Annotated in this window: 54 protein-coding genes and 2 pseudogenes (2 of these 56 only partly in view); 23 read left to right on the top strand and 33 right to left on the bottom strand. The window is 60.7% G+C overall.

Annotated features, from left to right (window positions below):
- On the top strand, nucleotides 1–105 hold the 3' portion of the coding sequence (locus ACUXAC_RS03750) for an amino acid aminotransferase (RefSeq protein ID WP_454266496.1). It extends 1083 nt beyond the left edge of the window; 105 of the gene's 1188 nt are visible here — the last part of the coding sequence; its start codon lies beyond the left edge, outside the window; its stop codon occupies nucleotides 103–105.
- Between the two features lie 20 nt (nucleotides 106–125).
- Nucleotides 126–1523, top strand: a complete 1398-nt coding sequence (locus tag ACUXAC_RS03755; RefSeq protein ID WP_454266497.1) for an amino acid permease — start codon at nucleotides 126–128, stop codon at nucleotides 1521–1523.
- Nucleotides 1524–1560: 37 nt separating this feature from the next.
- On the opposite strand, the gene paaY is transcribed toward ACUXAC_RS03755, so the two are convergent.
- The 13 genes from paaY to paaA all read right to left on the bottom strand — a co-directional run bounded on the left by paaY (nucleotide 1561) and on the right by paaA (nucleotide 12851).
- Nucleotides 1561–2157, bottom strand: a complete 597-nt coding sequence (paaY, locus tag ACUXAC_RS03760) for a phenylacetic acid degradation protein PaaY (protein WP_021505794.1) — start codon at nucleotides 2155–2157, stop codon at nucleotides 1561–1563.
- A 12-nt stretch (nucleotides 2158–2169) separates the two neighbouring features.
- Nucleotides 2170–3108 (bottom strand): phenylacetic acid degradation operon negative regulatory protein PaaX, encoded by a 939-nt coding sequence (gene paaX / locus ACUXAC_RS03765; RefSeq protein ID WP_060420571.1) that lies wholly within the window; start codon nucleotides 3106–3108, stop codon nucleotides 2170–2172.
- Nucleotides 3109–3186: 78 nt separating this feature from the next.
- Nucleotides 3187–4494 (bottom strand): phenylacetate--CoA ligase PaaK, encoded by a 1308-nt coding sequence (paaK, locus tag ACUXAC_RS03770; RefSeq protein ID WP_049201370.1) that lies wholly within the window; start codon nucleotides 4492–4494, stop codon nucleotides 3187–3189.
- Between the two features lie 15 nt (nucleotides 4495–4509).
- A complete protein-coding gene (pcaF, locus tag ACUXAC_RS03775) occupies nucleotides 4510–5715 on the bottom strand; it encodes a 3-oxoadipyl-CoA thiolase (protein ID WP_454266498.1) in 1206 nt (401 codons plus the stop codon).
- Nucleotides 5712–6152 (bottom strand): hydroxyphenylacetyl-CoA thioesterase PaaI, encoded by a 441-nt coding sequence (paaI, locus tag ACUXAC_RS03780; protein WP_047730362.1) that lies wholly within the window; start codon nucleotides 6150–6152, stop codon nucleotides 5712–5714. Before paaI ends, pcaF begins: the two co-directional genes overlap by 4 nt.
- Complete coding sequence (locus tag ACUXAC_RS03785; protein ID WP_197862124.1) at nucleotides 6149–7678, bottom strand: 3-hydroxyacyl-CoA dehydrogenase; 1530 nt, start codon at nucleotides 7676–7678, stop codon at nucleotides 6149–6151. The genes paaI and ACUXAC_RS03785 overlap by 4 nt, the downstream gene beginning before the upstream one ends.
- A gap of 2 nt (nucleotides 7679–7680) precedes the next feature.
- A complete protein-coding gene (paaG, locus tag ACUXAC_RS03790; RefSeq protein ID WP_060439665.1) occupies nucleotides 7681–8472 on the bottom strand; it encodes a 2-(1,2-epoxy-1,2-dihydrophenyl)acetyl-CoA isomerase PaaG in 792 nt (263 codons plus the stop codon).
- 3 nt (nucleotides 8473–8475) lie between these two features.
- Complete coding sequence (gene paaF, locus ACUXAC_RS03795) at nucleotides 8476–9249, bottom strand: 2,3-dehydroadipyl-CoA hydratase PaaF (RefSeq protein WP_060439667.1); 774 nt, start codon at nucleotides 9247–9249, stop codon at nucleotides 8476–8478.
- Nucleotides 9250–9257: 8 nt separating this feature from the next.
- The gene (paaE, locus tag ACUXAC_RS03800; protein ID WP_454266499.1) at nucleotides 9258–10316 is read right to left on the bottom strand and encodes a 1,2-phenylacetyl-CoA epoxidase subunit PaaE; all 1059 of its coding nucleotides are present in this window, start codon (nucleotides 10314–10316) and stop codon (nucleotides 9258–9260) included.
- 13 nt (nucleotides 10317–10329) lie between these two features.
- Complete coding sequence (paaD, locus tag ACUXAC_RS03805) at nucleotides 10330–10827, bottom strand: 1,2-phenylacetyl-CoA epoxidase subunit PaaD (protein WP_033653577.1); 498 nt, start codon at nucleotides 10825–10827, stop codon at nucleotides 10330–10332.
- A 9-nt stretch (nucleotides 10828–10836) separates the two neighbouring features.
- Nucleotides 10837–11595 carry a 1,2-phenylacetyl-CoA epoxidase subunit PaaC gene (gene paaC, locus ACUXAC_RS03810; RefSeq protein WP_187322540.1) on the bottom strand — a complete coding sequence of 253 codons (759 nt, stop codon included), beginning with the start codon at nucleotides 11593–11595 and terminating at the stop codon, nucleotides 10837–10839.
- Nucleotides 11596–11603: 8 nt separating this feature from the next.
- The gene (gene paaB / locus ACUXAC_RS03815) at nucleotides 11604–11891 is read right to left on the bottom strand and encodes a 1,2-phenylacetyl-CoA epoxidase subunit PaaB (RefSeq protein WP_004935173.1); all 288 of its coding nucleotides are present in this window, start codon (nucleotides 11889–11891) and stop codon (nucleotides 11604–11606) included.
- A 21-nt stretch (nucleotides 11892–11912) separates the two neighbouring features.
- On the bottom strand, nucleotides 11913–12851 hold the full coding sequence (gene paaA, locus ACUXAC_RS03820) for a 1,2-phenylacetyl-CoA epoxidase subunit PaaA (RefSeq protein WP_454266500.1): 939 nt from the start codon (nucleotides 12849–12851) through the stop codon (nucleotides 11913–11915).
- A 317-nt stretch (nucleotides 12852–13168) separates the two neighbouring features.
- Here paaA and paaZ point away from each other — a divergent pair, with 317 nt between their 5' ends.
- Nucleotides 13169–15235: a phenylacetic acid degradation bifunctional protein PaaZ gene (gene paaZ, locus ACUXAC_RS03825; protein ID WP_308343515.1), complete on the top strand. Its 2067-nt coding sequence runs from the start codon at nucleotides 13169–13171 to the stop codon at nucleotides 15233–15235.
- A 43-nt stretch (nucleotides 15236–15278) separates the two neighbouring features.
- Here the strand turns inward: paaZ and ACUXAC_RS03830 are convergent, their stop codons facing one another.
- Complete coding sequence (locus ACUXAC_RS03830) at nucleotides 15279–16172, bottom strand: Kdo hydroxylase family protein (RefSeq protein WP_060420598.1); 894 nt, start codon at nucleotides 16170–16172, stop codon at nucleotides 15279–15281.
- A 494-nt stretch (nucleotides 16173–16666) separates the two neighbouring features.
- The gene (locus ACUXAC_RS03835) at nucleotides 16667–18220 is read right to left on the bottom strand and encodes a sensor domain-containing diguanylate cyclase (protein WP_060420601.1); all 1554 of its coding nucleotides are present in this window, start codon (nucleotides 18218–18220) and stop codon (nucleotides 16667–16669) included.
- Nucleotides 18221–18380: 160 nt separating this feature from the next.
- On the opposite strand from ACUXAC_RS03835, the gene ACUXAC_RS03840 reads away from it, so the two are divergent.
- A complete protein-coding gene (locus tag ACUXAC_RS03840) occupies nucleotides 18381–18575 on the top strand; it encodes a hypothetical protein (protein ID WP_084827610.1) in 195 nt (64 codons plus the stop codon).
- Between the two features lie 15 nt (nucleotides 18576–18590).
- Here ACUXAC_RS03840 and ACUXAC_RS03845 read toward each other — a convergent pair whose 3' ends face one another.
- On the bottom strand, nucleotides 18591–19010 hold the full coding sequence (locus ACUXAC_RS03845) for a VOC family protein (protein WP_047730371.1): 420 nt from the start codon (nucleotides 19008–19010) through the stop codon (nucleotides 18591–18593).
- A 177-nt stretch (nucleotides 19011–19187) separates the two neighbouring features.
- Nucleotides 19188–20108, bottom strand: coding sequence for a Kdo(2)-lipid IV(A) acyltransferase (locus ACUXAC_RS03850; RefSeq protein ID WP_060420607.1), 921 nt, complete (start codon nucleotides 20106–20108; stop codon nucleotides 19188–19190).
- A 627-nt stretch (nucleotides 20109–20735) separates the two neighbouring features.
- On the opposite strand from ACUXAC_RS03850, the gene ACUXAC_RS03855 reads away from it, so the two are divergent.
- The 3 genes from ACUXAC_RS03855 (at nucleotide 20736) to ACUXAC_RS03865 (ending at nucleotide 21684) form a co-directional block, all read left to right on the top strand.
- Nucleotides 20736–20933 (top strand): DUF883 family protein, encoded by a 198-nt coding sequence (locus ACUXAC_RS03855; protein WP_033635087.1) that lies wholly within the window; start codon nucleotides 20736–20738, stop codon nucleotides 20931–20933.
- Between the two features lie 14 nt (nucleotides 20934–20947).
- Nucleotides 20948–21196, top strand: a complete 249-nt coding sequence (locus ACUXAC_RS03860; RefSeq protein WP_019453501.1) for a GlsB/YeaQ/YmgE family stress response membrane protein — start codon at nucleotides 20948–20950, stop codon at nucleotides 21194–21196.
- A 95-nt stretch (nucleotides 21197–21291) separates the two neighbouring features.
- Nucleotides 21292–21684 carry a YidB family protein gene (locus ACUXAC_RS03865; protein WP_049201337.1) on the top strand — a complete coding sequence of 131 codons (393 nt, stop codon included), beginning with the start codon at nucleotides 21292–21294 and terminating at the stop codon, nucleotides 21682–21684.
- A 3-nt stretch (nucleotides 21685–21687) separates the two neighbouring features.
- On the opposite strand, the gene ACUXAC_RS03870 is transcribed toward ACUXAC_RS03865, so the two are convergent.
- A complete protein-coding gene (locus tag ACUXAC_RS03870) occupies nucleotides 21688–22620 on the bottom strand; it encodes a LysR family transcriptional regulator (RefSeq protein WP_060439675.1) in 933 nt (310 codons plus the stop codon).
- A gap of 110 nt (nucleotides 22621–22730) precedes the next feature.
- On the opposite strand from ACUXAC_RS03870, the gene ACUXAC_RS03875 reads away from it, so the two are divergent.
- Nucleotides 22731–23783 (top strand): SDR family oxidoreductase, encoded by a 1053-nt coding sequence (locus tag ACUXAC_RS03875; protein ID WP_225528639.1) that lies wholly within the window; start codon nucleotides 22731–22733, stop codon nucleotides 23781–23783.
- A gap of 44 nt (nucleotides 23784–23827) precedes the next feature.
- On the opposite strand, the gene ACUXAC_RS03880 is transcribed toward ACUXAC_RS03875, so the two are convergent.
- From ACUXAC_RS03880 to ACUXAC_RS03890, 3 genes are all read right to left on the bottom strand, one after another.
- A complete protein-coding gene (locus ACUXAC_RS03880; RefSeq protein WP_149571189.1) occupies nucleotides 23828–24835 on the bottom strand; it encodes an NAD(P)H-quinone oxidoreductase in 1008 nt (335 codons plus the stop codon).
- 154 nt (nucleotides 24836–24989) lie between these two features.
- Entirely contained in the window at nucleotides 24990–25199 is a 210-nt protein-coding gene (locus ACUXAC_RS03885; protein ID WP_004935132.1) for a hypothetical protein, read from the bottom strand.
- Between the two features lie 504 nt (nucleotides 25200–25703).
- Nucleotides 25704–26081, bottom strand: a complete 378-nt coding sequence (locus tag ACUXAC_RS03890) for a hypothetical protein (protein WP_060430257.1) — start codon at nucleotides 26079–26081, stop codon at nucleotides 25704–25706.
- Nucleotides 26082–26459: 378 nt separating this feature from the next.
- Here ACUXAC_RS03890 and cspE point away from each other — a divergent pair, with 378 nt between their 5' ends.
- Together cspE and dsrB are read left to right on the top strand one after the other, a co-directional pair.
- A complete protein-coding gene (gene cspE, locus ACUXAC_RS03895) occupies nucleotides 26460–26672 on the top strand; it encodes a transcription antiterminator/RNA stability regulator CspE (RefSeq protein WP_049201327.1) in 213 nt (70 codons plus the stop codon).
- Nucleotides 26673–26992: 320 nt separating this feature from the next.
- The gene (dsrB, locus tag ACUXAC_RS03900) at nucleotides 26993–27193 is read left to right on the top strand and encodes a protein DsrB (protein WP_225528640.1); all 201 of its coding nucleotides are present in this window, start codon (nucleotides 26993–26995) and stop codon (nucleotides 27191–27193) included.
- A gap of 219 nt (nucleotides 27194–27412) precedes the next feature.
- On the opposite strand, the gene rcsA is transcribed toward dsrB, so the two are convergent.
- Nucleotides 27413–28042 (bottom strand): transcriptional regulator RcsA, encoded by a 630-nt coding sequence (gene rcsA, locus ACUXAC_RS03905; protein ID WP_033635078.1) that lies wholly within the window; start codon nucleotides 28040–28042, stop codon nucleotides 27413–27415.
- Between the two features lie 794 nt (nucleotides 28043–28836).
- Here rcsA and ACUXAC_RS03910 point away from each other — a divergent pair.
- Nucleotides 28837–29478 carry a GNAT family N-acetyltransferase gene (locus ACUXAC_RS03910; protein ID WP_225529044.1) on the top strand — a complete coding sequence of 214 codons (642 nt, stop codon included), beginning with the start codon at nucleotides 28837–28839 and terminating at the stop codon, nucleotides 29476–29478.
- 11 nt (nucleotides 29479–29489) lie between these two features.
- On the opposite strand, the gene ACUXAC_RS03915 is transcribed toward ACUXAC_RS03910, so the two are convergent.
- The gene (locus tag ACUXAC_RS03915; protein WP_070914612.1) at nucleotides 29490–30905 is read right to left on the bottom strand and encodes a pyridoxal phosphate-dependent decarboxylase family protein; all 1416 of its coding nucleotides are present in this window, start codon (nucleotides 30903–30905) and stop codon (nucleotides 29490–29492) included.
- 102 nt (nucleotides 30906–31007) lie between these two features.
- Between ACUXAC_RS03915 and ACUXAC_RS03920 the strand changes: the two genes are divergently transcribed.
- Complete coding sequence (locus ACUXAC_RS03920) at nucleotides 31008–31883, top strand: LysR substrate-binding domain-containing protein (protein WP_084827616.1); 876 nt, start codon at nucleotides 31008–31010, stop codon at nucleotides 31881–31883.
- Here the strand turns inward: ACUXAC_RS03920 and ACUXAC_RS03925 are convergent.
- On the bottom strand, nucleotides 31880–33265 hold the full coding sequence (locus ACUXAC_RS03925) for a CoA transferase (protein WP_454266505.1): 1386 nt from the start codon (nucleotides 33263–33265) through the stop codon (nucleotides 31880–31882). The genes ACUXAC_RS03920 and ACUXAC_RS03925 overlap by 4 nt on opposite strands.
- Before the next feature lie 61 nt (nucleotides 33266–33326).
- Nucleotides 33327–35510, bottom strand: a complete 2184-nt coding sequence (locus tag ACUXAC_RS03930; protein WP_454266506.1) for a glycoside hydrolase — start codon at nucleotides 35508–35510, stop codon at nucleotides 33327–33329.
- Between the two features lie 501 nt (nucleotides 35511–36011).
- On the opposite strand from ACUXAC_RS03930, the gene ACUXAC_RS03935 reads away from it, so the two are divergent.
- Both ACUXAC_RS03935 and mgtA read left to right on the top strand, forming a co-directional pair.
- Nucleotides 36012–36710: an MgtC family protein gene (locus tag ACUXAC_RS03935; RefSeq protein ID WP_025303346.1), complete on the top strand. Its 699-nt coding sequence runs from the start codon at nucleotides 36012–36014 to the stop codon at nucleotides 36708–36710.
- A 244-nt stretch (nucleotides 36711–36954) separates the two neighbouring features.
- Complete coding sequence (gene mgtA, locus ACUXAC_RS03940) at nucleotides 36955–39654, top strand: magnesium-translocating P-type ATPase (protein WP_038876668.1); 2700 nt, start codon at nucleotides 36955–36957, stop codon at nucleotides 39652–39654.
- A 48-nt stretch (nucleotides 39655–39702) separates the two neighbouring features.
- Here the strand turns inward: mgtA and ACUXAC_RS03945 are convergent, their stop codons facing one another.
- The 8 genes from ACUXAC_RS03945 to ACUXAC_RS03980 all read right to left on the bottom strand — a co-directional run bounded on the left by ACUXAC_RS03945 (nucleotide 39703) and on the right by ACUXAC_RS03980 (nucleotide 46315).
- Entirely contained in the window at nucleotides 39703–40476 is a 774-nt protein-coding gene (locus ACUXAC_RS03945; RefSeq protein ID WP_070914616.1) for a DUF3307 domain-containing protein, read from the bottom strand.
- 2 nt (nucleotides 40477–40478) lie between these two features.
- Entirely contained in the window at nucleotides 40479–41075 is a 597-nt protein-coding gene (locus ACUXAC_RS03950) for a hypothetical protein (RefSeq protein WP_387441530.1), read from the bottom strand.
- 213 nt (nucleotides 41076–41288) lie between these two features.
- Nucleotides 41289–41468, bottom strand: a complete 180-nt coding sequence (locus tag ACUXAC_RS03955; RefSeq protein ID WP_019453520.1) for a hypothetical protein — start codon at nucleotides 41466–41468, stop codon at nucleotides 41289–41291.
- A gap of 95 nt (nucleotides 41469–41563) precedes the next feature.
- Nucleotides 41564–42673 (bottom strand): YbdK family carboxylate-amine ligase, encoded by a 1110-nt coding sequence (locus tag ACUXAC_RS03960; protein WP_225528645.1) that lies wholly within the window; start codon nucleotides 42671–42673, stop codon nucleotides 41564–41566.
- 72 nt (nucleotides 42674–42745) lie between these two features.
- Nucleotides 42746–43708 (bottom strand): Dyp-type peroxidase, encoded by a 963-nt coding sequence (locus tag ACUXAC_RS03965; RefSeq protein WP_047730421.1) that lies wholly within the window; start codon nucleotides 43706–43708, stop codon nucleotides 42746–42748.
- A 34-nt stretch (nucleotides 43709–43742) separates the two neighbouring features.
- Complete coding sequence (locus ACUXAC_RS03970; protein WP_060420654.1) at nucleotides 43743–44660, bottom strand: bestrophin family protein; 918 nt, start codon at nucleotides 44658–44660, stop codon at nucleotides 43743–43745.
- 57 nt (nucleotides 44661–44717) lie between these two features.
- Entirely contained in the window at nucleotides 44718–45560 is an 843-nt protein-coding gene (gene fdhD, locus ACUXAC_RS03975; protein ID WP_387441528.1) for a formate dehydrogenase accessory sulfurtransferase FdhD, read from the bottom strand.
- Between the two features lie 122 nt (nucleotides 45561–45682).
- The gene (locus ACUXAC_RS03980; protein WP_060420660.1) at nucleotides 45683–46315 is read right to left on the bottom strand and encodes a TetR/AcrR family transcriptional regulator; all 633 of its coding nucleotides are present in this window, start codon (nucleotides 46313–46315) and stop codon (nucleotides 45683–45685) included.
- Between the two features lie 80 nt (nucleotides 46316–46395).
- On the opposite strand from ACUXAC_RS03980, the gene ACUXAC_RS03985 reads away from it, so the two are divergent.
- The 9 genes and pseudogenes from ACUXAC_RS03985 to ACUXAC_RS04025 all read left to right on the top strand — a co-directional run.
- Nucleotides 46396–47346, top strand: a complete 951-nt coding sequence (locus ACUXAC_RS03985) for an alpha/beta hydrolase (protein ID WP_387441526.1) — start codon at nucleotides 46396–46398, stop codon at nucleotides 47344–47346.
- Between the two features lie 223 nt (nucleotides 47347–47569).
- Nucleotides 47570–47761, top strand: a pseudogene (locus ACUXAC_RS03990) (DNA polymerase V); the annotation flags it as partial.
- 213 nt (nucleotides 47762–47974) lie between these two features.
- Nucleotides 47975–48346, top strand: coding sequence for a hypothetical protein (locus ACUXAC_RS03995; protein ID WP_126181107.1), 372 nt, complete (start codon nucleotides 47975–47977; stop codon nucleotides 48344–48346).
- A 313-nt stretch (nucleotides 48347–48659) separates the two neighbouring features.
- Nucleotides 48660–48839, top strand: a pseudogene (locus ACUXAC_RS04000) (SOS response-associated peptidase family protein); the annotation flags it as partial.
- A 188-nt stretch (nucleotides 48840–49027) separates the two neighbouring features.
- Nucleotides 49028–49462, top strand: coding sequence for a translesion error-prone DNA polymerase V autoproteolytic subunit (gene umuD / locus ACUXAC_RS04005; RefSeq protein WP_047730422.1), 435 nt, complete (start codon nucleotides 49028–49030; stop codon nucleotides 49460–49462).
- Between the two features lie 94 nt (nucleotides 49463–49556).
- Entirely contained in the window at nucleotides 49557–52094 is a 2538-nt protein-coding gene (locus ACUXAC_RS04010) for a TonB-dependent receptor (protein ID WP_370592993.1), read from the top strand.
- Nucleotides 52095–52261: 167 nt separating this feature from the next.
- A complete protein-coding gene (locus ACUXAC_RS04015; RefSeq protein WP_047571520.1) occupies nucleotides 52262–52774 on the top strand; it encodes a sigma-70 family RNA polymerase sigma factor in 513 nt (170 codons plus the stop codon).
- A gap of 17 nt (nucleotides 52775–52791) precedes the next feature.
- The gene (locus tag ACUXAC_RS04020; RefSeq protein WP_149571178.1) at nucleotides 52792–53709 is read left to right on the top strand and encodes a FecR domain-containing protein; all 918 of its coding nucleotides are present in this window, start codon (nucleotides 52792–52794) and stop codon (nucleotides 53707–53709) included.
- A 220-nt stretch (nucleotides 53710–53929) separates the two neighbouring features.
- Nucleotides 53930–54648, top strand: partial view of an energy transducer TonB gene (locus tag ACUXAC_RS04025; protein ID WP_387441522.1) — the 5' portion only. Its footprint extends 43 nt past the window's final position; only the first 719 of its 762 coding nucleotides appear in the window; it begins with the start codon at nucleotides 53930–53932; its stop codon lies off the right edge, out of view.

Here is a 54648-nt window from a genome sequence, read left to right on the forward strand (position 1 = left end):
GCCATCTATCTGGTTTCGCCCGGCCGCATGTGCCTGCCGGGGCTCAACCCCGGCAATATCGACTACGTGACCGCCGCCATTCTCGACGTCACCCGTACCGCCTAACTTCGCTCGGGAACACAGCCATGCCACAGATGAATGATTTTGAGCATATCGCCCGCCGTCAGGGCGGGTTGAACAAGCATCTTACCGCCGGGCAGATGTCGATGCTGGCGATCGGCGGCGCCATCGGCACCGGGCTGTTTCTCGGCAGCGCCTACGCCATTCAGATGGCGGGGCCGTCGGTATTGCTGAGCTACCTGATCGGCGGCGTTATTGCGCTGCTGTTGATGGGCAGCCTGGCGGAAATGACCTCCGAACACCCGACGCCCGGCTCGTTCGGCGACTACGCCGAATTCTATCTTGGCCCGCTGTTCGGTTTTCTGGTGCGTTATTCCTACTGGTCTTGCGTGGTGCTGGCGGTGGGCACCGAAGTTACCGCCATCGGCATGTACATGCAGTTCTGGTTCCCGGCGACGCCGACCTGGCCGTGGGTGCTGCTGTTCTCGGCGGCGGTGATCGTCATCAATGTGATCGGCGTGAAGTCGTTCGGCCAGGTGGAATACGCGCTGTCCACCGTCAAAGTGACGGCGATCGTGGCGTTCATTCTGATCGGCATCGGCATTCTGGCGTTCTCGGGCAACCCGGCCTACGGCCTGCGCAACCTGACCGCCGGCGGCTTCATGCCGTTTGGCGTCAAGGGCATGTGGTTCGCGGTGATCGTGTCTATCTTCAGCTACCTGAGCATTGAAATGATCGCGGTGGCCGCCGGCGAGGCGAAAAATCCGGTGATTGCGGTGAAGGCGGCGTTCAAGGGCACCATCGTGCGGCTGTTTATCTTCTACATGCTGTCGATTGCCCTGATGCTGGCCATCGTGCCCTGGCGGCAGTCCGGCACCGGCGAAAGCCCGTTCCTGATGGCGATGAACGTGATCCATCTGCCCGCCGCCGCCGGTATTTTCAACTTTATCGTGCTGGTGGCGGCGCTGTCGGCGATGAACAGCCAGCTGTATATCACCACCCGCATGATGTTCTCGCTGTCGCGCGCCGGGCAGGCGCCGGCGGCGTTGGGGCGCGTCAGCCGGCGCGGCATTCCGGTCAATGCGCTGGCGATGTCGTGCATCGGCATCGTGGTGTCTATCGTGCTGAGCCTGGTGGCGCCGGAAACGTCGTTCGCCGCCATGATGTCTATTTCGGTGTATGGCGCCTGCTTTACCTGGCTGATGATTTTCGTCACCCACCTGTTCTTCCGCCGCCGGCATCGGCAGACCCACCTGAAGTTCCGCATGTGGGGGTTCCCGTATACCACCTTGCTGGGTGCCGGGCTGATGGCGGCGCTGATGATCTCGACGGCGTTTACCGAATTCTTCCGCATGACGCTGTGGTTCGGTATTCCGTTAACCTTGCTGCTGGTGGTGGCTTATCACGTCCAGAGCCGCCGCGCGGCCGTGCCGTCGCCGTTCAAGGCGCCGGAAGTGGAGTAATAAGGGAAGGGGCTGAGGCGTTCCTCAGCCCCGGGGATTACAGCTGGCTTTTCGGGATCAGGTGGTCGCCGAAGCTCAGGCGTTGGCGGCCCGGTTCGATTTCGGTCAGCGGCGCCACTTCGTGCAGCGAGGATTTGCAGCGCTGTACCAGATCCTGATACTCGCGGGTGCCTGCGATCTTCCAGGCCAATTCCTGTTCGGTCAGATCGCGCAGCACGCGCGCCGGGCTGCCGACCACCAGCTTGTTGGCTTCGATCACCGCCGCGGCTTTGACGAACGCCATCGCGCCGACGATGGTGTTCTCGCCGATTTCCGCGCCGTCCATCACCACCGCGTTCATGCCCACCATCGCATTGCGGCGAATGCGGCAGCCGTGCAGGATGGCGCCGTGGCCGATATGGCCGTCTTCTTCCACCACCGTGTCCTGCTGCGGGAAGCCGTGCATCACGCAGTTATCCTGAATGTTGGCGCCGTCGCAGATCACCAGGCGGCCAAAATCGCCGCGCAGGCTGGCATTCGGGCCGATGTATACGTGCTTGCCGACGATCACGTCGCCGATCAGCACCGCCGTCGGGTGCACGTAACTGCTGGGGTCGACGACCGGCGTCAGGCCGTCAATCTGATACACAGGCATAGCGTGAGTTCCTTAAAATGTAGGGTCGCGCGGCAGGCCGCCGAAGCGCCGATAGTAGCCGGCGGCCGGCGCGGGCAGGGCGCCGATGGTGGTTTCCGCCAGCGCGCTGACATATTCCGTTGCGGCGCGATCGACCTGTTGATAAAGATTGATGCACAGGTTGCGGGCGATCTGGCCCTCCCACTGCGCGGGCAGCAGCGCGTCCGGCAGCAGCGGATCTTTCAACACCACGCGACGGAAGAAGTGAATCAATAATAGCTTAATCTGGAAACAGCGCAGCGGCGTCAGCGCCGACGGGTCGACTTCGCGCAGCAGCGCCATCAGCGGCCGGAAGGAGACGATAAACTCGTGATAGCCGGCCGCCACCTCGTTTAGCGACCAGCAGTCGGCCACCAAGTTCTGCAGGGTTTGCTCGGAGCGGTTATAGGGATAATCGGCGCGGAAGTAAATCACCTGCTCGCTGGCGTTCAGCTCGCCGAGCAGTGCCGTCACGTCGGTTTGCGCATGGGTGGGGGCGGCCATCAGGTTGCTGGCGATTTGCCCGAACCCGAGCCAGCCCAGCTCTTTTTTCAGCCGCGCGCGCTCGTTTTTTTCGGCGCTTTCCAGCAGCAACAGCTCCCACTTGCCGTCCCAGGCGGGCTGCTCGCGCAGATAGATTTTCGATTCGGCGTGGCGGAACTGGCGCATCCCTTGCTCGGTCACGCGGTAGAAGCTGCGGCGGCCTATTTTTTCCACCGCCAGCCAACCCTCTTTCTGCAGGCGGAACACCGAGGTGCGCACGAAGCGATCGCCGAAGCCGAAGGCCTCCAGCAGCGCGCTCAGGCTGCCGAGCCACACTTCGCCGCCGCGGTGGCTGAGCGCGTCGCCGTACAGCGAAATGATCAGCGAGGTGCCGCTGATCGGCTGCGCGTCGACGGCATGGCGAATGAACTCATCCAGTTTATGTTCCATATTTTTCCATGGGTTAGCCTTCGATGAGCCATAACATTACCATAATTTAAGGCGGCGTCATCCGTGACGCCGTGCGCCTCAGCGCGGCCGCAAATCGACCACGCGCTGCGCTTTGCCTTCCGAGCGCGGAATATCGCCGCAGTTGGCGATGCTGACGTCGGTGCTGACGCCCACGATCGATTTGATGTGGTGGCGTAGCTGGTGGCAGATGTCGCAACGCTGCTGGTGGCTGAGGCTGAGCGCCGACTCCTTGAGCTCGACACGCACCGCCAGCGTGTCCAGGTGCCCGCTGCGGCTGACCTGCAGCTGGTAGTGCGGCGACAGCTGCTCGAACTGCATGATCTGCTCTTCCACCTGCGACGGGAAGACGTTGACGCCGCGGATGATCAGCATGTCGTCGGAGCGGCCGGTGATCTTGCCCATGCGGCGCATTTGGCGCGCGTCGCCCGGCAGCAGCCGGGTGAGATCGCGGGTGCGGTAGCGGATCACCGGTAGCGCTTCTTTGGTCAGGGTGGTGAACACCAGTTCGCCGTGTTCGCCGTCCGGCAGAGCAATGCCGGTTTCCGGGCAGATGATCTCCGGCAGGAAGTGGTCTTCCCAAATGGTAGGGCCGCCGCCGCTCTCCAGACACTCCATCGCCACGCCCGGCCCCATCACTTCCGACAGGCCGTAAATATCCAGCGCCTTGATGCCCATGCGGGTTTCGATCTCGTGGCGCAGGGCTTCGGTCCAGGGTTCAGCACCGAACACGCCGAGCCGCAGCGAGCAGCCGCGCGCGTCGCCGCCCATCTTGCGCTCCAGCTCGTCGATCAGCGTCAGGCAATAGGACGGCGTCACCATGATGATGTCGGGTTTGAAATCGAGGATCAGCTGCGCCTGGCGTTCCGTCTGGCCGCCGGACATCGGGATCACCGTCGCGCCGAGCCGCTCTGCGCCGTAGTGTGCGCCCAGGCCGCCGGTGAACAGGCCGTAACCGTAGGCGACGTGCACCTTGTCTTTGGCGGTGGCGCCGCCGGCGCGCAGACAGCGGGCGACGATATCGGCCCAGTTATCGATGTCGCGCTGGGTGTAACCCACCACCGTCGGGCGGCCGGTGGTGCCCGAGGAGGCGTGGATGCGCACCACCTGTTCCATCGGCACCGCGAAGGTGTCGAACGGGTAGTTGTCGCGCAGATCCTGCTTGGTGGTGTAGGGGAAGCGCGCCAGATCGCTCAGCTGTTTGAGATCGTCGGGGTGCACGCCGGCCTGGTCAAATTTGCGTTTGTACATCGGCACATTGTCGTAGGCGTGGTGCAGCGTCCACTTCAGACGCGTCAGCTGCAACGCTTCAATCTCATCGCGCGAGGCGAATTCGATCGTTTCGAGGGGCTGTGGATTTATTGTCATGGTTAGCCTCAGGGGTCAGACACGCTCAATGATCATGGCGATGCCTTGGCCGACGCCGATGCACATGGTGCAAAGCGCGTAGCGGCCGGCTCGCCGTTCCAGTTCAAACAGGGCGGCCAGCGCCAGGCGCGCGCCGCTCATGCCCAGTGGATGCCCCAGGGCGATCGCGCCGCCGTTGGGGTTGACCTGCGGGGCATCGTCCGGCAGGCCAAGCTGGCGCATTACCGCCAACGCCTGGGCGGCGAACGCTTCGTTCAGTTCGATAACGTCCATCTGCGCCAGGCTCAGCCCGGCGATTTCCAGCACCTTGCGGGTGGCCGGCAGCGGGCCGATGCCCATCAGCCGCGGCTCCACGCCGCAGGTGGCGGTGGCAACGATGCGCGCGCGCGGCGTCAGCCCCTGGCGCGCCGCCATCGCTTCGGAGGCGACGATCAGCGCCGCCGCACCGTCGTTCAGGCCCGAGGCGTTGCCGGCGGTGACGCTGCCGGGCTGACGGAACGGGGTTTTCAGCGCCTGCAGCTGATCAAAGGTGGTGTCGGGGCGTGGGTGTTCATCCTGGCTGAATAGCGTCACCGCGCCTTTTTTGCCGATGAGGCTGACCGGGGCTATCTCCTGCGCCAGGTGGCCCAGCGCCTGCGCCCGGGCGGCGCGCTGCTGGCTGCGCAGCGCAAAGGCGTCCTGATCGGCGCGGCTGATGTTGAACTGCGCCGCGACGTTTTCGGCGGTCTCTGGCATCGAATCGGTGCCGAACTCGGCCTGCATGCGCGGGTTGACGAAGCGCCAGCCGAGGGTGGTGTCGTACAGCTGCGCCTGGCGGCTGAAGGCGCTGTCGGCCTTGCCCATCACCAGCGGCGCACGGGTCATCGATTCCGCGCCGCCCGCCAGCAGCAGCCCGGCGTCACCGGCTTTGATGCTGCGCGCCGCCATCGCCAGCGCATCCAGGCCCGAACCGCACAGGCGGTTCACCGTGGTGCCGGAAACGCCGACCGGTAGCCCGGCCAGCAGCAATGCCATACGCGCCAGGTTGCGGTTGTCTTCCCCGGCCTGGTTGGCGCAGCCGAGGATCACGTCGTCCAGCTGCGCCCAATCGACCTGCGGATGGCGTTCCAACAGCACGCGCAGCGGCAGGGCGGCGAGGTCGTCGGCGCGCACCTGGGCCAGCGCGCCGCCATAGCGGCCGATCGGGGTACGCACGCCGTCGCAGATAAATGCCTGATTCATGCCTGATCTCCTAAAATGCTGTGGCCGAGGCGGTGCGCGCGGCCGCGGAACCAGGCGACGGTTTTGCCCCGTTGGTTAACGATTTCGACGTCATACAGCCCGGTGGCTTTGCCCTGATGGCGCATCTCCGCGCTGGCGGTGAGGCGATCGCCGGCCAGCGCCGGGCGGACGAAGTCGATGCTGCAGCCGGAGGCCACCGCCGCCAACCCCTGGCTGTTGCAGGCGTAGGCGAAGGCGGTGTCCGCCAGGCTGAACAGCTGGCCGCCGTGGCAGGTCTGGTGGCCGTTGAGCATCTGCGGGCCGACGGTCATGCTGACCTGAGCGTACCCGGCGTCGACGGCATCGATGTGCATCCCCATCGCCTGAGCGCAGGTATCTTGTTGGAACATCTGTTCGGCGCAGCGCTGAGCCAGCGCGCGTGGCGTATTGGCGTTCATCGTTCGGCTCCTGGGAAAGAGGCGGGGGAAGCGTAGCGGCGCAGCAGCGGCATCGGGCGATAGCGCGCTTCGCCGTAATAGCGTTGCAGGTTTTCCAGCGTAGTCAGAATGTGGCGCCAGCCGAGCGCGGCGCCCCAGGCCAGCGGCCCGCGCGGATAGTTGACGCCGCGCAGCATCGCCAGATCGGTATCTTCGGCGCTGGCGACGCCTTTATTCACCACGTCGAGCGCTTCGTTGGCCAGCATGGCCAGGGTGCGCATCGTCAGCAGGCCAGGGTAATCCGGCAACGGAATGACCTGCTTGCCGAGGGACTGCAGCAGGCGAATCGCGTTGGCATTGTGTTGCGCATCGTTTTGCGCCGCGCAGCTGATGGCGATGGCGGAGGCGTGCGCATAGTCGGCACAGAGATCGAACAGCACCACGGGCGTTCCACGTTCGTCGGCCAGTTGGCCGGCGGTTTTACCATTGGTTAACATCAGTGTAACGTCGTCGATCGTGACGTGTGGGCTGGTCTGGCCAGGTTGTTTGATCGCCCCCGCATTTTCGCTTAACAGCTGCGCCAAATCGGCCAGCGAGGACCAGTCGCCGTGCAGCGTAACGCGTTGCGGCAGTGCGGCCTGCGCCGGTGGCGTAAAGGCGATCGCGGCGGCGGATCGCGGCGCGTCGTAGCGGTAGAAACCGCGGCCGGATTTACGGCCGAGGTGCCCGGCGGCCACCAACTCCTGCTGCACCAGTGAGGGCGTGAAGCGCGGATCCTGATAGAAGGCCTGATACACCGATTCGGTCACGGCGTAATTGACGTCCTGGCCGATTAGATCGGTCAATTGCAGCGGGCCCATGGCGAAGCCGCCGGCGTCGCGCAATACCGCGTCCAGCGTGGCGGCGTCGGCCACCTGTTCCTCCAGCGCGCGCAGGGTTTCGGCATAGAACGGCCGCGCCACGCGGTTGACGATAAATCCCGGCGTCGAGCGGCACACGACGCTCTGCTTACCCCAGCGCTGTGCCAGGGCCTGCAGCGCGGCGAGGGTCTCGGCGCCGGTCTCCAGGCCGCTGACGATCTCCACCAGCTTCATCAGCGGCGCCGGGTTGAAGAAGTGCAGCCCGGCCATGCGGGCCGGGTGTTGCAGTGCCCCGGCGATGGCGGTGATCGACAGCGAAGAGGTATTGCTGGCGAACAGCGTCGTGGGTGCGCAGAGCGCCTCCAGATCGCGGAACAGGCCCTGTTTGATCGCCAGATTTTCCGCCACCGCTTCAATCACCAGCGTGCAGTCGGCCAGCTGCTCGAGCGAGTCGGCGCATTCGAGGCGCGCCAGCAGGGCTTCGGTGGGCGCGGCGTCGGCCTTGCCGTCGTCGACCCGCTGGCGCAGGCGGCGAGCGAGATCGTCGATCGCGCGCTGGGCGGCGGCGGGCGCGATATCGAACAGCCGCACCGGGTGGCCGGCGGCGGCGGCCACCTGGGCGATGCCGATACCCATGGTGCCGGCGCCGATCACCGCCACCTGGCCGTTAAGAAGGGGCGCGTTCATGGCTATTTCCCGCTGAAGTTTGGCGTGCGTTTGGCAAAGAACGCGCTGACGCCTTCGCGATAGTCGTCGCTGCGGCCGCCCAGGCGCTGCAGATCGCGCTCCAGATCGAGCTGCTGATCGAGGCTGTTGGTGGCCGAGCTGTAGAGGGCTTTCTTGATCAGCCCCAGACCGTAGGTCGGCTGGGTGGCCAGATGGCGCGCCAGCGTTTGCGTGCGGTCGGCCAATTCATCCGCCGGCACTACCTGCCAGATCATGCCCCACGCCAGCGCCTGTTGGGCGCTGATTTTGTCACCCAGCATGGCCATGCCCATCGCGCGGGCGTGGCCGGCCAGCCGCGGCAGGAGCCAGCTGCCGCCGGAGTCAGGCACCAGCCCCAGACGGCAGAAAGACTGAATGAAGCTGGCATTGTCGGCGGCGATGACGATATCGCACGCCAGGGCCAGCGCGGCGCCGGCGCCGGCCGCCACGCCGTTGACCGCGCACACCACCGGCTTCGGCAGGGCGGTCAGGCGACGGATCAGGGGGTTGTAGAAACGTTCGACCGACAGGCCGAGATCCGGCGCCTGTTGATCGGCGCTGACGTTGCGATCGTTGAGATCCTGCCCGGCGCAGAAACCGCGCCCGGCGCCGGCGATCAGCAGGCAGCGCACGCTGTCGTCGCGCTCGGCTTGCGTCAGCGCTTCACTCAGCTGGCGATGCATCTCGTCGTTAAAGCTGTTGAGCCGATCCGGCCGGTTAAGGGTCAGCGTCAACACGCCGGCGTCGAGATGGCTGAGAATCAATGCGTTATCCATAAATCAGCGCCCCTGATAGTTTGGCGTACGTTTTTCGAAAAAGGCGGCGATGCCTTCGCGGCGATCGTCGGTGGCGGCCAGGGTGACGAACTGCTGACGCTCCATCGTCAGCCCCTGGCTAAGGCCGATTTCCTCGGCCTGTTTCAGCGCCTGTTTGGCGGCGCGCAGCGCCAGCGGCGCCTGACGGCTGATGCGATCGGCAATCTGCTGCGTGCGTTCCAGCGTCAGGGCATCGACGCACACTTCGCTGATAAGGCCGGCCTGCAACGCGGTGCAGGCGTCGATGGGCTCGCCGGTCAGCACCATCTGGCTGGCGCGCGACTTGCCGACGCAGCGGATCAGACGCTGGGTGCCCCCGGCGCCCGGCATCAGGCCGAGGGTGATCTCCGGCAGGCCGAAGCGGGCGCTTTCGCCGCCGATGACGATGTCGCAGGCCAGCGCCAGCTCGCAGCCGGCGCCCAGGGCATAACCGTTCACCGCCGCCAGCAGGGGCTTGCTGAACTGCGCCAGCCGCTGCCACAGCTGCGGACGGCGATCCGCCAGCGCGGCCGGCAGATCCTGCTGTTGCAGTTCGCGCAGATCGGCGCCGGCGGCGAAGAAGCGCGCCGCACCGGCGATCACTACGGCGCCCACGCCGCTGTCGGCGTCGGCCTGCTCCAGGCGAGCAACCAGCTGTTCCAGGCACGGCGTGCTCAGGGCGTTGCGCGCCTCCGGGCGATGCAGCGTCAGCGTGACCACGCGGTGCTGCTGCTGATGCAAAATAAAGGGGGTGTCCATCGCGGCTCCTAGACGTCGAAGTCCAATACCACGCCGTCGCCTTTCGGCCACGACTGGCAGCTCAATACGTAGCCTGCCGCCAGCTGATCCGGCTCCAGGCTGTAGTTGACGCCCATCTCCACCTGGCCGGCCTTCAGACGGCATTTGCAGGTGGCGCATACGCCGCCTTTGCAGGCGTAGGGCAGGTCGGCGCCCTGGCGCAGCGCGGCGTCGAGAATGCTGTCGTCCTGTTCGCCGACCTCGATATCCAACCGGCGGCCGTCGAGCAGGATCGCCACCCGGGTGGCGTTGCGATCGCCGCTGCTTCGCGGGCGGACGACCAGGCCGCTGGTGTTGAAGCGTTCGCTGTGGATGTGGTTGGCCGGGACGCCGGCCTGTTCCAGCACGGTTTGTGCGTCGTCCATCATCGATTCCGGCCCGCAGATAAAGGCGTGGTCATAGTCGCGGAAATCCAGCAGCGCGCCGCCGATCGCCGTCAGGCGTTCACGGTCGATGCGGCCGCTGAGCAGCGGGCTGTCGAGACTTTCCTGGCTGAACAGATACAGCTGCTGAAAACGCTGCGGGTAGCGGTTTTTCAGATCCGACAGCGCCTCTTTGAACATCATCGAACGGCTGTTGCGGTTGCCGTAGATCAGGGTGAAGCTGCTGCCCGGTTCGAGCAGCAGCGTCGCCTTGATGATCGACAGCATCGGCGTGATGCCTGAGCCGGCGGCGATCGCCAGGTAGTTGCCGTGGCGCTCTGCCTGCGGCTGGTAGCCGAAGTGCCCCTGAGGCACCATCACCTCCAGCGCGTCGCCGACCTTCAGCATGCGGTTGACGAAGCCGGAGAAGCGCCCCTGGTCAATCGCCTTCACGCCGATCTGCAGCAGGCCTTCCTGCGGCGAACTGCAGATGGAGTAGCAACGCCGCAGCTCTTCGCCGTTGACCAACGCCTTGAGCGTCAGGTGCTGGCCGGGGGTATAGCGGTATTGGTTTTGCAGCTCTTCGGGCACCCGCAGGGTGATGGCTACGGCGTCCGGCGTTTCGCGCTCGATGGCGGCGACGTTCAGGCGATGAAAGACCGTCATGGTGTCAGCGCTCCTATATGCATTTGAAATAATCGAACGGTTCCCGGCAGTCGCAGCAGCGGTACAGCGCTTTACAGGCGGTGGAGCCGAACTCGCTGATCTTCTCGCTGTGGGTGCTGCCGCAGCGCGGGCAGGCTACCGGGCCGTGGGCGTGCGGCCGATCGCAGGTGTGCCCCTGCGGTGGCGCTACGCCGTATTGCCGCAGCCGCTCGCGGGCGTCGGCGTTCATCCAGTCGGTGGTCCAGGCCGGGCTGAGGCGAATGTCCACCTGCACCGGGCTGAAGCCGGCGGCCGCCAGCCGCTGCTCGATGGCGTTGAGCAAAAATTCGGTGGCCGGGCAGCCGGAATAGGTTGGGGTGAAGGTCACGCGCCAGCCCGCGCCGTCGCGCGCTACGTCGCGCACCATGCCCAAATCGGTGATCGACAGCACCGGCAGTTCGGGATCGCTGATCTGCTGCAGGCAGTGCCAAATCTGCGGGATTTCGGCGGGTTGCAAACGGGTGACGTTCATCGTGGCCTCCTACCATTGACCGTTTGGATAGGCGCGCTGCAGGAACTGCATTTCCGCCAGCAGCGGGCCGAGGTGTTCGCTGTGCCGGCCTTGCTTGCCGCCGTGCCGGAACGCCTGCTCGGCAGGCAGCGCCAGCGTCGCCTGGCGCAGCGTCTCTTCCACCTGCGCTTGCCAGGGGGCCTGCAGTTCGCGCGGATCGACGGCGATGCCTTGTTCTGCCAGTTCCAGCTCCAGCGCGTCGGCGTGGAACAGCTCGGCGGTGAACCGCCACAGGTTATCCAGCGATTGCTGGATCTTGCGGTGGCTGACGTCGGTGCCGTCACCCAGGCGGATCATCCAGCCGTGGCTGAAGCGCAGGTGATAATCGGCCTCCTTCAACGATTTGGCGGCGATGGCGGCGATCTGCACATCGAGGCTGCGGCTCAGCGCCTGGTGCAGCTGTACGTGGTAGGCATCGAGCAGGAACTGACGCACCAGCGTGTCGTTGAAACCGCCGTTCGGCTGCTCCGCCAACAGCAGGTTATGAAACTGGCGCTCGTCGCGGCCGAAGGCCAGGCTGTCTTCGCTGCAGGGCGGGCCGGCCAGTTCGGCGGCGTAACCCAGAAAGTTGCGCGCCTGGCCGAGCAGATCGAGCCCGATGTTGGCCAACGCCAGATCGATTTCCAGCTCGGGCGCGTGGCCGCACCAGGCGCACAGGCGCTGGGCGAGGATCAGAGGCGTGTCGCCCTGGCGGAGCAAATAGCTGATGCGCGGATCGTTAACCGTCATGGTCGCCTCTACATGTTCTTGATGCCGTCGGGAATGGTGTAAAACGTCGGATGACGGTAGATCTTATCTTCGGACGGATCGAAGAACGCGCCGCGATCTTCCGGCTGCGAGGCGATCAGATGGCGCGACTGCACCACCCAGATCGAGCAGCCTTCGTTGCGGCGCGTATAGGCGTCGCGGGCATTTTCCAGCGCCATTTGGTCGTCGGCGGCGTGCAGGCTGCCGACGTGGCGATGCGCCAGCCCTTGTTTGCTGCGGATAAACACTTCATACAGCGGCCATTCAACGTGGCTCATGATCTCGTTTCCTTATGTTGGCTATGCGGCGGAGGCGGCGTTTTTCGCGGCGTGGGCCATGGCGCCGTCGCGTACCCAGGCGCCGTCTTCCCAGGCGCGGCGTTTGGCCTGCAGGCGTTCGTGGTTGCATTGGCCGCGCCCTTTGAGCACCTCATGCAGTTCGCTCCAGTCGATCTCGCCGAAGCGATAGTGGCCGGCGGCCTCGTCCCAGGTAAGGCTCGGGTCCGGCGCCGTCATGCCCAGCGCCTCAAGCTGCGGCACGGTGTTGTCGACGAATTTCTGCCGCAGCTCATCGTTGCTGTGGCGTTTGATTTTCCACGCCATGCTCTGGGCGCTGTGGGGGGAGTCGGCGTCGCTCGGGCCGAACATCATCAGCACCGGCCACCAGAAGCGATCGATAGCGTCCTGCAACATGGCGCGCTGCGTGTCGCTGCCGTTGGCCATCGCCATCACCGCCTCGTAGCCCTGGCGTTGGTGGAAGCTTTCCTCTTTGCAGATTTTCACCATCGCCCGCGCATAGGGGCCGTAGGACGCGCGGCACAGCGCCACCTGGTTGACGATGGCGGCGCCGTCGACCAGCCAGCCGATCACGCCGATATCCGCCCAGTTGAGCGTGGGGTAATTGAAGATAGAGGAGTACTTCATCTTGCCGTCGAGCATCTTTTGGTAGATGTCCTGGCGCGAACAGCCGAGGGTCTCGGCGGCGCTGTAGAGGTACAGACCGTGGCCGGCTTCGTCCTGCACCTTGGCCAGCAGCACCGCCTTGCGGCGCAGCGTGGGGGCGCGCGTCAGCCAGTTGGCTTCCGGCAGCATGCCGATGACTTCCGAGTGGGCGTGTTGGCCAATCTGCCGAATCAGGTTCTGACGGTAGGCGTCCGGCATCCAGTCTTTGGCCTCAATGGCGATGTCCGCCGCGATCTTGTCGTCGAAATGCTGCTGATACTGTGCGTCAGTTGTCATGCTTGCCTCTTGGTGATTCGTATTTTTCACATTAAACATAAAAATGTGAATCACTTTAACTAACCATAAGGCTACAAACTGATAACAAAAAGATCAAACGTAATTCATGTGGTTTTGCGAGGTTACTCACAAGGTGATTTGTTATTTTGTTGATTTTATTTGATAAATAAAGTGATTAATTCCTTGTTTATGGCAGGTCAAATGCCCTGAAAGCGCCTTTTGTTTTCTTTTTGTTAAAATTTGGTTTGGCGCGGACTGGTATTTATGTGATACGTAATTAAGCTATATGGTGAAAATTTATGAATTTCGGAGGGCACATGCAGCAGTTACACAGTTATCTTTCTGGCGCCTGGGTGTACGGGCAGGGAGAGGGGCGCGAGATCCGCCACGCCGTGACCGGCGAGGCGCTGTACCAGGTTTGCTCCGACGGCCTGCCGTTGGCGGCGAGCCTGAGCTATGCGCGCAGCCACGGCGGCCCGGCGCTGGCGAACATGACATTCCAGCAGCGCGCCCAGATGCTGAAAGCGGTGGCGAAACACCTGTTGGCGCACAAAGAGGCGCTGTATCAGATTTCCTATCAAACCGGCGCGACGCGCAGCGACGGCTGGGTTGATATTGAGGGCGGTATCGCCACGCTGTTCGCCTATGCCGGCATGGCCGGCCGCGATCTGCCGGACGATACCCTGTGGCCGGAAGACGAGCTGATCCCATTGTCGAAACAGGCGCAGTTCGCCGCCCGCCACGTGCTGACCTCGCGCCCCGGCGTGGCGCTGCACATCAACGCCTTCAACTTCCCGTGCTGGGGCATGCTGGAAAAACTGGCGCCGACCTGGCTGGCGGGCATGCCGGCCATCATCAAGCCGGCCACCGCTACCGCGCAGCTGACGCAGGCGATGGTCAGGCTGATCGTCGACAGCGGGCTGGTGCCGGAAGGGGCGCTGCAGCTGGTTTGCGGCGGCGTCGGCGACATGCTTGCGCACCTGGATTACCAGGATGCGGTGACTTTCACCGGTTCGGCGCAGACCGGACAGCGGCTGCGGGCACACCCGCGCCTGCTGGAGAAATCGATCGCGTTCACCATGGAAGCGGATTCGCTCAACTGCTGCGTGCTGGCGGAAGACGTGACGCCGGAGATGCCCGAGTTTGCGCTGTTCATCAAAGAAGTGTGCCGTGAAATGACCGCCAAGGCGGGGCAGAAATGCACCGCGATCCGCCGCATCATCGTGCCGGCGGCGCAGGTGGCGGCCGTGCGTCAGGCCTTGTTGCAGCGCCTGGCGGGGGTGACGGTGGGCGATCCGCAGCTGGAACAGGTGCGCATGGGGGCGTTGGTCAGCCACGAGCAGCGTGATGATGTGCAAAGCAAGGTGGATTTCCTGCTGCGCAACGGCTGCGAACCACTCTGTGGCGCGGCGCAGGATAAGCTGGAAGTCCTCGGTGACGGTGCGCGCGGCGGGGCGTTTTATCCGCCGACCCTGCTGTATTGCGCCGATCCGCTCACCCATCAGGCGGTGCACGGCACTGAGGCCTTCGGCCCGGTGGCGACGCTGATGCCGTATGCGGATACCGAGCAGGCGATCGCGTTGGCGTTGCTGGGGCAGGGCAGCCTGGCGGGATCGCTGGTGACTGCCGATCCGGCATTGGCCAAGCGCTTCATTCGCGCGGCGGCCTGCGCCCACGGCCGCATGTTGATTTTGGATGAGCAGGCGGCGGCGGAGTCCACCGGCCACGGTTCGCCGTTGCCGATGCTGGTGCACGGCGGCCCGGGGCGCGCCGGCGGCGGTGAAGAGCTGGGCGGGCTGCGCGCGGTGAAGCACTATATGCAGCGCACGGCGATCCAGGGCAGCCCGGCGATGCTGGCGGCCATCGGCGGCGAATGGGTGCGCGGCGCGCCGGTCGTCGAGCATCCGGTGCATCCGTTCCGGAAATACTTCGAGCAGCTGCAGCTGGGCGACAGCCTGTTGACCGCGCGCCGCACCGTGACCGAAGCGGATATCGTCAACTTCGCCTGCCTGAGCGGCGACCATTTCTACGCGCACATGGACAAGATCGGCGCCGCCGACTCGCTGTTCGGCGAACGGGTGGCGCACGGTTACTTTGTGGTGTCCGCCGCGGCCGGGCTGTTTGTTGACGCCGCCGTCGGGCCGGTGATCGCCAACTACGGCATGGAGAATCTGCGCTTTATCGAGCCGGTGAAGATCGGCGATACCATTCAGGTGCGGTTGACCTGCAAAAAGAAAATCCGCAAGCCGCAGAAAACCGCCGAAGATCGCCCGCACGGCGTAGTGGTGTGGGATGTGCAGGTGTTGAATCAGGAACAGCAGCCGGTGGCGCTGTACAGCATTCTGACGCTGGTGGCGCGCCAACAGGGGGATTTCGAGGCGTGATGCGCGTTTGCCGCCGCCGGTAACGCCGACGGCGGCAAATCAGTCAGATCAACGGCTGGCCGCGCAGCTGTTCCAACACTTTCAGCGGTGAACGTTGCGGATCCTGCATTTTATTCACCGGCAGCAGGAAGGTCTGTTCCAGCATAAACTGGCCGCCCATCGCGGCGTGCGGCGTTTGGTCCGAGAAGCAAATCCAGCTGCTGCCCGGCGGGAACGCCAGCGCCAGCTGTGGGCCACGCTGCTGATAATCGCCATCGGCCTTCATGGCGTCATGCAACTGCAGCATCAGGTGGTCATAATGGCTGCGGCGGGTTTTGGTGATGCGCACCTGGTGCTGCAGCCAGCTGCTTAACGCAGAATAGCGGGCCAGACGCGGCATAAAGCGTTCAGCCAGCTCAGGGAACGGCTCGCCGACCCGCCATTGGCGATGTTCACCGTGCGGATTGATGTTGGTGAAAATGCGCAGAATGCGTTCGCCGTAGTTCGGGCGCGACGGGAAAGCGTCGACGTGCAGCCGGCTGTCGTCTTTGCGCCAGGAGCTATTGGCGCGCCAGGCGGAGACCGGATGCAAACGCAGGCTGCCGGTTGGGTGGTGCAGCGCCTCCTGATACTCGGGCAACAGCCCGGCGATCAGCTGACGGCACGACTGGTAATAGCGCTCCAGCAGTTGCTGAACCTGCTGCCGGCGTTCCGCGACGGCGACGCCGGTCAGCTTGCCGGACAGCGGCTGATAGCTGATGTTCTTGCGCTTCGGATCGACCAACGCCGGATCCAGCAGCGGCATTTCCTGCTCAGACAGGGTGAAGGCCAGCTCGGGCAGAAACAGCACCTTGCCCTGTTCCAGTTCGCTGACCGCGCTGGAGGCTTCTTGCGCCGCCCATTGTCGCAACGGCAGCGTCAGAACGGCCCGTTCACGCGTAATATCGCCAGTAGGCATGAGATCTCCTTGCAAATCTATATCGCTTTATTCCCGTCTTTCAGGTTGCCGCGTGGTTGGCTGCACTGGCTTGCGCAGTGGCTGGCTGGAGCGGCGCCAGAAATTTTTGCGCCGGTCGCCCAATTGCAACGTGAAATTTGCGGGTTCTATTATGGATGTATCAGCAGGGCGCAGTGCGCCGAAGCGTGCGATGGCTTCCTGATATATAGAATAGTCCTGATAAGAGTATCACCGGCAACGCCAATAAATAGTAAACGGGGGCTAAACGGGGCCTGGCGTAGGCACGAATAATCAAAAATGGCACGAATGGGTTGTTGAATGGCGTAATTCTTATCTTATTGAATTATATTGTAAATTAATATCCTGCTTATTTATTGGCGTTATTTCATTCAGAGAGCGGGGCGAGTCGGTGAAATAATGTTGCGGAGGGAAACTATTTCATTTTTGCCGGGTGAATAAATCGGGCCGCCAAATTTTGGTGACCCGATGATTGCTTAAGCGCCGTAAATGCAGTTTTTGCCTTTTTTCTTGGCCTGATACAGCGCGCTGTCCGCCTCATTGATAAAGCTGATCGGCGTATCGTTGTACATATGCGGCACTTTGGCGCAGATGCCGATGCTGATGGTAACGATGCCGTGCGGGTTGCCCTGATGCGGAATTTTCAGATCGCGCACCGCCTGGATGACGCGTTCGGCGAAAATCAGCGCGCCCTGCACGTCGGTATCCGGCAGGATAATCCCCATCTCTTCGCCGCCGTAGCGCGCCAGAATGTCGTTGCTGCGGCACGCCAGCCCCTTCAGCGTTTGGCCGATTTGCTGCAGGCACTGGTCGCCGGCGACGTGGCCATAGCTGTCGTTGTACTGCTTGAAGTAGTCGATATCCAGCATCAGCAGCGCCACGCTGCGGTAGTTGCGCGAAGCCCGCGCCAGCTCGTTCTTCAGCGCGATATCAAACTGGCGGCGATTGGCCAGACCGGTCAGGCCGTCCAGCAGCGCCAACTCTTCGAGCATCTGGTTGATGCTGGTCAGCTGATCGCGGGTGCGCATCAGCTCGGCTTCGGTTTGCATGCTGTGCTTGATTTGCCGCAGCAGCACCATGCCCATCGCCAACAGGATCATCAGCAGAGAGAGGCCGCCGGCGGCAAACAGGCCGGCGTCGGTGCGCCAGTCCGCCAGCGCGTCGCGCTTCGACAGCCCGGCGGCGATCACCAGCGGAAAGCGATTGACCCGCGAATAGCCGTAGATGCGCTCCACTTTGTCGTACAGCGAGGTGATGGTGGCGTTGCCGAACTCCGAATGCGGTAAAATTTCGCTGAACAACACGCCCTTGGCGATGTTTTTACCGATCGAGGCCGCTGAGTAAGGGCGACGGTAAAGGATGGTGCCGTCCGCCAGCAGCAGGTTCAACGAGGCGTCGGTGTTGAGGGCGAAGCTGTCGTAAAACTGGCGGAAATAATCGACGTACAGCGTCGCCAGCACCACGCCGCCAAAGCTGCCGTCCGGGTTGTTGAAGCGCCGTGATACGGGGATGATCAGATCGCCGCTAGTGCGGCTGCGGATCACCTTGCCGATGTACAGACCGCCGCCGTCGCGGTTTTGATGGTATTTGAAGTAATCACGATCGGCGTTGTTGGCGTTCTTGATGAACTTGCCCGAGGAGGTCGCCAGCCAGCGGCCGCGCGCATCGTAGATAAACAGCCCATGCAGCTGCGGCAGATTGCCGACCTGCGTCTGCATGACGCGCTGCAGCCGCGTCAGCTGCGATGGGCCCAGCCCGTCGTTCTGGAGACGTTCGGTCAGATCGAGCAGATTGCCGTCCACCTGCATGAAGGTATCGTCGGCGTGCTGCGCCAGCGAGCGGGCGAGGTTGGCGGATTCATGCTCGGCGCTGCGCAGATCGCGCTGGTGCGCGTTCCAGATTTGCCAGCTGTTAAAGAGGATCAGCGTGGCGGCAACGATGATGACAAACACGCCGGCCTGAAATAATAATGGGGAGCTTTTAACGCTGCGCGGCGGCACGGCATCCTGTATGGGTTGCTGCTGAGTCATGTCACCCTTGTGGTTTGATTACTATTCAATTTGAGTTAAGAGCAATCCTATATTTTATGCATAAATGCGCCAGACCTCTAGCCCTTAACGAGGCGATACGGAGAAAGGCATGCCGCAATCTGCCTCTGCGGCGGTGTGAAGACTACGGAGTAAAGAGTCAATGTCGGATTACATCATGATCGCTTTACTGACGCTGGCGGTGTATTACCCCCTTACGCTGGGGGCGCTGGCGGGGATGATGTACATCGCCTGGCGGCGCCGCCGATCGCCCTACTGGCGGTTGGGTTTGGTGCTGTTGGCGCTGCTGTTCGTGCTGTTCGCCAAGGCGGCGTATGACTGGCACCGCTATAGCTAGCGGCGCCATGGCGGGTTATTCGACGTTGATCATCCAGTTGACGCCAAATTTATCGGTCAGCATGCCGAAGCCTTTGGCCCAAAAGGTGGCCTGGTAAGGCATCGTCACCTGGCCGCCCTGCGCCAGATTATCGAACAGCTTGCGCCCTTGCTCCGCATCGCTGGGGTTCAGCGACAGCGAGAAGCCTTTATGGGAAGCGCCGCCGCTGTCGTCCTGCGGGCAGCCGTCGGAGGCCATCAGCACGCCGTCGCCGATCAGCAGGCGCGCATGCATGATCGCCTCCGGGTTGACGTCCTGTGGCCCGCCTTGCCGAGCCTCTTCGGGCATGTCTTTGTAACGCATGACCATTTCAATTTTGGCATTCAACTGCTGCACGTAGAAGTTAATCGCTTGCTCACAGTTACCGCTGAAAAACAGATAGGGTTGTACCAGCATGACATTGACCTCGGTTGTGACCCGACAGGCAACGACCGGCCCGCGGGCAGGAAGAAATGGTTGCTGGCGGCAATGATTGCCGTCGGTGACTTATTAGTGTAGTTCCCTTGGCGAAGAATGCTTGTGCGAGGCGAGCGCGCCTTCGCCAGCGGTGTGGCGGGCGAAGGCACGAGGGCGTTAATACAGCGAAGGTTCGCCGGGCGGACGGGTTTTAAACCGGCGGTGCAGCCACATGTACTGATCGGGTGCCAGCAGCACCTGTTCTTCCACCACGCGGTTCATCATGGCCGCCGCGCGCGTTTCATCGTCCAGCGGGAAGTCCTTCAGCGGCGGCTGTACGATCAGCTCATAGCCCTGCGCATGCGGCAGCCGGCGCGGCACGAAAGGCACGATCGACGGCCGCCCCATGCGCGCCAGGATAAAGGTACCGGTTGTCGTGGCGGCGTTTTCAACGGCGAAGAACGGCGCGAACACGCTGCTTTGCGGACCGTAATCGTGATCCGGCGCGTACCACAGGATTTCCCCCTGTTTCAGGTTGCGGATCATGCCTTTGATATCTTTACGATCGATCATGAACTTATTCGAGCGCAGCCGGCCGCGGGTCTGGACCCACTCCATCAGCTTGTTGTTATGCGGGCGATGCACGCCGATACCGGGATTTTGCATGCCGAAAATGCGCGCGCCCAGTTCCAGCGTCAGGAAATGCAGGCCGATCAGCAGAACGCCTTTGCCGTCCTGGCGTGCCAGCTGCATGTTTTCCATGCCGCTCACCTTGAACCAGCGGGCGATGCGCCAGTCGGGCCAGAACCAGGCCATGCCGACTTCGAACAGGCCCATGCCGACGGACTCAAAATTTTTGACGATCAGCGCCTCGCGCTCGGCGGCGGGCATTGCGGGGAAGCAGAGTGCTAAATTGCGGCGCGCTATTTTTACCCGGCGTTTCATCAGGCGCATGGCTATTCTGCCGAGGCCGTGTCCAAGCCGATATATGAGCGGGTAGGGCAGTAACACCAAGAGATAGAGCATTCCTAGCCCTATCCACAGCAACCAATAACGAGGGCGCAAGAATTCGCGCTCAAAGCGTTGGTTTGAAAGCATTTTTCCTGTTCTTCCTTTTCTTTCCCAATGGGACCTTAACCCAAATTGTTATACGGCGAATGATAGAACATTTGGTGCTAAATAGGGTTTTCCATTAATGCTTTTTTTTGCGCTTTATTTAGCAACGCACGGATAACGGGGCAAGTTAGGATTTTTACCGAGGAAAAGGAGGATATTTACCGCTATTTCAACCGGCTGACGCAATTGAAAAATAAAGACACAATTAAGCGCATCGCAAAAGTGACAACCGCTATGTAACCTTAAAGAAACAGTAACGCGGCGGAACCGTCCCAAACGGCGGCCAGCGCGTACAGCAGTGCGAGAATCAGGATGAACGGGGCATTGAACATGGGCGTTTCCTCCCGGAGATTTGTTTAAAGTTTAGTCTGTCGAGATGACAGCAGGATGAAATTAGATCGTTTTTTGTACGGTGAAATTCAGACGGACGGAAATGGGTAAACCGCTGATTTTTTACTATAGTCATAGTGTGAAGTTGTGCGTTTGTCGCCGTACGCCCTGCATTGAGCGGCAGCGGGCAGATTGCCCGGAGCAAGATCGCGGGGCGGGCGGTGCCGGGCGTGAAACATGTGACGCAATTCTCAGAGGATTGGTCTGTAAGGATTTGACATGTCATATGAAAATGACGATCTAAACGGTGTTGAGCAACCGAGCGACTACGTGAAAACCACCGCCTGCGAAGTGCGCAGCGGTGTAAAAGCGGCGCTCGAGCAATCATGTGCCTGCATCAAGGATAATCCTTGGGCGGGGATAGGCGCCGGCGCCGTCGTGGGCCTGGTAATAGGATTTCTGTTAGGCAAAAGGTAATAGGGAGAGTAAAGATGGGCATCATTTCCTGGATCATTTTTGGTTTAATCGCCGGTATCCTGGCCAAATGGATTATGCCGGGCAAAGACGGCGGCGGGTTTATTATGACCGTGGTACTGGGGGTCGTGGGCGCCGTGGTCGGCGGCTATATCAGCACCTTCTTCGGTATGGGTCGCGTTGACGGCTTTAACCTGGGCAGCTTTGTGGTGGCGGTAATCGGTGCCCTGGTGGTGCTTTTTGTCTACAGGAAGATCAAAGGCTAAGCAGCCGTTGCTCAACAGGGTCGCCGCGGCGGCCCTTTTTCGTGAAATCAATCCGGCGGTGCGGCGCGGGCCGTATCGGCTGAAAGGGGAATATCATGGGTCTGTTCGATAGCGTATTGGGTAACATTCTGGGCGGCGGCGCCAACGGTGGCAAAGGCATCGATTACATCGCCATTATGCAGTGGGTTGAGCAACAAGGTGGCCTGCAGGCCATTTTGGACAAGTTTCGTCAGGGGCAGTTCGGCGATATCGTCGGCTCCTGGCTCGGCAATGGCGAAAACCAACCGATTACCGGCGATCACGTACAGCAGGCGTTGGGTAGCGATGCGATTAATCAGCTGGCTGAAAAGCTGGGTGTCGATCCGGCTCAGGCCTCCAGCACCATTGCACAGTTCTTGCCAACGGTCGCGGATGCCGCTTCGCCAAATGGCGAAGTGCAGCAAGACAGCAACGAACTGGGCGACATGGTCGGCAAACTGTTCAAATAAGGCTTATGCTCCCGGCGTCTGGCCGGGGGCATTCACTCCGCTAATTCCCTCGATCGCCGTCAACGCCTGTTGCAGATGCGCCACCCAGGCGCGCACTTTCTCCGGAATAAATCGTAATGCGGGATAGACCGCGTGCAGCGCCATGGGCGGATAGCGGTATTCCGGCAATACGGGCACCAGCGCCCCTGTCGCCAGCTGCTCGCCGATCAACGGCCGCTGAGCGCCGCCGATACCAAGCCCTGCCTCGATGGCCGTCAGCAGCGATAGCGTATTGTTGGCGCGGAACGTGGGCCGCAGCGCCACTATTTCGGGGCCGTGCGGGCCGATCAGGGTGAGCGTATCCCCGTCGTTCAATCCGCTGTAGCGAATGTGCGCATGTTTTGCCAGCTCCGCCGGCGAGCGTGGCGCGCCATGCTCTGCCAGATACGCCGGTGACGCCACCAGCAGGCGTTGCAGTTCGCCCAGCCGTTTCGCCACCATGCCGGGCGCGTGCAGTTCGCCGAAGCGCAGCGCCACGTCGATGCCTTCGCCGATCACGTCGGCGCGACGATCGTCCAGCAGCAGCTCGATGGTGAGGTCCGGATGGCGCTGCTGGAAAGCGATGGCCAGCGGCGTGACGTGCCGCTGGCCGAATCCGGTCGGTGCGTGAAGGCGCAGGTTGCCCTGCAGCCGGTGGCGCTGGCCGTGCAGCGCCTCTTCCGCTTCGTCGACCGCCGCCAGAATCGCTTTGAGGCGTTGATAATAACCGCTGCCGGCCTCGGTCAGGGAGACTGCCCGGGTGCTGCGAAACAGCAGCTGTGCCCCCAGCTCCTGCTCCAGACCGGCGATTTGCTGACTGACCGCCGGCTGCGTCAAGCGCAGATCGCGAGCGGCGGCCGACAGGCTGCCCAGCTCCGCCACCCGCACAAAGGTTTTCATTGCGTTCAGCTTATCCATGTCGATCTTGCCTATAGGTTTTTCTTATTAGTGTTAGTGGAGGTTCTCGTCTACCTCAAGTAGTGCTACTCAATAACACTCGGGGCATCGACAACCCGAGGAGTGACAAGATGAACGCAAAGCGACAGGCATTGGTGATCGGCGCCAATGGCGTAATAGGGCGCCGATTGATTGAGGAGCTGACCGGCCAGGGCTGGCCTGTGGTGGGCGTCTCGCGCCGGGGTGGGGAACCGGCGCCTGGTGTGCGCCACCTGCAGGTGGACCTGCTGGATGCGGAGGCAACGCGCGACGCGCTGCGGCCGCTGAGCGCGATTAGCCACGTCTTCTATGCCGCCTATCAGGATGCGCCGGATTGGGCGGGCCTGGTGGCGCCCAATCTGCAGATGTTGCAACACGTCGTCGAGGGGCTGGAGCCGATCGCGCCGGCGCTGGAGCATATCAGCCTGATGCAGGGCTACAAGGTGTATGGCGCCCATTTGGGGCCGTTTAAAACACCGGCGCGCGAAAGCGACGCCGGGCATATGCCGCCGGAGTTTAACGTGGCGCAACAGCAGTATCTGACGCAGCGTCAGGCCGGCAAACGTTGGCACTGGAGCGCCATTCGCCCGAGCGTGGTGGGGGGCTTCTCCCTCGGCAATCCGATGAACCTGGCGTTAAGCATCGCGGTTTACGCGTCGATCAGTAAAGCGCTTGGGCTGCCGTTGCGTTTCCCCGGCAAACCGGGCGCTTACCACAGCCTGCTGGAAATGACCGATGCCGGGCTGTTGGCGCGCGCCACGCTCTGGGCGGCGACCGAACCGGCGGCGGCCAATCAGGCGTTTAATATCAACAATGGCGATCTGTTTCGCTGGAGCGAGATGTGGCCAAAAATCGCCGCTTACTTCGGGCTGGAATGCGCGCCGCCGCTGCCGATGCCGTTGGAGAGCATGATGGCGGACAAAGCGATGCTGTGGCGAGAGTTGGTGCAACGGCACCAATTGACCGAACCGGACTATCGCGCGGTGGCCGGCTGGCGTTTCGCCGACTTCGTCTTTTCCTGGGACTATGACATGTTCGCGGACGGCAGCAAGGCGCGGCGTTTCGGTTTCGATCAGTTTGTCGAAACCGAAGCCATGTTTTTCTCGCTGTTCGATGAGTTCCGCCGCCGCGGCATCATTCCCTGAGCGCGGCATCGGTTTCCCCGCAGCGCAGGCTGCGGGGAACGGTTTCAGAACGTCAACATGATCTTGCCGATGTGCTCGCTGGACTCCATCAGCGCATGCGCGGCGGCGGCCTGTTCGAGCGGGAAGGTTTTAAAAATTTGTGGCTTCAGCACGCCGCGCTCCAGCAGCGGCCAAACCTTCTCGTGCAGATCGGCGGCAATCTGCGCTTTGTCCGCGACACTGCGCGAGCGCAGCGTTGAACCGGTATGGGTCAGGCGTTTCAACAGCAGCGGCATCAGATTGAGCTCTTTTACCACGCCATTTTGCGTGCCGATTTGTACGATGCGGCCTTCCATCGCCGCGGCCTGATAGTTCTTGGCCACATAGTCGCCGGCGATCAGATCGACGATCACATCGGCGCCTTTGCCGTCGGTGGCGTCTTTGGTGCGTGCGACAAAATCTTCGCTGCGGTAGTTAATCGCCACGTCGGCGCCCAGCGCCAGGCTGGCCTGGCGCTTCTCTTCGGAACCAACGGTGGTGATCACCTGCGCGCAGAAGGCTTTTGCCAGCATGGTGGCGACCGTGCCGATGCCGGAGGTGCCACCGTGGATCAACACGGTTTCGCCGGCTTTGAGGTGGCCGCGCTGGAACACGTTGACCCAGACGGTAAAGAAGGTTTCCGGCAGCGCGGCGGCCTCGGTCAGGCTCAGGCCCGCCGGCACCGGCAGCGCATTGCTTTCATGCACGGTGCAGTATTCGGCATAGCCGCCGCCGGCGATGAGGGCGCAAACCCGATCGCCGAGCGCGAAGTGGGTCACGCCTTCACCGATGGCGACGACTTCGCCGGCGATTTCCAGGCCGGGGATATCCGAAGCGCCGGGCGGTGGCGCATAGTTCCCCTGACGCTGCAGCACGTCGGGGCGGTTAACGCCGGCGGCGGCGATTTTCACCAGGAGTTCGCCCGCTTGCGGGACGGGCACCGGGCGTTCGGTGACGACCAGAACCTCGGGAGCACCCGGTTGGCTGATCTCAATGGCTTTCATCGTGCCGGGCTGCGCTGCATTTGTTGACATGCTCATTCTCCTCATCGTGGCGGACGTGGTTATCCAGGCGGAACGCCCGCAATAAAGTCTGCTGTTAGCTTAGCGAAATCGAATGAGGTGCGCGTGGTCGAATAGAGCGGTTTTGCGAGGAAGGGAGGACGCCGCCGCGATGGGCGGCTGGATATCAATCGTTAGGGGGGATGCGGAACCCTTTTAACGAGACGATAAAGTGTTCTTTCCCTTTGGAGATCTTGGCGCCTTTATCGCACCACAGGCTGGCAAGCTGGAAGAAGTCATCGCTGCCGATATCGTAGGCCAGTTCGATTTTCTTGGCTGTGCCGGCGCGGATGAGCTTTTCTGCTTCCTGATGGTTTGCAGCTTTAATTATGGTCATGGGCGAAATCCTTGGTGTTAAGCCAGAGCGGATAATCGCGAATCATCATATGGCCATAGTGTGACAATTTTGTGATGAAAACATGACGGTCCACGAAGGCGCGGCGTGCGGCGTGCCGCGCCTTCGCGGTGTAAACACGTTATCGATTACCGATCGTGCGGGCGAATGAATGTACTTTTCTTCTGAGATTTGAAGTGCTTATAGAGCGAATAGCCCGCAATGCCGGCCAAGGCAGCCAAGAGGGCAAGGGATCCTGTGGCCATGAACATCACCTCCGAATAAGAATGGCAAGGAGGCGTATTTGTGACATTCATCACTTTACGGGGCAATGAGAGCAATCTGTAATCGGGTATGAGGGAGGAGCAAAAAAAAAAGCGCCTATAGGGAGGCGCATAAAGATTTGCAACACAGCTTGTTGTGTTCAACACCAGGAGGAGTGGTGAACTGGCGCTATTTTATGCAGCGGCGAGGGCGGCTGATATAGGTATTACTCCGAAAGCGCCGCTACCACTCATAGCCCAACTGAATGTTGTAATCGGGATCCTGATTGGTGGAGTAAGGATCGGATTGGCGGCGGCGATCGGTTTTCTTCACCGGGCCTTCATAGGCGGGATAAGGTTTGGCGCGCGGCTTGCTGCAGCCTGGATGATCGCATTCGATATCGACGCGAAAACCGTTCTTGTCGCGTGCCTCTGCCCAGGTAATCGGCGGTTTCGCCGCCTTGGGGGGCGGCCCCGGCGGAGCCACCGGTTTTGGGGGCGGGGAAACGCTGGGCTCTGGGGGCTGATAATTCAGCTCCAGCGCGCCCAGCGGGGCGCTGCAAGCGGCAAAGGCCAGCAGGGCGGTAACGCTGGCGGCCGGTAATGTGAGCCATCTCGGCATAGTGAATCTCCCTGAATGATTTCTTTGTGCAACTATAAAACAGCGTAACGATAATTACTATCATTTGTCTTGGCCGGTAAGGAGAAGACGCTCGGCGATAGCGTCGACAAACAGGGTCAAATCCTGTGCGTTTAGCCGAGGTAAACGGCACGACGAGGCGAAAAGAGTTGCTATTGCCGCCCGCTCGTGAGTTAATGCTTACCGGCCTGTGGTACAGACCTATTTATGCACGACATTTTGAGTAAAGTAGTTCAAATTAAAAGCGTTATCCCGGATAGCCCTTCTCTGACGAATTTCCTTTCCAGTGCCTCCATAAGTAACTGATGACCGGCTATATCGCCCATAGCGGCTTACATTTATTATTGAAGGAAGATAGACATGTCTAACCTGATCAAAGGTCAAGTGAAGTGGTTCAACGAAGCTAAAGGTTTTGGTTTCATCACCCCAGCAGACGGCAGCAAAGATGTATTCGTACACTTCTCTGCTATCCAGGATCAAGGCTTCAAGACCCTGGCTGAAGGCCAGAACGTACAGTTCTCTATCGAGAACGGTGCGAAAGGTCCATCTGCGGCTAACGTTACCGCTATCTAATTGGCGTCTACCGCTGATTGAAAAAAACCCGCTGCGGCGGGTTTTTTTATGCCTGCAATTCGGCGGTGCGCAAAAAAAAGCCCGCAAGTCTGCGGGCAAAAGTTCCTTGTTACTTCTTCATTTGCGAGCGCTTCTCTGGGGGGGAAACGCCTGAAGACAGGCTACGTGAGGCCGGCTTAAGATTCTGCGGCCAAACCGTTAAGAAAGTGAAAATCCGGGCGGCGGCTACGCTGAGAGCGAGGCCGGATTGGTGCGGGGCGGTGTCCTTCCCCCTGGGTTTTGTCATACACTGATGCCAATCGCAAATGATGGGGAACGGTATGCAGGTTAACGATCGAGTGACGGTAAAAACAGACGGCGGCCCGCGGCGCGAGGGCGTCATTCTGGCCGTAGAGGTATTCAACGAAGGGACTATGTATCTGGTTTCTCTTGAAGACTATCCGACGGGCGTATGGTTTTTTAATGAAATCGACAGCCGTGACGGGACGTTTGTGGAGCCATGTCGCGAACATGGGCAGTAACGTCGGTTAATCTCATTAATTTGCTAATGAAATTGTCCATTTTGAGATTATTTCATTACGGTAAGATTTTTTTTATCGCCGGCAAAAAAATACCCGCTGCGCTAGCGGGGGGATAGCGCAGCAGGTATTCTTTTGGTGGTTCCAGTATCCGATATCCCGGTGACTTTATCCCCGGATATTTAACGGCCGACAAAACAGAGTGGGGGCATTCTCTGCGGCTCAACGGCTATTGACAAATATTCCACTGGTCAGCGTATCGGTCAAACGAACAACGTGGTAAATGATCTGCTTGTTGTGCGTCTTTATTTTCCGCTTGATGTTTCCCTTGTGGGAGGAGACCGTTTTGGCCTTTATTTGCATCTGGTCTGATATCTGGATGGTGCCTTGACCGGACATCCACATGCGTAACATGTTCGATTCGGTCTGGCTCAGCGTTACCGGCGTTTGGTCCAGAGAGGACTTCTCCGCCCGTAGGGACGTTCTCTCGAGATAGTGACTAAGTAGCTGATTCATAGTCTCTGGTTTGATGGATTTTGACGATATGATGACGTTCTTGCGAACATATAAATAATCGTCGAAATGTACATTGGTAATAGCCATGAAGATGAAGAATAACGTATCCGGGTGCAGTGAAATCACCCGTTTTATTCGCTCGGTGGCGTTTGCTTCGTGGATGAAGCAGTCCTCGTTAATAAACACCAGGCTCGGATTCAACTTGCTGCATTTTTCATGCAGGCTGTCAATATCCTCGATGGCATTAATATGGCGTTTTTTCACGCCATGCGAAGTCAGATAGTCGGTTAATCCCAATCTGGTATAGCTACATGAATCCATGATGATCGTTGGCATATCGCACCCCCACTTAAATCCGTTTTACTGCGGTAATATGAGAAAAAGCCTAAAAAGCCGAAAGGCAAAATGGAGCAATAATTCAGTGTAGCCAGTGTTCTATCAATAAACACGACGGCACTCAATGATATTTTCATACTAAACTTATTAATCACATGAATCTATAAGTTTGGCTTAAGTCAGCGAGATTTGCTGCCCGCTCGGCGTTGACGCGATCGGCCTGACTTGCGCTTGGCGCCCGCGCTTGCTGACATTGCTTGCCGAGATTCTGTTCATCATGTCACGAAACAAAATTTTAGTTTGCTAGGAAAAGTCTTAAAAAAAATTCATGTGTTGGCTTTTTGAAGTTTTTCAGTGCGCTTTTTGAGCGCTTAAAAAGTGTTCTTTTGGTTTCTTTGTTTTTTTAACGATAAAAATCATTAAGTTGAATCCTACCCTTCCTCACCTGTTAATGATAATCACTTCTTTTTTTATCATAACAACCAACAAAAGTTAACGTTGTGGCTGAAATGTGTAGCTTAATTGTTGCTATAAATCACCGTTTTACAATGAGTTATCTGGATATTTATTTTGATTGAAATAATTTTGGTGAATATTTAACGGTGATTGAGTTGTTTTTCTAAACTATCATCCTGTTGCCCGCGCCAGCGGGGCGGGGGGCAGGTCGGAGTTGTCTCCGGCCCGCGTTGGTTTTAACTTGCCTTTCCACCTTTCAAAAGCAGGATGTCGCAGTGAGACAGAATCAGTATGGGCAGCCAATAGGCGATGCCCTTCCTCATTGGCAGCCGGCAGGCCTGCCCGGGCACAGGTTGCTGCAAGGGCGGTTTTGCCGCCTTGAACCCCTTAGCCTTGAGCGCTGGGGGGATGAGCTCTATCGGGCTTACCAAACCGCCGAGGACGACCGAGACTGGACCTATCTGTTTTGGGAACGGCCGCAGACGCGCGAGGATTTTCAGCGTTACCTCCAGGCTCAGGCGTCCAGCGCTGACAGAAACACGATGGTGGTGGTCGATCAGGCGAACGGGCGCGCCGTGGGGACCTGCGCTTTTTTGCGCATCGATCCCGGCAACGGCGTGGCCGAACTGGGCACCATCAACTGGTCGCCGCTGATGAGGCGCAGCGCGCTGGGCAGCGAGGCGATTTTCCTGATGCTGCGGCATCTGTTTGACGATCTTGGCTATCGGCGCTGCGAATGGAAGTGCGATAGCCTCAATTTGCCTTCGCGCCAGGCCGCCGAGCGTTTGGGGTTCCGGTACGAAGGCACTTTCCGCCAGGCGGTTGTCGTCAAAGGGCGCACGCGCGACACCGATTGGCTGTCGATCATCGACGCGGAATGGCCGGCGCGACACGCCGCCTTTGCCGCCTGGCTGTCGCCGGATAACATCAGCGATGCCGGGCGGCAAGCGCGGCGTTTGCAGGCCTTCCAACTCGGATAGCGCCGCGCGCTTTAGGCCGTCTCTGGCAGACAGTGGCGCAGCGAGTCCAGCGCCAGCCGGATGTCCCGTTCCTCCGTCATCCAGTTGACCAGCGCGGCGCGGATCCCCGGCTGATGGTTATAGGTCGTTGGGGTGCAACGCACCACGCCGTGCCGGTTAAGGCGCTCGAGAAAGCGATCGCGCGCCGCTTCGCTGTCGCCCAGCGGGCGGCTGAGCGCGAAGCACACCACGTTCAAATTCACCGGCGCCAGCAAATGGAAGCCGTCGTCGGCCGCTAACGCCGCGCCCAGCGCCTGCGCCAATCGGACGTTGCGCTCGACGATATCCCGTATGCCGCTGCGGCCATAGGCTTTCAGCGTCAGCCAGAGCGGCAGGGCGCGAAAGCGCCGCGAATTTTCCGGCGTCAAATGCAGATAGTTGTCCGGCCGCGGCGTCGGCGCTTCCAGGTAGGCCGAATGGTTCTGAAATACCTGCATCTGCAGATCCAGATGGCGGGTAAATTGGATCGCGCTGTCATAAGGCACGTTCAGCCATTTGTGCGCATCGACGGTGATGGAGTCCGCCTGTTGCCAGCCTGCGAGTCGCGGTGCATACAGCGGCGAACAGGCCGCCACGCCCCCGAAGGCCGCATCGACATGCAGCCAAAACGGATAACGCTCCCGCAGCGCCAGCAGACGCGGCAGATCGTCGAAGGCGACGGTGTTGACCGTGCCAGCGCTGGCCAGCACCAACGTGGGGCGGCCCTCGCCGGCGGCGAGCTGCCGCTCCAGCGCCGCCATATCCATGGCCTCAGACTCCGGCAGGCTGGCGACGGTCGTCAGCGCGTCGCGGCCGATGCCGAGCATGCTGAGCGCCTTTACGCTGCTGGCGTGCGGATTGGCCGCCAGCACCCGGATGGGCCCCAGCGCCGCCAAGCCCCGTTGGGCAATATCCACGCCGTGCTGTTGGCCCAGCCACTGCCGGCCAATGGCCAGCCCGGCGAAATTGGCCATGGTGGCACCGCTGACCAGGCTGCCGCTGAACGCTTCCGGCAGGCCCAGCAGGGATTTCAACTGCGTCACGGCGGCCAGCTCGATCGCCGCGGCGATCGTATCATGACTGAGCTGGCTATTTTGGTCTGTCACGCTAACCAGCCAGTCCGCCGCGACCGCCGCCGGGGTGCCACCGCCGGTGACGAAGCCGAAATAACGCGGGCCGGCGCTGGCGGAAATGCCCGCCTGATAACGCTGCCAAAAGTCATCCAGCGCCGCCAGGGCGCCTTCACCGTTTTCCGCCAGCCGATCGTCACCGGGTTGCAGCTGCTGTTGCGCGAGCGGTGGGCAGACCGATCGCTGCTGCAGCCCGGCCAGAAAATCTTCCGCCAACTGGCGGGTGTGGTCGAGGATCTGCGGAAACTGTGTAAGATCCTGTTGTAAACGTGGGTGCATGACGGCTCCGAAAGCATCAGGGATAGATGGCATAAACATAGAACAGTTGCCTGCGGGTCAAAATCGATGAAAAATAACCTTTTTGGATAACCCGGCTAACCAGTGATGAGTGAACGCCTTCCCCTGCATGTCTTGCCGACCTTCGTTATCGCCGCCAGGTTGGAGAATTTGCGCGCCACGGCGCAGCAGGTGCATTTAACGCATGGTGCGGTCAGCCAGCAAATCCAGCTGCTGGAGCAGGCGGTCGGCTACCCGCTGTTTGAACGGCGCGGGCGCGGTGTGCGTCTGAATGCGGCCGGGAAAGAGATGCTGGCGGCGGTAGAGCCGGCGCTGCAGGCGCTGCAGCAGGGCGTTGCCCGCGCCAGGCGCGCCGCGGCAAGCCAGACGCTGCGTATCAGCGTGCTGCCGTCTTTTGCCCATTACTGGCTGTTGCCGCGCCTGCCGGCCTTCCATGAAGCCTGCGCCGATATTGCGCTGGATATCGATGCGTCGCTGACATTGCAGGATCTGTCGCAGCGCGGGTTCGATGCGGCGATCCGCATCGGCAACGGTCAGTGGGTGGGGCTGCAGGCACAGCGTATCGCGTCGGGCGATGTGCTGCCGGTCGCCTCGCCGGACATGGCGCGGCAGTGGGGAACGGCATTCGAGAACGGCGGCGATGTTCCCTTGCTGGAGCACGACGTCAGCCCCTGGCGCGACTGGTTCAATGCGCAAGGGCGCTCGCTGTGCGGGCGGCAACAGGCGTTGTTCAACGATGCCGGATTGTTGATTCGCGCGGCCGAGCAGGGGTTTGGCATCGCGCTGGCGAAAAAGTTGCTGGTGCAGGATGCGATCGCCGCCGGGAGGCTGGTGGCGCTGGCCGCGCCCTGTCGCCTGAGCGATGACGACGTTTATCTGGTGTGGCCGCAGACCGCCGGGTTGACGCCGGCGGTCTTGCGGTTGCTGCAGTGGCTGCAGCAACAGTTGGCGGCTATTTAACGGCGCAGCCAAGCCGGCTGCGAGGTGCCGAGCGCGGTTGCCGGCAGCGCCCATTGCAGCGCCGTGCCCTGCAGGCTTAACGGAGCGCGCAGACGTTGCGCGGCGCCCCAGTCGGTCAGTTCCGTTTCCGGGTTTTCGTCGGCGGGGCCGGCCGGCGTCAGGGCTTGCGGCCGATAATGCGCCGGATAGGGATGCGCCAGCAGCAGTTGCGCCGTGCGCGCCAGCGACAGCCTTGCGTGGTAGCCGGTGCCGCGGCTCAGGCGCTGCGCCATACCGGTCAGCACCGCCGCCGCCATCAAATAGCCGGTGGCGTGGTCCAGAGCCTGTACCGGCAGCGGCACCGGCAAACTGGCGCTGCGCCAAACCATGCCCGCCTCCGCCAACCCGCAGCTCATCTGTACCAGGCTGTCAAAACCGCGCCGGGTGCGCCACGGCCCGCTCCAGCCGTAGGCATTCAGACAGACGTCGATCAGGCCCGGCGCCAGCGCACGTCGTTCCTCCGCGCCATAGCCCAACTTCTCCAGCGCCCCGGCACGGTAGCCATGCACGATCACGTCGGTGTTTCTCAGCAGATGTTCAAACGTATGGCGATCGTGCGCATTGGTCAGGTTGAGGCGTGCGCTGCGCTTGCCCAGCATCACCTCGTGCTCGACGCCGGGCTCATCCCAACCGTAAGGATCGATGCGCAGCACGTCGGCACCCAAACCGGCGAGAAAACGGGTGGCGATCGGCCCGGCGAGAATGCGCGTCAGATCCAGCACCCGCACGCCGTGCAGCGGCCGGGCGACGGGCAGCGCCCAGTCCGGCGGCGGCGCTTCCGGCTGCAGCGAGGTGTGGATCAAGGGTTCGAGCGCCACGCTCTTGCCCTGAATATGTTGCCGCCACGCGGCCGCCGAGCGCATTTGGGCCGCACAGCCGCCGGCTTCGATCACGGCCTGCTCCAGCTCGCTTTTTTTCCAGCTCAGCACGCGTGCCGCCAGCGTGCCTTTGTCCGATGCCGGGCCCAGCACCTGTTCCACCGCCCGCCGATGGTGCGGCGCATTGGTATGCAGGCGTATCCAGCCGTCTGCTGTCTCGTAGTCGCCGGCCAGGGCGTCCCAGGCCGCAGGCAGCGTCCAACCCAGAGGACGCAGCGTCCAGCCAAACCAGAGCGAGGCCAGGCGTTGATCGACCCAGATCTGCGGCGCTTCGGTTGCCTTGCGGAGAAGCAATTCGGCGCAGGCCAAACCGGCGGCGCTCCAGGCGGCGGTAGCCAATTCGGTGACGGGAAAAGCCGAAGGCAATGCACCGGTACCGCTTACGGTTAACCGGTCGCAGGGCGCCGGGCGTTGCTCCAGGCTTTGCCAAATCTCGTCGAGCAGAGTGTGGATCAGAGGCGTCATCGGCCACTCCTTGCGGGTCGTCGGAAATATAGCCTAGCGTAGCCCACCGCCGGCGACCTTGCTAAGGCGTAACGTCGAACGTGCGGCCGTCGGCCAGCTTGGCACGTAGGCTGTGGGCCGCTACGCCGGCGAACGGCTGCTCGCTGAAGTTGGCGGTCAGCGTCGACCCGTCGCTGAACGTCGTCTGTTGCACCCAGCCGTCCCGATCGAGCCAGCGGAAGTCGGTCAGCGCTTTGTCCCACAGGGCCTGATGCAGCGGCCGGAAGGAGGCGTCGGCGCGTTTGATCGCCGGCAGGCGGGCCGCCAGGGTGGCGCGGCTCAGATGGAACATCGGCGCAGTGTTGTACAGCTGGCTGAGCAGACTGCGGGTGGTCTGAACGTCGCTGAACTTCAGGTTGTCGTAATTCCAGTGGTGGCTGCTGACGATCGCATCGTGGAAAACGGCCTGGTACAGCGGCAGGCGGTAACGCGGATCGAATTCGACGGTGCGGTAGGGCTGTTTCACCTTGGCGGGGCGGAAGAAAAACGCCGGTTGGGCGTTGGGCCACCAGGCGCCGAGATAATAGGGCGAGGATTTATCCTGATTCATCTGTTTATCGCCCCAGCCGAATCCCCAGGTTTCCATGCCGTGGGCGAACATCAGGCTGCGGGCGGTCACCGCATTGCCGTCCTCCGAGCCGAGCGGCAGCTTAAGGGTGGCGCTGAACCAGGCCAGCCTGGCGTTGCGCGCCTCGGCCATCTGCGTCGCGCCGGTCGGGTGGTCGGGTTGATAGTCGTCGGAGACCATGCCGGTACCGTCCACGTCGAGGAACAGGCTGTTCAATCCGGCCAGTTGCACCAACTCGCGCATGCGCTGTTGAGAATAGGGCAGGACGCAGCCCGGATTGAGGTAGTAACCCTGTTTGCCGAAGCCGGGTTTCTTGCTGCCGTCGGCGCGCACGATGGCGCAGGTTTCCCGCAGCGTCGTCGGCAGTTGCGCGGTGAGCCAGCTGTCGTTCACGCCGCGTGGAATGGCGGTATCGTAGGAGTCGTAGCTGGCGATCAGATAGCCGGCCGCTTTGGCGGCGGTTACCGCCTGCGGGTGCAGGAAGGCGGCGGTCCAGTTATCGGTGCCCAACCACAGGCGCGGCAAACCCGCCTGGCGCAGCGCATCGATCAGCGGTTTGGCCAGCCCTTGCCCCCAACGGTCCACCGGGGTTAACCAACGCCCCAGCTCTCGCTGTGCCCGCTCCCGCACCGCAGCGGCCTGGCGCTGCTGTGCCTGCAGAAAATCGGCGTCATCCGGCGTGGCGTCCAGCGGAATTTGCGCCGTCAACGCCTGGTTGAGGCCGTCGATCAGGGGCTGTTGCTGCCAGCCCTCCGGTGTTTTGCCCGCCAGCTGCAGCAGGAGCTTTCTGCTCTCGGCATCCATTTGTTGCCGCAGCCCGGCGGCGGCCGGAGAGGCAAGGTAGTGCAGCAACCCCGGCCAATCTTTGACGTCTTCCGCCGCCAGCAGTTTGTCGCCCCACAGGTAGACATGGGTGGCACCGATCAGCTTTTCGCCTTCGGGCGCCTGCTTTATCTTCTCGCGCAGGCTGCTGAACTGGCCGCTTTGTTGCAAATAGTCGCGGTAGCGGCGGGCGCCGGACAGCGGGGTGTCGCCGACGTGCAGCAGCACCTCGAATGCCTGCTGTTGATTGAAGCGGTTGAACTGATGCTCGGCGCGCATCTCCAGCTTTTCCTGCGCGGCGGCGAAGGTGACCCGGTTGCTGAACGGCGTCAACATCAGCCAGCTGTAGACCTTGCCCTGGTATTGCTGGCTCCACAGCGGCAGCTTCAGATCCCAGTTGGTATCCAGCGGCGTCATTTCCGCCGTCAGGTAATGGCGCCAGACCGCGTCGTCGAGCGGAATGCGGCTGCCTTCGCCGATCGGCAGCAACAGCGTTTCCGCCTGCGGCGGCAGGCGATACCAGCTCAGAAGCTGTGGCCGATCGCTGCTGAAGCTCAGGCGCAGATCGCCGTCCTCCAGCCTGGCGCTAATGTTGATCGCGCTCTGCGGCCAGCGCCAGCTGGCGCGTTGTGGCGACGCAGTGAGATCCGCCACCTGTTGCGCGGGCTGCGCCAGATTGACCGGCACAGCGCCGGCGGCAACGCGCAGCGTGGCGGGATCGAGTTCAAACTGCACGTCGCCTTGCTGCAGCAGCAGGGCATCGGCGGGAAAGCTGACGAGCAGCGCGAGCGCGAGCGGGGAAAGCCGGTGTTTCATCGGGGGCGTCCTTGAAAGATGAAGGAGGACAGTTTACCGATAAGCGCACTGGCGCCCAACGTTGTCGCTGCCTATTTGTGACATCGAAATATGATCGCGGTATTCCAGTTTATTTTTCGTTTAATAAATTAGCCTTTACTTCATTACCTGACGTCACTATACTCAGCCAAAATTTCGGTGGAGAAACCCAATTGGACAGTTGTAGTTGTAATAAAACAAATAAGGCAAGCTGACCAATTCTCTTCTGATTTGTTGCTTGCCGTTATCGGCGGGCAGCACCCCTCTCCAGTTATTCCTGAGCTGTGCATACCCGAATAAAAAGCGTTTCCTGATGCCTGAGGGTTTCAGGTGAATTGAGTTGGACGTTATTATGGTATTCTGCAGCCACAGCCTTTTCCCTCCAGGCACAGCACGCTGATTCGCTGATTTATTTTCGGCGCGATTTTGCGTGTGCTAAACAGCACATGATTTTATCTCCTGCGGTTAATTAAGGGGACAGTCATGGCTATGACTCCTTTCGTTTTAAATTTATTGCTGGCAATGTGCCTGGGCGCGGTGATTGGCGCCGAGCGCCAGTGGCGCCAGCGTATGGCCGGCCTGCGCACCAATGCGCTGGTAGCGACCGGCGCGGCGGTCTTTATTCTCAGCTCCATGTCCACCGATCCGGCCAGCGCCGGCCGCGTGGCCGCGCAGATTGTCTCGGGTATCGGCTTCCTCGGCGCCGGCGTTATCATGCGGGAAGGGCTGAACATTCGCGGCCTCAACACCGCCGCCACGCTGTGGTGTTCGGCGGGGATCGGCGTCCTGTGCGGCCTGGGCCAGCATTGGGATGCGGTAGTCGCCACGCTGGTGATCCTGTGCGCCAATATCCTGCTGCGCGAAGCCGCGCAGCGCATCAACCTGCAGCCGCACCAGCAGGCGACCGATCTGGAACTGTGCTATCGCATTCAGGTGACCTGCGGCGAACAGGATGAAATTCTGGTGCGCACCCTGATTCTGCAGGCGCTGAACGGCGTCGCCTTGCGGCTGCAGTCCTTGCGCAGCGCCGATATTTCCAGCCCGGGGCAATTGGAAGTGTGCGCGGAAATTACCGCTACGCCGGCCGCGCAAAAAGAAATTGAGGGTATTGTCTGCCGCGTCAGCCTGGAAAAAAGCGTGAGTGCCGTTCGCTGGCGCGTCGCGTCTGAATTACCGGTCTGATTAATTATATAAATATTTACTAACTTGATTATATGTTCAGGTTTATTCAGGCACGCCTGAATAACGCGGAGCATTAAGGAGGCGTTATGGACGATGACCCCCGGAAGGGAAATGATTTCTGCGTGGCTGACAGGGTAATCACGCTATTCAGTCACGCTAATTAAAAAATTCCACTCTGCGCAGAGTCACCTGTTTATCGGGCGGGATATCCCTGTGCGCAGAACGAAAATAAGAGAATAGCGTTATGACTCAGATTAATGAAAGAACGCGTCGCCGTGATAAAGACGCGGTGACCTACGCCATTGCGCAAGAGGCGACCAACAGCATCGCCCAAACGCTGGCGAACCTTAAGTGCAACCGCAACGGCTTGACCCAGGACGACGCCGATGAGCGGCTGGAACAGTTCGGCGCCAACCAGGTCGCCCACGACAAAGCGCCGCATGCCTTGATTCAGCTGATCAAGGCTTTCAACAACCCGTTTATCTTCGTGCTGATGGTGCTGGCTGCGATCAGTTTCTTTACCGATTATTGGCTGCCGCGCCAGAGCGGTGAAGAAACTGAACTCACCGGCGTTATTATCATTCTGACCATGGTCACGTTGAGCGGGCTGCTGCGTTTTTGGCAGGAATACCGCACCAACAAAGCGGCGGAAGCGCTGAAGTCGATGGTGCGCACCACCGCCACGGTGCTGCGCCGCAGCAGCTACAGCGCGCATCCGCTGACGCTGGAAGTACCGATCCGTGAACTGGTGCCGGGGGATATCATTCAGCTCTCCGCCGGTGACATGGTGCCGGCCGATGTGCGTCTTATCGCCTCGCGCGATCTGTTCATCAGCCAGGCGATTTTGACCGGCGAAGCGATCCCGATCGAGAAATACGATGCGATGGGCAACGTGGCGCAGAAGTCGAGCGACGGAGAGGTATCCAGCGAGAACGCGCTGCTTGAGCTTTCCAATATCTGCCTGATGGGCACCAACGTCGCCAGCGGCACCGCCACGGCGGTGGTGGTGGCGACCGGCGGACGCACTTACTTCGGCTCGCTGGCCAAGTCGATCGTCGGTTCGCGGGCGCAAACCGCGTTCGATCGCGGGGTGAACAGCGTCAGCTGGTTGCTGATTCGCTTCATGCTGGTGATGGTGCCGGTGGTGTTGCTGATCAACGGCTTCACCAAAGGCGACTGGAGCGAGGCGGCGCTGTTCGCACTGGCGGTGGCGGTCGGCCTGACGCCGGAAATGCTGCCGATGATCGTCAGCTCCAACCTGGCGAAAGGGGCGATCGCCATGTCGCGCCGCAAGGTGGTGGTGAAGCGCCTGAACGCCATTCAGAACTTCGGCGCCATGGACGTGCTCTGCACCGACAAGACCGGCACCCTGACCCAGGACCGTATCATTCTCGAGCACCACATCGACGTCACGGGCGCCAGGGATAACGAGGTGCTGCACCTGGCCTGGCTGAACAGCTTCCATCAGAGCGGCATGAAGAACCTGATGGACCAGGCGGTGATCCGTTTCGGTCGCGGCAAACCGGGGATCGAAGCCCTGGGCCGTTTCAGCAAGGTGGATGAGCTGCCGTTCGACTTCGTGCGCCGCCGTCTGTCGATCGTGGTGGCGGACGAAAATGGCAAGCAGCAGCTGATCTGTAAGGGCGCGGTAGAGGAGATGCTGGAGATCGCCACTCACGTGCGTGAAGGCGACAAGACGCTGGAACTGGACGACGCGCGCCGTGCGGCGCTGCAGGCGCTGGCCCGCGAGTATAACGAAGACGGCTTCCGCGTGCTGGTGCTGGCGACGCGCGAGCTGGATGCGCAACGCCCGGCCGATCCGCTGAGCGTGGCCGACGAGCGCGACATGGTGGTGCAAGGGCTGCTGACCTTCCTCGATCCGCCGAAGGAGAGCGCGCAGCAGGCGATCGCCGCGTTGCAGGAAAACGGCGTGACGGTGAAGGTGCTGACCGGCGACAACCCGGTGATCACCTGCAAGATTTGCCGTGACGTTGGGCTGGAGCCGGGTGAACCGCTCTCCGGGCTGCGAATTGAACAGATGGATGACGAAGAACTGGCGCGCGAAGTGGAGCAGCGCACGGTCTTCACCAAACTGACGCCGCTGCAAAAATCGCGGGTGCTGAAAATGCTGCAGGCCAACGGCCATACCGTCGGCTTCCTCGGCGACGGCATCAACGATGCGCCGGCGCTGCGCGACGCCGACGTCGGCATTTCGGTCGACACTGGCACCGATATCGCCAAGGAGTCGGCGGACATCATCCTGTTGGAAAAGAACCTGATGGTGCTGGAAGAGGGGGTGATCAAAGGGCGCGAGACCTTCGGCAATATCATCAAGTACCTGAACATGACCGCCAGCTCCAACTTCGGCAACGTGTTCTCGGTGCTGGTGGCCAGCGCCTTCATCCCGTTCCTGCCGATGCTGGCGATCCATCTGTTGATTCAAAACCTGATGTACGACATTTCCCAGCTGTCGCTGCCGTGGGACAAGATGGATAAAGAGTTCCTGCGCAAGCCGCGCAAGTGGGACTCCAAAAACATCGGGCGCTTTATGCTGTGGATTGGACCGACCTCGTCAATCTTCGATATCACGACGTATGCGCTGATGTGGTACGTGTTCGCCGCCAACAGCGTGGAACACCAGGCGCTGTTCCAGTCCGGCTGGTTCATTGAGGGGCTGCTGTCGCAAACGCTGGTGGTGCATATGCTGCGCACCCAGAAGATCCCGTTCATTCAGAGCACCGCGGCGCTGCCGGTGTTGCTGACCACCGGGTTGGTGATGGCGCTCGGCATCTACATTCCGTTCTCGCCGCTCGGCGCCCTGGTTGGCCTGCAGCCTTTGCCGTGGGAATACTTCCCGTGGTTGGCCGCTACGCTGGTCAGCTACTGCGTGGTCGCGCAGTTGATGAAGCGTTTCTATATCCGCCGCTTCGGCGAGTGGCTCTAAGCCGCCTCGGCACTCACTTCGGGGGCGAAATTCTTCGCCCCCGCACCCCTACAGCAGTTTGTTGACCAGCAGGCCGAGCATGATGGTCAGCGTGAAGGAAAACAGCGTGCCGAGCAGCACATACTCGGTGCGCATCTTATCGTCGCTCTGGCGCAGATCGCCGAAACGAAAGATGGATTTGGCCGCCAGCAAAAAGCCGATCGCCGGGATTTGCCCCAGCAGCACAAAGGTCAGGATCAGCGTTCTCTCCAGATAGCCAATCTGTTTGCCCGCGCGCAGCAGCGAGTCGTTGTCGGCCTTGGCCGAAGGCGGCATTTGCGGCGTCCAGCGCGCCAGCAGCTGCCCGATCAGCAGGCTCATCGGCAGATAAATCAGGCTGTAGGCCACCAGCACCAGGCCGGTTTGCCAACGCCCCAGTTGCCGCCCCAGCGCGGCGAGCAGTTCACCTGCATTCGGCGTCAGCCCCAGCCACAGCAAGGCGATCACCGCCAGATGCAATCCCTGATCGAGCAGGAAACTGCGGGCCGGGCTCAGGCGGCTCATCGCGGTGACTTTCAGCAGATCGATCAGGTAGTGGCTGACGGCGATGACCAGCAGGCTGGCCAGCACCTGAAGTGAGGAAAGCCCGCCGTGCAGCAGGCCGAAACCGGCCACCACCCAGGCGGCCAGCACCCCGTGCAGCAACGCGTGCAACACTAGAAAACGTGAACGTGCGCGATGTTGGATTTTATCTTCCACCCAACTCAGCGGCTGCAGCGGAAAATCCGCCAGCAGGTGGACGAGCAACAGCCAGGCCAGCAAGGGCGCATAGGTCAGATCCATAGTCAGACGATCCTGTTAATGGCGTGAATAAACCGCATGATTTCCTCGTAGGCCGCGCGTTTTAGCGCGGCGGAAACCGTGGAGGCGGCTTTCTGCAGCTGGTCCGCCACGGCGGCGCCGCTGTCGGCGAACATTCTCGCCTGAACGATGCGCGCTTCGGCCTGTGACAGGTGGCCAATCACATGATCTAACATCGGCAGCAGATCGCTGACAATGGCGTTTGTCCGATCGTTGTCGGTTTTCAGAGCCAGCCGGCAATTTTTTGCCATGGCGTCCAGCGCGCTGCCGGAATTGATAAAGGCGCTGCCGTAACCGGCGGCGTCGGGCCGTTGGCTGCCCAGCCCGATGGCGATGCGCGCATCCCAGTGCGCGGCACCCATCGCCCGCAGCGCGAGGCGAATGTACACCGCCAGCAGCAGCCCGTCCTCCGGAGCGGCCTGCGCCTGGAAGGCATCGCCGCGAAAGATTTCCACCTGATGCAGCCGCCCGTCGCGCCGCAGCCGGTCGAGCAGGCTATGCAGCCCATTGAGGTAGTTGACGGTGTCTGACCGGCGAGAATCGACCAGATCGCCGCTGATAACGCTGATTGGCGTCGGCATGGTGTGTTCCGTTGTTTGCAGAGGGATGACTATAAATTCGCACCTGGATGCGAATATGTCAATAATTCGCCTGTGGATGCGAATTTATCAGGTTTTCGCCTGTGAAGACGAAACGAGGCAGAGTGGGGAGTGGGGGATGAACGGCCGGGAATGCGCGGACCTGTCAGGCTCGCCACCGGCGGCGTAGAGGGAAAGTGGCCGGCGACCGGCCGTTCAGAAGCTTTTAACCAGCACCTCACGCGGCATTTCGCTGCCGTGTTTCAGCAGGTGCTCAAACGAACGTTCGCTGCTTTTCAGCTGTTGCAAAAACTCTTGCGGCGACAGATCGTGTTTTTTGCCGCTCATGTAAGCCAGCGCCAGTTCTTTTGCCTGATAGCGGGAGAAGTTGTACATGGTGTCCTCGATACGGTGAATGTCAGTGCTCACGATTGTAGCGAAAGAGCACATAATGAACAGTGGCTTTAGCGTATGGAATCGATAGCTGAAACTTAACTTGCCGGCTGCAACAGCTCGTCGCACAGGCGCTTGATCACCTGAGCCTGCGGCAGGCCGTTGTGCAACATCTGACGGATATGCTCCGAATCGCTAATGCCCTGGCGGACATGGCGCTCGACCGCCTGCAGCACGGCCCGATCCTCCTGCCGTTCGGCGCAATCGCTCAGCGCTTCGAGCGTGTGCAGGATGTGGGCGGTCAGGCTGCTGCGACGTAGCGTCGCGGGATCGACGTATTCGGCGGCGAAACCGCTGCGATAGGCGTTGATCTTGTTGTAATGGGTGAAGGCATCGTATTCCGGCGCGATCGGCGTCCGGCGCCGCAACAGAAAATCAGCCAGCAGACGGCAGTAACCGACCAGCAGCACGGCGTGCGCGAGGCGCAGCGGCGTATCGCAGATGCGGATCTCCACCGTACCCAGCTCCGGTTTCGGCCGCGCATCCCAGTAAATATCCTTGACGCTTTCAATCACGCCGGCGGCGTTCAGCCGTTCGTAGTAAGCGTTGAATTCGCGCCAGCTGTAGATGTGTTCCAGGCATCCGTAGTTGGGGAAGGAATTCTGGGCGCTGAAACGGGAGCTGGCAAAGTGCGTGTCGACGCCCTGATACAGCGGCGACGAAGCGCTGAGCGCGATCAGCTGCGGAAAATAGGGCGTCAGCGCATGGCACAGGTACATTGCCTCGTCCCCGTCGTTGACGCCGAGGTGAATGTGTTGGCCGAACACGCAGGCCAGCTTGGAGAGATAGCCAAAGCGGCTGGCCAACTGCCTGTAGCGCGCGCTGTCGCTGATGACCTGCTTGCGCCAGTCGTTGCTGAGATGGCGGCCGCCGCCGCAGACGTCGCAGCCCAGGCGCTGTGCGCTGCGCCGGACGGTTTCCGTCAGGGCGCGCAGCTCGGCGTGCAGCTCATCGAGATCGCGATGCACCGAACTGTTCAGCTCCACCATCGATTTGGTGAGCTCATGTTTGACGCGCCGGCGATCGCCGACCGCGCTGACCACCCGATCGGCCCGATCGGTGAGGTCGTAGCGCTCGTCATCGACCAGCTGCAGCTCTATTTCGGTGCCGATGGAGAGCCTTTCCGAACGTTTGAATGTGAGCGGCATGGCGCCTCCCCCCAATACGCAACGTTAATTCAGTATAAGTCGCGGGGGGAGGCTTTGCCGCAGAAGGAGGGCTTAATGCAGTTCGGCGCCGCTGCGGTCGGCCAGCGCTTCCAGCAGTGGAGCGGAAGGCACGAAGAACAGGGTGCCGGTCACCGCGTGGCTAAAATCGAGCAGCCGATCGTAGTTGCCGGCCGGGCGGCCGATAAACATGTTTTCCAGCATCTGCTCGATCGGCTGCGGGGAGCGCGCATAGCCGATAAAGTAGGTGCCGAATTCGCGCAGGCCGGGGCGGCCGAACGGCATGTTGTCGCGCAGAATTTTCACCTCGTTGCCTTGCTCGTCGGTGATGGTGGTCAGCGAACTGTGCGATGACGACGGTTTGACCGCTTCATCCAGCTCGATGTTGGACTGCTTATGGCGGCCGATGATCTTCTCCTGCGTTTCCACGCTGAGCGAGTTCCAGCCCTGCATATCATGCAGGTATTTTTGCACCAGCACATAGCTGCCGCCGCTGAACGCCGCGTCTTCGTCGCCGATCACCGTGTAGTCGAAGGCTTCGTGCCCCTCCGGGTTCTCCGTACCGTCGACGAAGCCGATCATGGCGCGCTGATCGAAGTAACGGAAGCCGTGCACCTCTTCAATGACCGTCACGGCGTCGCCGAGCTTGCCGACCAGCTGCGAGGCCAGTTCGAAACACAGATCCATTTCATCGGCGCGGATGTGTAGCAGGATGTCGCCGGGCGTGGCGACGGCGACGCGTTCCCCGCTGCCGATCGGGCTGAACGGATGCAGCTGGCGAGGGCGCGGCGCGCCAAACAGCGTATCCCAGGCTTCGGAGCCGAAGCCGCAGACGCAGGTGAGGTTGCCCGCCGGCGCGCGTTTGCCGACCGAGCGCACCACGGCGGCGATGTCGCCGCACCAGGCGCGCACCGCCGCCAGATGGGCGGGAACGGGCGACAGGGTGGCGACGATGAAGATGGCATGGCGTGTCACCGGCGTGAATACGGCTTGCGGCGGGTGGTTATTTGCATTCATTGCATTCGGCTCCAGTGTGTTCGGGTGAAATAGGTCAAATCAAATTAAAGTGCTCGTCGGGTTTCATCGGCGGCGGCAGCGGGCTTTGGTCGTTCATTTCCAGCAGGTTGCGCTCGATGGTGTTGCAGATGGCGTTTAACGGCAGATGGTTGGCCGATACGCCGAAAGGATCCTCCAGCTCTTCGGCCAGTGAGTCCCAGGATAAGAAGGTATAGGAAATGAACACCGAAACAAACGGTGTCATGTAATGCAGGTCGGTCACCAGGGCAAAAGGCAACAGGCTGCAGAACAGGTAAACGGTGCGCTGCAGGATCAGGGTATAGGCGAACGGCACCGGCGTGCTGGCGAGCCGTTCGCAGCCGCCGAGGGCATGGGACAGTTCGCTCAGCTTGTTGTCGAGCAGCTCGAAGGTGATGTCGCTCAGCAGCCCCTGGCGGCGCAGCTTGCCGATCTCCTGGCCCAGCATCAGCAGGATGCGGTTGGTCGGCATCGGGCTGGCGATCACTTCCGCCAGCTCTTTGCTGGTGAGGTTGTGGTACAGATCGGCGGTCGGATCGGTGGCGCGCAGCTGATGCTTCAGGCTCCAGCTGAAGGCGATCAGCAGCTTGGCGACCTTCTGATGCACCGCCGGTTCGTCCGGCAGCAGGCTTTTGATCTGGCGCAGCAGGGATCGCTCGGTAATCAGCAGCGAGCCCCACAGGTTGCGCGCTTCGACAAAGCGGCTGTAGCCGGCGTTATTGCGAAAGCCGAGAAAAATGGCGATGGCGATACCCAGCAGGCTGAACGGCGCGATGGTTAAATGTACGCCGAGCTGCTCGTACCATTGATAGCTGATCACCGCCACTATCGACATCAGTACGTTCAGCGACAGACGAAAGGTGATCTTTGACAGCACGGAACCGTGCCAGGCGAACAGGCGAATAAACCAGTTCTGGTTCGGGCGAATGATCATGACGTGGGGCTTCCTGGTGTTCTGCTATTGAGAATAGTCGATTCTTGTCCGGCGGCGTTAGGCCGCCGGCGTCGATTGCCAGAGCCGCTGCGGATGCGTATAGACGGTAGCGCGCCCCGGCTTGCTGAAGCCCACCAGCGTCAGGTTGCTGCGCTCGGCCACCTCGACCGCCAGGCGGGTGGCGGCGGAAACGGCGAACAGGATCTCGACGCCGCACATGGCGGATTTTTGCACCATTTCATAGCTGGCGCGGCTCGACACCAGCGCCGCCCCCTGTAGCCACGCCTGTTGGCTGCGGTAGCCCAGCAGTTTGTCGAGCGCCACGTGGCGGCCGACGTCTTCACACCCGCCGCTGAGTGCGCCGTCCGGCTGGATCCAGGCCGCCGCGTGGGTGCAGCCGGTCAGTTTCCCCACCGTTTGCACCTCCTGCAGCTGTGCCAACGCCCGGTCGAACAGGGCCAAATCGAAGCGTTGCGTGAAGGGCAGCGGCGCGATGGGCTGGGCGACCTCCTGCAGCTGCTCTACCCCGCAGACGCCGCAGCCGGTGCGGCCGGCCAGGCTGCGGCGCTTCTCTTTCAGCTGCATAAAGCGGCGGCTCGAGAGTTCCACATGCACTTCAATGCCGTTGCAGGCCGGCTGTTGGCGGATGTCGTAGATATCGTCGGGGGAGGCAATGATGCCTTCGGACAGCGAAAAACCGATGGCGAAGGCCGCCAGATCTTTCGGCGTCGCCATCATCACCACGTGGGAAATGCCGTTGTACACCAGGGCGACCGGCACTTCTTCCGCCAGCCAATCCTGCTGCGCCTGAGCCAGATCGTTGCGCTGCCAGACCGCGTGGCGCGACAGGCAGGCCGAATCGGCATCGCCGGGTTCGTCGAGAATCAAATGCTTGTTCATGATGGTTTCGCGGCGCCGGCGGATACTGCGCCGGCGTCAGAGTAGAGTCTGATGAGTGATACTGGATTTTATCATAGATGGCGCCCTTGAACAGGGCGAAACGGGGCACCTCTGCCATTGCTTTACGGCGCGGTGCGCCACTGGCCTAGATAGGCGATGACCGCCCGCGTCGCTTCGCGGCAAATGGCCGCAGAGACGGTGCCTTCCCGCGCGTAACCATATTTCATGCAGGCAAACGCCAATTCTATGGCGATCAGAACGACGTCGGGCTCCGACGGCAGCGTCTCGAGTTCGGGCAGGTCTCGTACTTTTGCCCGGAACATCTCGCCGATCGTCAGGTTTTTGGCGGCGTGAGCCTGGTTTTCGGGTTCGGCGAACGCACCGCGCAGCAGCAAGACGCTCGCCGCCGGATGCGCATTGTAGTAGCGGGCCGTGGCCAACACGGCGGCATCCACCCAATCCTGCAAGCTGCCGGCGGTCTCGAGCCCCGACGCGCGCAGCGCCTGCGTCAGTTGCTCCATATGGGTCTGAGCCAGATGCGAAAACAGCGCGTACTTGTCCGGGAAGAACGGGTAAATTGCGGCGCGCGGCACTTCGGCCGCTTCCGCCAGGGCGGGAATGGAGGTTTTTTCCGGCCCAAGGGTGGCGAGCATCTGTTCGGCGGCGCTCAGCACTTTGGCCATGCGCGCCGCCGCGCGTTCCTGAACCGGCACGCGCGCATTTTTTTTTACTTGCGGCATCGCTTTTTCCGACATAAGTTGTATTTTATTAATCCGACATTTGTTGGATTATACGGATTTTCATCCCGGCAACCAAGTATCACGAGAGGTTTCGTATGGGTAATTACGCCAATCAATCTCACTGGCAGGACATTCAGCGATTCCTGCCGGAAAGCTTCCGGCTGCAGCCGGGGGAAGAACCGACAGAGACGTGGTGGCCCTGGCGGCAGTATCGCATCCATCTCGATTGCTACCGTCGCCCCGAGGCGCCGGTGAAGGTGATCCTGTTTCATGGCGTCGGTACCAACGGCCGGCAGATGTCGACCATCCTGGGGGCGCCGCTGGCGCACCGGGGAATAGAGACGATCGCCGTAGACATGCCGGGATATGGCATGACGCAGACGGGCGGGCAACGGCGGCGCGTGCGCTACGACGACTGGGTGCAGATTGGCAGCGATCTGATCGACGCGGAACGGGCGAGGGATGCGCGCCCCATTGTGCTGTACGGCCTGAGCGCCGGTGGGATGGAGACCTACCACGTGGCAGCGCTGAACCGGCAGGTGAAAGGCATTGTCGGCATGACGTTTCTCGATCAGCGTGAACAACAGGTGCGCGACGAGACGGCGTTGAATCGAATGATGAGCCGCCTGGGCATTCCCCTGGCGCGGCTGGTGGCCGCTACGCCGCTGGCCGGGATGGCGATGCCGATGGCATTGGCGAGCAAGATGCATGCGCTGGTCAATGACAAGGCGGCGCTTAAGGCATGTCTGGCGGACGACACGTCGGCGGGGGCCTGGGTGACGATGCGCTTTTTAGCCTCGTACGCGGCGTACGCGCCTGCCATTGAGCCGGAAGATTTCGACGTTTGCCCGATCCTGCTGACGCAGCCGGCGCAGGATCGCTGGACGCCGTTGCACCTGAGCGAACTGTTTCTGCGGCGCATTCGGCGGGTGCCGGTGACCACCGTGATGCTCGAGAACGCCGGGCATTATCCCCTCGAGCAGCCGGGCCTCGATCAGATGGTTGAAGCGGTGCATCGTTTTTGCCTGGCCGCGGCGGAGCGGTGAGGCGACGGCGCATGTTCTGAAGACGCCACTGCAACTCAGCATGTTATCCACAGTTTTAGTGGATAACGTGTGTGCAAGGCAGAGTGAAACCGTTAGCAGGCGTAAAAAAAAATCGCTCAGAAAATTATTATATTACGCGTCAAACTGTGTTCTGACGGGGGATAGGGGGTTTCACGCGTTCGCGTTTTGTTTATGCTTTACTGTGTAAATATACAGTTTGATTATGAATATGCTGAGCACTTCAAGGTTGTATGCTTTTTCACCAGGTGAGCCCCTGACGTTACCGCTGTTTGCCGATCGTGTGGCCTGCGGCTTTCCTTCACCGGCGCAGGACTATGTCGAGAGCCGGCTGGATATCGGCAAGCTGCTGGTGCGCCATCCTAATGCCACTTATTTCGTGCGCGCCAGCGGTGAGATGGAGCGAGCAGGATGGATCAGGCACTACCGACAGATTAAGAAACTGAGCATCCGAGAAACAGCAGACGCGACAGGCTACAGTACTTCCCAAGTTTGTCGCATTCAGGCCTTCTATAAAGAAGTTGAGACTGATTAAAAAGCAGCCTTAATGTACAATAATTTTCGATATCCAAACTGACCCCATGAACAATCAATGAGTTAGAGGTGAAAGATGATTTCATACAAAAAAACCATACCTGCTCTTGTCATATTCGCTTTATCTAATGCTGTGGCATATGCGAATGATTTCGACAAATCAAATGAAGCGATGGCAATTTCAGCAATAGGTTTTTCTGGCTCAAATGCTCGTGTTGCACATGATGTTTGTGGGGCAACCAATGAGAAAATTGATAAATATAAAAAACAAATAAAAGACTCATTAACTAGAACATTAAAGTATGAACAGTCAGGATTCGATACGCATTGGGATAATGGTTGGAAAAATGCTGATTTTTTGGTTAAGTCATTAAGTAATGATGAAGCCTATAAAAAAGAATATTGCCAAGAGGTTTTAGATGGAATTAATAATCCTGAAATGAATTAAGGATTATTCCTTATTCGGGGTTCTACGCCGGAACTCCAGATTTTTCCGTCCGCTAAAATTATCCCCGGTTGAGCCGCTTTATACCGTCAGCTCGCAGTGGACCATCAGGGGAAATGTGGCGGTACAGCGTTTGTCGGGTTATCCCAAGCTCCTGGCATAACGTACTGACTTTCGTCTCTGGCCGTCCCATTGATGCCATTGCCAGTCGCAATTTTATTGGCGTCATTTTGTAAGGCCGTCCGCCGTTCCTCCCGTGGGCTCTTGCTGAGGCAAGGCCTGCCGCTGTCCTTTGCGGCGCTGTACGCAGCAGAGACCGACGGCCGCACGCGACTGGCTCGACACCCGCTTAGTCCCGCCCTCTGGTCAAATGCAGGCTGACGTGTACAGCCTGCAGGCAGAGGATTTCGTCTGGCAACCGGTATCGCCCGCCGTCGGCGCCGTTCGCAATGACAATCCCTCACTCATCCTGCCCATCGATACGCCAACGGTCTGAGTGCTGCATTATCCACAGTTTTGGTGGGTATCATGTGTGTAAACACACGCGAAGAACGCCAAAAGCTGCAGGAAAAATCACTCAGAAAATTATTATATTACGCGGAAAAGCGCGATCAGCAGGGGGATAGGGGGTTGCACGCGTTCGCATTTTGTTTATGCTTTACTGTATAAATATACAGTTTGGTTATGATTATGCTGAGCAATTCAAGGTTGTATGCTTTTTCACCAGGTGACCCCCTGACGTTACCGCTGTTTGCCGATCGCGTGGCCTGCGGCTTTCCTTCCCCGGCGCAGGACTATGTCGAGAGCAGGCTGGATATCGGCAAGCTGCTGGTGCGGCACCCCAACGCCACCTACTTCGTGCGCGCCAGCGGCGAGTCGATGATCGACGGCAATATCCAGGATGGCGATCTGCTGATCGTCGACAGCGCCCTGACGCCGGAGCACGGCAATATCGTGATCGCCGCGGTGGATGGCGAATTCACCGTCAAAAAACTGCAGCGCCACCCCGACGTGCGGCTGTTGCCGATGAACCCCGCTTACGCGCCGATCGTGTTCGACGACGAGGCGCAGCTGGAGATCTTCGGCGTGGTGACCTTTATCGTCTACGCGGCACGGTGACTTCGGCTTTTTTTTCATTTTTTTCTGCCCGATCTTTGCGTTGGCGTGACCTCTCTACTGAGTTTCCAGTTCAATACACTCAGGGGAATCCTTCATGGCCATAAAAAACAAGAACGGCGCAGGGCGTACGTTCACATCAGCCAAACGCATGACCGGGAAACGCGTCGCTATCGGGATAGGATGCGCACTATCGGGCATGCTCACCTCCGCGATGGCGGCGCCCGGTGCGTCGGCACCACCCTCAGCGGTCGAACAGCCCGCTATCCTTTCCTTCGCCATACCCGCCGGTGACCTGGCGCCCGCCTTGCAGACGGCGGCCGCTAAGGCCGGCGTGATAGTGATTTTCACGCCCGAACAGACGCGTGGAAAAAGCACCGCGGGCCTGCAGGGACATTATCGCCTCACCGACGCGTTCAATACGCTGTTGGCGGGCAGCGGATTGCGCGCTCAGCAAACCGCACAGGGATATCGGTTGGTCGACGCCGGACCGGTTCAGCCGTTGACGATACCGGAACTGTCGGTGGTCGGCGGTTTGTCCGACAGCGTCGCCGCCGGCCGTTCGGTGCTGGATAAAGAAGACATCGAACGCGTGCAGGCCGATAACATCGCCAGTTTGCTTGATCGCTTGCCCGGCGTAGGGATGGCGGGATCGCCGCGCCCGGGCGGCCAAAGCCTGAATATCTGGGGCATGGGCGACATGGAAGATGTGAAGGTGGTGCTGGACGGCGCGCCGAAGGGATTTGAGAAATATCGGCAGGGTTCGGTATTCATCGAACCCGAACTGCTGAAAAAGGTTGAGGTCGATAAGGGGCCGCACAATCTGTTGAACGGCAATGGCGGCTTTGGCGGGACCATTACGCTGGAGACCAAAGATGCCGGGGATATGCTGCTGCCGGGCGAAGATTTTGGCGGCTTGCTGAAGTACAGCTACCACACCAACGATCGCCAGGGCATTTACAGCGGCGCGTTGTACGGCCGTACGCCGGAAGGATTTGCCGACGGTTTGATCTACATGAGCAAGCGTGACGGCGGCAACCTGAAGCGGCCGGACGGCACGCGCTTTGCCTATTCCGCCAACGATCAGGCTTCCTACCTGTTAAAAACCAATATTTATCTGAGCGAGGCGCAAACGCTGACGCTGTCGGCGATGCGCTCCGATTCCGATGGCTGGCAGCCTTTTGCCGCCAAGCGGGACGATATCGCCGCGCCCAGCCAGGCGGATATCGATAAATATGGCCGGGAAGAAGCGTGGCGCCGCATTCTGGTGTATCGCGACCAGACAGACACCAATTACTCGGTGAAATGGAATCTGGCGCCGGAAGCGCAGCCGTTGCTGAATCTGACGCTGTCTTACGCCTATTCGAAGACAGAGCAGCATGACAAGCGGCCGGATTCCGCTTCAAAGTTCAGCTATCTCGGTACGTTGGGCAATGAAAGCTGGGTGAACTATACCGATCGGCAGTTTGACGTCAGCAATGAAAGCCGTTTCGCCAGCGGGCCGCTGGAACACAAGCTGTTGCTCGGCGCGCGTTGGCATAAACATCAGCGGGATACCCTGATGTATTACCCATCACAGGTGAAAAACGCCAGTTACAACTACGGCTATTTCCAGCCGTATTACATGCCGGCGGGCGAACAGGAAACCCGCAGCGTTTATCTGCAGGATGCGGTCAGCTTCGGCAGCCTGACCGTGACGCCGGGCGTGCGTTACGATCACGTGACCAACACCGGGCAACCGAACCGAGCTCCGCGCTATAACGACAGCGATCCGCTCGTGGGCCATGATTACAGCAGCGTGACCTATACCGGCTGGTCGCCGCATTTGGGCGTGATGTGGAAAGCGACGTCGAATCTGTCCCTGTTTGCCGACGTCAGCCGCACCTGGCGCGCTCCGGTGATCGACGAACAGTACGAAGTGCAATACGCCGCTTCCAGCGTGCCCGGCACCAGCCGCGGCCTGCAGGTGGAGCGCATGACGGGCGTTCGCCTCGGCGCGGTGCTGGACTTCAACGATGTGTTGATGGCGCGGGACAGCCTGCAGATCCGCACTACGCTGTTCCGCAATCGTGGCAAGGACGAGATTTTCTATCGTCGCGGCGTAGTGTGCGACGCCGCACGGCACGGTGGCCAATGTGGGCAACCGTTGTCGAACTATCGCAACTTGCCGGGCTATACCATTGAGGGCGTGGAGCTCGAATCGTTTTATGACAGCGAAAGCCTGTTCGGCAGCCTGTCGTTCTCCTCGATTCGCGGCAAACGCGACGCTTCACCACGCGATCCGTGGGGCAGCGAAACCTGGATTGCCGAAATTCCACCCGTTACGGCACACGCGATGCTGGGCATGAAAGTGCCGCAGTGGGACATGGCCTTCGGCTGGACCGGCGATTTTGTGCGTAAACAGGATCGTTCACCGGCCGACGGCGATCCGATGGCCGTTGTCTGGGCGCTGCCGAAAACGTCGGGTTATGCATTGCACGGCCTGTTCGCCTCGTGGCAGCCCAGCGGTTTGCAGGGCTTCGAAGCTCGCGTCGCGGTGGACAACCTGTTCAACCGTGATTATTACCCTTACCTGGGCGAATCGGTGTCCGGCGTAGGACGTAACATCAAGTTTAGCGTTAGCCAACGTTTCTGAATATCCTGCTGACAGGGGCCATTTCGGCCCCTTTTCACGTTTTCTCTCCCGTATTTCCCTACTTTTTCGCCGTTTATAAATCATCAGCAATCGCTTGACACAGAAGTTACATTTTTAAAATAATAATAATTATCATTTTCAATCTCATTATCAATTGGTGTCACCGAATGGCAAGGAAAGAGGCCGCGGCAGCCAACGGGTTTGCTCAACAGCTTTACCTTGAGCACCACAGTTGGCTATGCCATTGGCTGAGACAGAAGGTCGGGTGCGCGCATCACGCCGAAGACCTGGCGCAGGATACGTTCATCAGTATTTTACTGAGCCCGCAGTTGCTTGCCATTCGGCAACCACGCCCCTTCCTGGCGACCGTGGCGCGCCGGCTGGTGGCGAATTATTACCGGCGTAAAACAATCGAAGAGAGCTATCTGCAGGCCTTGAGCGAGCTGCCGGCGATCGAGGCTCCCTCGCCGGAAGTCCGTCAACAAACCCTCGAAATGCTCGAACAGTTGGATCAGGCGTTGGACGGATTGCCGGCGCACGTCCGTGAGGCCTTCCTGTTGGCGCACCTGCAGGGCATGCGCTATTGCGACATCGCTGAACGTTTGCGGGTGTCGAGCAGCTCGGTGAAACAATATCTGCAGCGTGCCAATTTGCACTGTTTCTTTGCATTGGCGGCGTAACGGCAAGTGCGGAGCCCATGATGGAATCGGATATCGATCGGCAGAGCGCGCGTGAGGCCGCCGCCTGGTTAACCCAGCTGATGTCGGAAGAGGCAAGCGACGCGGATAGGGAAAACTGGCGGCGTTGGTATCAGGCGAAACCGGAAAATGAACGCGCCTGGCGGCATATCGCCGCGTTTTCATCCCGTTTTTCTCTGCTTAACGGGGCGGCGGCGCAGCGTAGTCTGTCGCAGTTGCCAAACCCACAGCGCCGTCGGTTGCTGAGAAGCCTGGCGGCCATCGGCGTGGTGGGGACGGTTGGCATCGGTTCTGGCGCGCTGCCATGGCGCCCCTGGCTGGCGGATTACCGCACGGCGGTGGGGGAGCAGCAAACCGTCGCGTTGGCGGATGGCGCGCAGTTGATGCTGAACACGCAAACGGCGGTCAACGTCAGCCGTCAGCAGGCCGCATTGCTGGAAGGCGAAATGATGGTGAATCTGCCGCCGGAAAGCGGCGCGTTGACGGTGAGGCTGCCGCAGGGCGAGATCGTGGCGCAGGCTGCTCGCTTCAGCGTTCGCCTGTGGGAAACCTACAGTGATATCGCCGTTTATCTTGGCCGAGTCACGATCCTTTCGCCGGCGCATCGGAACGCGGTGCTCAACGCCGGTCAGGGCGGCAGATTAAGCCGGCAAGGCATTGGCGAACCGTATCGCGTGACGCAAGAGCCCGGTTGGCGGCAAGGCATGCTGTTGGCCGACAACATGCGGTTGGACGACTTCCTGATGGAGCTGGGGCGTTATCGTCAGGGCGTTATTCGCTGCCGGCCGGAGGTCGCCGGCCTGCGGCTCTCCGGCGCGTTTCCGCTGGCTGACCCCGAGCGCGTCATTGCGGCTCTGCCCGGTGCGCTGCCGGTTAGGATAAATATGCTGTCAAAATACTTCATCACCGTATCCTAAAGTTTTTTACTCTGCTATTTGTATTTTTTCTTCTTGATTGGCCTGTTTTTTTATCTTTCCCTGCCCGGTACCGCGTGCCTAAACGACTTTTCTGACATGCCCCGACCGTCGTGACCGTTGCGTACGTTGGTCGGTTTCACGCTTAACCTGAGTATCGTTTTCCATGTTGAATCACAACGTATTACCTGCCGATTTATCTTTACCGCCTACAGGCGGGCGATTGCGCTGGGCTACCGCCAATGTGTTGGCGTTGGGTCTGCATGGTGCGTTGTTGCTTGGCCTTGGTTATCACCTGGTGCCACCGTTGCTGCCCGCGGCGCAACCGATGGTGTTGATGATGGTTGCCGAGCAGGCGGAATCGACCCCCAATGCAGAGCCGATGCCGACCGGTGTGCGCCAGGTGCAGGCGGTGGCGCAACGGCAGGCCAATCGGGAACCGGAGGCGGCGATGCCTCCGCTGATTCATGCGCCGCGTGCGACGGAGCGGCAGAGCAAGGCTAAAGGGCAACGGAACGATCCCATCAGACCGAAAACGGAACCGCCGCGCCCAAGGCAGGAGGAACAGGAAAAAATAGCGTCTGCAAGCTCAATAGCATCAAGCACCAGCGCGCCGCCGTCTCTGGATGGAAAGCGTGTTGCCGCACCGCAAACCAGCGTGGCGTCGCAGCCGAGCCAGGATGCCTCGGTCTGGAGCGGCCTGCTGTTGGCGCATTTGAGCCGTTTCAAACGCTACCCGGCTCTGGCGGTACGCCAGCAGCGCCAGGGTATTGTTCAGGTTGCCGTGACGTTGGATCGACAGGGGAACGTGCTGGGCGTGAAGCTATTGCGATCGAGTGGGGTTGCTTCGCTGGATCGGGAGGCGCTTCACTTACCGCAGCGCGCTTCTCCACTGCCTGCACCCGGCAACGAGATCGCAGCGGGGCAGGCGGAATTCAGCGT

This window comes from Serratia sp. 121840015-1, from assembly GCF_053627655.1.

What these genes read in the sequence shown, in the direction of transcription:
- ACUXAC_RS03755 (WP_454266497.1), top strand. Translation starts at nt 126, where the DNA reads ATGCCACAGATGAATGATTTTGAGCATATCGCCCGCCGTCAGGGCGGG.
- paaY (WP_021505794.1), bottom strand. Translation starts at nt 2,157, where the DNA reads ATGCCTGTGTATCAGATTGACGGCCTGACGCCGGTCGTCGACCCCAGC.
- paaX (WP_060420571.1), bottom strand. Translation starts at nt 3,108, where the DNA reads ATGGAACATAAACTGGATGAGTTCATTCGCCATGCCGTCGACGCGCAG.
- paaK (WP_049201370.1), bottom strand. Translation starts at nt 4,494, where the DNA reads ATGACAATAAATCCACAGCCCCTCGAAACGATCGAATTCGCCTCGCGC.
- pcaF (WP_454266498.1), bottom strand. Translation starts at nt 5,715, where the DNA reads ATGAATCAGGCATTTATCTGCGACGGCGTGCGTACCCCGATCGGCCGC.
- paaI (WP_047730362.1), bottom strand. Translation starts at nt 6,152, where the DNA reads ATGAACGCCAATACGCCACGCGCGCTGGCTCAGCGCTGCGCCGAACAG.
- ACUXAC_RS03785 (WP_197862124.1), bottom strand. Translation starts at nt 7,678, where the DNA reads ATGAACGCGCCCCTTCTTAACGGCCAGGTGGCGGTGATCGGCGCCGGC.
- paaG (WP_060439665.1), bottom strand. Translation starts at nt 8,472, where the DNA reads ATGGATAACGCATTGATTCTCAGCCATCTCGACGCCGGCGTGTTGACG.
- paaF (WP_060439667.1), bottom strand. Translation starts at nt 9,249, where the DNA reads ATGGACACCCCCTTTATTTTGCATCAGCAGCAGCACCGCGTGGTCACG.
- paaE (WP_454266499.1), bottom strand. Translation starts at nt 10,316, where the DNA reads ATGACGGTCTTTCATCGCCTGAACGTCGCCGCCATCGAGCGCGAAACG.
- paaD (WP_033653577.1), bottom strand. Translation starts at nt 10,827, where the DNA reads ATGAACGTCACCCGTTTGCAACCCGCCGAAATCCCGCAGATTTGGCAC.
- paaC (WP_187322540.1), bottom strand. Translation starts at nt 11,595, where the DNA reads ATGACGGTTAACGATCCGCGCATCAGCTATTTGCTCCGCCAGGGCGAC.
- paaB (WP_004935173.1), bottom strand. Translation starts at nt 11,891, where the DNA reads ATGAGCCACGTTGAATGGCCGCTGTATGAAGTGTTTATCCGCAGCAAA.
- paaA (WP_454266500.1), bottom strand. Translation starts at nt 12,851, where the DNA reads ATGACAACTGACGCACAGTATCAGCAGCATTTCGACGACAAGATCGCG.
- paaZ (WP_308343515.1), top strand. Translation starts at nt 13,169, where the DNA reads ATGCAGCAGTTACACAGTTATCTTTCTGGCGCCTGGGTGTACGGGCAG.
- ACUXAC_RS03830 (WP_060420598.1), bottom strand. Translation starts at nt 16,172, where the DNA reads ATGCCTACTGGCGATATTACGCGTGAACGGGCCGTTCTGACGCTGCCG.
- ACUXAC_RS03835 (WP_060420601.1), bottom strand. Translation starts at nt 18,220, where the DNA reads ATGACTCAGCAGCAACCCATACAGGATGCCGTGCCGCCGCGCAGCGTT.
- ACUXAC_RS03840 (WP_084827610.1), top strand. Translation starts at nt 18,381, where the DNA reads ATGTCGGATTACATCATGATCGCTTTACTGACGCTGGCGGTGTATTAC.
- ACUXAC_RS03845 (WP_047730371.1), bottom strand. Translation starts at nt 19,010, where the DNA reads ATGCTGGTACAACCCTATCTGTTTTTCAGCGGTAACTGTGAGCAAGCG.
- ACUXAC_RS03850 (WP_060420607.1), bottom strand. Translation starts at nt 20,108, where the DNA reads ATGCTTTCAAACCAACGCTTTGAGCGCGAATTCTTGCGCCCTCGTTAT.
- ACUXAC_RS03855 (WP_033635087.1), top strand. Translation starts at nt 20,736, where the DNA reads ATGTCATATGAAAATGACGATCTAAACGGTGTTGAGCAACCGAGCGAC.
- ACUXAC_RS03860 (WP_019453501.1), top strand. Translation starts at nt 20,948, where the DNA reads ATGGGCATCATTTCCTGGATCATTTTTGGTTTAATCGCCGGTATCCTG.
- ACUXAC_RS03865 (WP_049201337.1), top strand. Translation starts at nt 21,292, where the DNA reads ATGGGTCTGTTCGATAGCGTATTGGGTAACATTCTGGGCGGCGGCGCC.
- ACUXAC_RS03870 (WP_060439675.1), bottom strand. Translation starts at nt 22,620, where the DNA reads ATGGATAAGCTGAACGCAATGAAAACCTTTGTGCGGGTGGCGGAGCTG.
- ACUXAC_RS03875 (WP_225528639.1), top strand. Translation starts at nt 22,731, where the DNA reads ATGAACGCAAAGCGACAGGCATTGGTGATCGGCGCCAATGGCGTAATA.
- ACUXAC_RS03880 (WP_149571189.1), bottom strand. Translation starts at nt 24,835, where the DNA reads ATGTCAACAAATGCAGCGCAGCCCGGCACGATGAAAGCCATTGAGATC.
- ACUXAC_RS03885 (WP_004935132.1), bottom strand. Translation starts at nt 25,199, where the DNA reads ATGACCATAATTAAAGCTGCAAACCATCAGGAAGCAGAAAAGCTCATC.
- ACUXAC_RS03890 (WP_060430257.1), bottom strand. Translation starts at nt 26,081, where the DNA reads ATGCCGAGATGGCTCACATTACCGGCCGCCAGCGTTACCGCCCTGCTG.
- cspE (WP_049201327.1), top strand. Translation starts at nt 26,460, where the DNA reads ATGTCTAACCTGATCAAAGGTCAAGTGAAGTGGTTCAACGAAGCTAAA.
- dsrB (WP_225528640.1), top strand. Translation starts at nt 26,993, where the DNA reads ATGCAGGTTAACGATCGAGTGACGGTAAAAACAGACGGCGGCCCGCGG.
- rcsA (WP_033635078.1), bottom strand. Translation starts at nt 28,042, where the DNA reads ATGCCAACGATCATCATGGATTCATGTAGCTATACCAGATTGGGATTA.
- ACUXAC_RS03915 (WP_070914612.1), bottom strand. Translation starts at nt 30,905, where the DNA reads ATGCACCCACGTTTACAACAGGATCTTACACAGTTTCCGCAGATCCTC.
- ACUXAC_RS03925 (WP_454266505.1), bottom strand. Translation starts at nt 33,265, where the DNA reads ATGACGCCTCTGATCCACACTCTGCTCGACGAGATTTGGCAAAGCCTG.
- ACUXAC_RS03930 (WP_454266506.1), bottom strand. Translation starts at nt 35,510, where the DNA reads ATGAAACACCGGCTTTCCCCGCTCGCGCTCGCGCTGCTCGTCAGCTTT.
- ACUXAC_RS03935 (WP_025303346.1), top strand. Translation starts at nt 36,012, where the DNA reads ATGGCTATGACTCCTTTCGTTTTAAATTTATTGCTGGCAATGTGCCTG.
- mgtA (WP_038876668.1), top strand. Translation starts at nt 36,955, where the DNA reads ATGACTCAGATTAATGAAAGAACGCGTCGCCGTGATAAAGACGCGGTG.
- ACUXAC_RS03945 (WP_070914616.1), bottom strand. Translation starts at nt 40,476, where the DNA reads ATGGATCTGACCTATGCGCCCTTGCTGGCCTGGCTGTTGCTCGTCCAC.
- ACUXAC_RS03950 (WP_387441530.1), bottom strand. Translation starts at nt 41,075, where the DNA reads ATGCCGACGCCAATCAGCGTTATCAGCGGCGATCTGGTCGATTCTCGC.
- ACUXAC_RS03955 (WP_019453520.1), bottom strand. Translation starts at nt 41,468, where the DNA reads ATGTACAACTTCTCCCGCTATCAGGCAAAAGAACTGGCGCTGGCTTAC.
- ACUXAC_RS03960 (WP_225528645.1), bottom strand. Translation starts at nt 42,673, where the DNA reads ATGCCGCTCACATTCAAACGTTCGGAAAGGCTCTCCATCGGCACCGAA.
- ACUXAC_RS03965 (WP_047730421.1), bottom strand. Translation starts at nt 43,708, where the DNA reads ATGAATGCAAATAACCACCCGCCGCAAGCCGTATTCACGCCGGTGACA.
- ACUXAC_RS03970 (WP_060420654.1), bottom strand. Translation starts at nt 44,660, where the DNA reads ATGATCATTCGCCCGAACCAGAACTGGTTTATTCGCCTGTTCGCCTGG.
- fdhD (WP_387441528.1), bottom strand. Translation starts at nt 45,560, where the DNA reads ATGAACAAGCATTTGATTCTCGACGAACCCGGCGATGCCGATTCGGCC.
- ACUXAC_RS03980 (WP_060420660.1), bottom strand. Translation starts at nt 46,315, where the DNA reads ATGTCGGAAAAAGCGATGCCGCAAGTAAAAAAAAATGCGCGCGTGCCG.
- ACUXAC_RS03985 (WP_387441526.1), top strand. Translation starts at nt 46,396, where the DNA reads ATGGGTAATTACGCCAATCAATCTCACTGGCAGGACATTCAGCGATTC.
- ACUXAC_RS03995 (WP_126181107.1), top strand. Translation starts at nt 47,975, where the DNA reads ATGATTTCATACAAAAAAACCATACCTGCTCTTGTCATATTCGCTTTA.
- umuD (WP_047730422.1), top strand. Translation starts at nt 49,028, where the DNA reads ATGATTATGCTGAGCAATTCAAGGTTGTATGCTTTTTCACCAGGTGAC.
- ACUXAC_RS04010 (WP_370592993.1), top strand. Translation starts at nt 49,557, where the DNA reads ATGGCCATAAAAAACAAGAACGGCGCAGGGCGTACGTTCACATCAGCC.
- ACUXAC_RS04015 (WP_047571520.1), top strand. Translation starts at nt 52,262, where the DNA reads ATGGCAAGGAAAGAGGCCGCGGCAGCCAACGGGTTTGCTCAACAGCTT.
- ACUXAC_RS04020 (WP_149571178.1), top strand. Translation starts at nt 52,792, where the DNA reads ATGATGGAATCGGATATCGATCGGCAGAGCGCGCGTGAGGCCGCCGCC.